General features: G+C 71.0%; 31 protein-coding genes and 1 pseudogene. 17 read left to right on the top strand and 15 right to left on the bottom strand.

Features of this window, described 5'->3' with window-relative positions; genetic code table 11:
• Positions 1 to 293: 293 nt before the first annotated feature.
• From ACWCPW_RS47240 to ACWCPW_RS47220, 5 genes are all read left to right on the top strand, one after another.
• On the top strand, positions 294 to 2,609 hold the full coding sequence (locus ACWCPW_RS47240) for a hypothetical protein (RefSeq protein ID WP_449767823.1): 2,316 nt from the start codon (positions 294 to 296) through the stop codon (positions 2,607 to 2,609).
• 361 nt (positions 2,610 to 2,970) lie between these two features.
• A complete protein-coding gene (locus ACWCPW_RS47235; RefSeq protein ID WP_449767822.1) occupies positions 2,971 to 3,585 on the top strand; it encodes a hypothetical protein in 615 nt (204 codons plus the stop codon).
• A gap of 205 nt (positions 3,586 to 3,790) precedes the next feature.
• The gene (locus tag ACWCPW_RS47230; protein WP_449767821.1) at positions 3,791 to 3,973 is read left to right on the top strand and encodes an FxLD family lanthipeptide; all 183 of its coding nucleotides are present in this window, start codon (positions 3,791 to 3,793) and stop codon (positions 3,971 to 3,973) included.
• A 137-nt stretch (positions 3,974 to 4,110) separates the two neighbouring features.
• A complete protein-coding gene (locus ACWCPW_RS47225; RefSeq protein ID WP_449767820.1) occupies positions 4,111 to 7,011 on the top strand; it encodes a lantibiotic dehydratase in 2,901 nt (966 codons plus the stop codon).
• Complete coding sequence (locus ACWCPW_RS47220; RefSeq protein WP_449767819.1) at positions 7,008 to 8,252, top strand: lanthionine synthetase C family protein; 1,245 nt, start codon at positions 7,008 to 7,010, stop codon at positions 8,250 to 8,252. The genes ACWCPW_RS47225 and ACWCPW_RS47220 overlap by 4 nt, the downstream gene beginning before the upstream one ends.
• Positions 8,253 to 8,404: 152 nt before the next feature.
• On the opposite strand, the gene ACWCPW_RS47215 is transcribed toward ACWCPW_RS47220, so the two are convergent.
• The 3 genes from ACWCPW_RS47215 to ACWCPW_RS47205 all read right to left on the bottom strand — a co-directional run bounded on the left by ACWCPW_RS47215 (position 8,405) and on the right by ACWCPW_RS47205 (position 10,700).
• On the bottom strand, positions 8,405 to 8,965 hold the full coding sequence (locus tag ACWCPW_RS47215) for a dihydrofolate reductase family protein (protein ID WP_449767818.1): 561 nt from the start codon (positions 8,963 to 8,965) through the stop codon (positions 8,405 to 8,407).
• A gap of 373 nt (positions 8,966 to 9,338) precedes the next feature.
• The gene (locus ACWCPW_RS47210; RefSeq protein WP_449767817.1) at positions 9,339 to 9,896 is read right to left on the bottom strand and encodes a hypothetical protein; all 558 of its coding nucleotides are present in this window, start codon (positions 9,894 to 9,896) and stop codon (positions 9,339 to 9,341) included.
• Positions 9,897 to 10,331: 435 nt separating this feature from the next.
• A complete protein-coding gene (locus ACWCPW_RS47205; RefSeq protein WP_449767816.1) occupies positions 10,332 to 10,700 on the bottom strand; it encodes a VOC family protein in 369 nt (122 codons plus the stop codon).
• A 63-nt stretch (positions 10,701 to 10,763) separates the two neighbouring features.
• On the opposite strand from ACWCPW_RS47205, the gene ACWCPW_RS47200 reads away from it, so the two are divergent.
• Positions 10,764 to 11,222 carry a MarR family winged helix-turn-helix transcriptional regulator gene (locus ACWCPW_RS47200; protein WP_449767815.1) on the top strand — a complete coding sequence of 153 codons (459 nt, stop codon included), beginning with the start codon at positions 10,764 to 10,766 and terminating at the stop codon, positions 11,220 to 11,222.
• A gap of 129 nt (positions 11,223 to 11,351) precedes the next feature.
• Here ACWCPW_RS47200 and ACWCPW_RS47195 read toward each other — a convergent pair whose 3' ends face one another.
• On the bottom strand, positions 11,352 to 12,674 hold the full coding sequence (locus ACWCPW_RS47195; RefSeq protein WP_449767814.1) for an amidohydrolase: 1,323 nt from the start codon (positions 12,672 to 12,674) through the stop codon (positions 11,352 to 11,354).
• Positions 12,675 to 12,860: 186 nt separating this feature from the next.
• Positions 12,861 to 13,244, bottom strand: a complete 384-nt coding sequence (locus ACWCPW_RS47190) for a hypothetical protein (RefSeq protein ID WP_449767813.1) — start codon at positions 13,242 to 13,244, stop codon at positions 12,861 to 12,863.
• A 178-nt stretch (positions 13,245 to 13,422) separates the two neighbouring features.
• Between ACWCPW_RS47190 and ACWCPW_RS47185 the strand changes: the two genes are divergently transcribed.
• The 3 genes from ACWCPW_RS47185 (at position 13,423) to ACWCPW_RS47175 (ending at position 16,717) form a co-directional block, all read left to right on the top strand.
• Positions 13,423 to 13,830, top strand: coding sequence for a MarR family transcriptional regulator (locus tag ACWCPW_RS47185; RefSeq protein ID WP_449767826.1), 408 nt, complete (start codon positions 13,423 to 13,425; stop codon positions 13,828 to 13,830).
• 473 nt (positions 13,831 to 14,303) lie between these two features.
• A complete protein-coding gene (locus ACWCPW_RS47180; protein WP_449767812.1) occupies positions 14,304 to 14,657 on the top strand; it encodes an MHYT domain-containing protein in 354 nt (117 codons plus the stop codon).
• A complete protein-coding gene (locus ACWCPW_RS47175; protein ID WP_449767811.1) occupies positions 14,630 to 16,717 on the top strand; it encodes an enoyl-CoA hydratase-related protein in 2,088 nt (695 codons plus the stop codon). The genes ACWCPW_RS47180 and ACWCPW_RS47175 overlap by 28 nt, the downstream gene beginning before the upstream one ends.
• A gap of 219 nt (positions 16,718 to 16,936) precedes the next feature.
• Here ACWCPW_RS47175 and ACWCPW_RS47170 read toward each other — a convergent pair whose 3' ends face one another.
• Together ACWCPW_RS47170 and ACWCPW_RS47165 are read right to left on the bottom strand one after the other, a co-directional pair.
• The gene (locus tag ACWCPW_RS47170) at positions 16,937 to 17,275 is read right to left on the bottom strand and encodes a hypothetical protein (protein WP_449767810.1); all 339 of its coding nucleotides are present in this window, start codon (positions 17,273 to 17,275) and stop codon (positions 16,937 to 16,939) included.
• A 773-nt stretch (positions 17,276 to 18,048) separates the two neighbouring features.
• A pseudogene (locus tag ACWCPW_RS47165) lies at positions 18,049 to 19,569 on the bottom strand (M4 family metallopeptidase); the annotation flags it as partial.
• Positions 19,570 to 20,991: 1,422 nt separating this feature from the next.
• Between ACWCPW_RS47165 and ACWCPW_RS47160 the strand changes: the two are divergent.
• Together ACWCPW_RS47160 and secD are read left to right on the top strand one after the other, a co-directional pair.
• A complete protein-coding gene (locus ACWCPW_RS47160; RefSeq protein ID WP_449767809.1) occupies positions 20,992 to 21,594 on the top strand; it encodes a polysaccharide deacetylase family protein in 603 nt (200 codons plus the stop codon).
• Positions 21,595 to 22,554: 960 nt separating this feature from the next.
• Positions 22,555 to 24,837 (top strand): protein translocase subunit SecD, encoded by a 2,283-nt coding sequence (gene secD, locus ACWCPW_RS47155; protein WP_449767825.1) that lies wholly within the window; start codon positions 22,555 to 22,557, stop codon positions 24,835 to 24,837.
• A 96-nt stretch (positions 24,838 to 24,933) separates the two neighbouring features.
• Here secD and ACWCPW_RS47150 read toward each other — a convergent pair whose 3' ends face one another.
• Complete coding sequence (locus tag ACWCPW_RS47150; RefSeq protein ID WP_449767808.1) at positions 24,934 to 25,998, bottom strand: ScbA/BarX family gamma-butyrolactone biosynthesis protein; 1,065 nt, start codon at positions 25,996 to 25,998, stop codon at positions 24,934 to 24,936.
• 51 nt (positions 25,999 to 26,049) lie between these two features.
• On the opposite strand from ACWCPW_RS47150, the gene ACWCPW_RS47145 reads away from it, so the two are divergent.
• Positions 26,050 to 26,721 carry a ScbR family autoregulator-binding transcription factor gene (locus ACWCPW_RS47145; RefSeq protein ID WP_449767807.1) on the top strand — a complete coding sequence of 224 codons (672 nt, stop codon included), beginning with the start codon at positions 26,050 to 26,052 and terminating at the stop codon, positions 26,719 to 26,721.
• Between the two features lie 257 nt (positions 26,722 to 26,978).
• Complete coding sequence (locus tag ACWCPW_RS47140) at positions 26,979 to 27,725, top strand: HAD family hydrolase (RefSeq protein WP_449767806.1); 747 nt, start codon at positions 26,979 to 26,981, stop codon at positions 27,723 to 27,725.
• A gap of 187 nt (positions 27,726 to 27,912) precedes the next feature.
• Here ACWCPW_RS47140 and ACWCPW_RS47135 read toward each other — a convergent pair whose 3' ends face one another.
• Together ACWCPW_RS47135 and ACWCPW_RS47130 are read right to left on the bottom strand one after the other, a co-directional pair.
• Positions 27,913 to 29,064 (bottom strand): acetate/propionate family kinase, encoded by a 1,152-nt coding sequence (locus ACWCPW_RS47135; RefSeq protein ID WP_449767805.1) that lies wholly within the window; start codon positions 29,062 to 29,064, stop codon positions 27,913 to 27,915.
• A gap of 175 nt (positions 29,065 to 29,239) precedes the next feature.
• Entirely contained in the window at positions 29,240 to 30,265 is a 1,026-nt protein-coding gene (locus tag ACWCPW_RS47130) for a zinc-dependent alcohol dehydrogenase family protein (RefSeq protein WP_449767804.1), read from the bottom strand.
• Positions 30,266 to 30,559: 294 nt separating this feature from the next.
• On the opposite strand from ACWCPW_RS47130, the gene ACWCPW_RS47125 reads away from it, so the two are divergent.
• Together ACWCPW_RS47125 and ACWCPW_RS47120 are read left to right on the top strand one after the other, a co-directional pair.
• Positions 30,560 to 31,567 carry an Acg family FMN-binding oxidoreductase gene (locus ACWCPW_RS47125; RefSeq protein WP_449767803.1) on the top strand — a complete coding sequence of 336 codons (1,008 nt, stop codon included), beginning with the start codon at positions 30,560 to 30,562 and terminating at the stop codon, positions 31,565 to 31,567.
• 122 nt (positions 31,568 to 31,689) lie between these two features.
• Positions 31,690 to 34,053, top strand: a complete 2,364-nt coding sequence (locus ACWCPW_RS47120) for a phosphoketolase family protein (protein ID WP_449767802.1) — start codon at positions 31,690 to 31,692, stop codon at positions 34,051 to 34,053.
• Positions 34,054 to 34,140: 87 nt separating this feature from the next.
• On the opposite strand, the gene ACWCPW_RS47115 is transcribed toward ACWCPW_RS47120, so the two are convergent.
• Positions 34,141 to 34,833 carry a DUF5994 family protein gene (locus tag ACWCPW_RS47115; RefSeq protein WP_449767824.1) on the bottom strand — a complete coding sequence of 231 codons (693 nt, stop codon included), beginning with the start codon at positions 34,831 to 34,833 and terminating at the stop codon, positions 34,141 to 34,143.
• A gap of 437 nt (positions 34,834 to 35,270) precedes the next feature.
• Positions 35,271 to 36,155: a universal stress protein gene (locus ACWCPW_RS47110; protein WP_449767801.1), complete on the bottom strand. Its 885-nt coding sequence runs from the start codon at positions 36,153 to 36,155 to the stop codon at positions 35,271 to 35,273.
• 206 nt (positions 36,156 to 36,361) lie between these two features.
• Here ACWCPW_RS47110 and ACWCPW_RS47105 point away from each other — a divergent pair, with 206 nt between their 5' ends.
• On the top strand, positions 36,362 to 36,937 hold the full coding sequence (locus ACWCPW_RS47105) for a CBS domain-containing protein (RefSeq protein WP_449767800.1): 576 nt from the start codon (positions 36,362 to 36,364) through the stop codon (positions 36,935 to 36,937).
• Between the two features lie 332 nt (positions 36,938 to 37,269).
• Here the strand turns inward: ACWCPW_RS47105 and ACWCPW_RS47100 are convergent, their stop codons facing one another.
• On the bottom strand, positions 37,270 to 37,932 hold the full coding sequence (locus ACWCPW_RS47100; RefSeq protein ID WP_449767799.1) for a response regulator: 663 nt from the start codon (positions 37,930 to 37,932) through the stop codon (positions 37,270 to 37,272).
• A 63-nt stretch (positions 37,933 to 37,995) separates the two neighbouring features.
• Positions 37,996 to 38,169, bottom strand: a complete 174-nt coding sequence (locus ACWCPW_RS47095) for a hypothetical protein (RefSeq protein WP_449767798.1) — start codon at positions 38,167 to 38,169, stop codon at positions 37,996 to 37,998.
• 87 nt (positions 38,170 to 38,256) lie between these two features.
• Between ACWCPW_RS47095 and ACWCPW_RS47090 the strand changes: the two genes are divergently transcribed.
• The gene (locus ACWCPW_RS47090; RefSeq protein WP_449767797.1) at positions 38,257 to 39,960 is read left to right on the top strand and encodes a GAF domain-containing protein; all 1,704 of its coding nucleotides are present in this window, start codon (positions 38,257 to 38,259) and stop codon (positions 39,958 to 39,960) included.
• Positions 39,961 to 40,119: 159 nt separating this feature from the next.
• Here ACWCPW_RS47090 and ACWCPW_RS47085 read toward each other — a convergent pair whose 3' ends face one another.
• Positions 40,120 to 41,073 (bottom strand): phospholipase, encoded by a 954-nt coding sequence (locus tag ACWCPW_RS47085; protein WP_449767796.1) that lies wholly within the window; start codon positions 41,071 to 41,073, stop codon positions 40,120 to 40,122.
• Positions 41,074 to 41,247 lie beyond the last annotated feature (174 nt).

Genomic DNA, 41,247 nt, shown 5'->3' with positions numbered 1-41,247 from the left:
GCCGACGCCCACCGGGCCACCGCCGCAGGCGGCCTCCGCGGCCGCTACATCATCCGCCCCTGACCAGCACGCCACCCACCACGCCACACACCACGATCACCGGCACTCGCCCGCCGGAACTCGGGGGCCGCACACGGGAGACGGGCCGACCGCAGCCACCGGAAGCCTCTCGGGGAGGAGAGGCCTTCGGTGGCTGCGGACACCACCCGCCGGCGCCCCGCGGTCCGCCATCGTGCCGGTGTCGAGGACTGATGCGCGGGAGCCCGTCGGCAGGCGCTGTCATAGTCGACGGCATGATCTCTCCGAAGCAGCCCGTGCGGCCCACGTTGAGTCAAACCCTCGCCGCGTCACTGGAGACGGCCCCGACAGGCGGCCTGGTGGACGTGAAATCGGCCCTCCGCGGGCTGGAGGACGCCGGCCGCGGCGCGGCACCCATGCCGGAACTGGCCGAGCCACTGGCCGAGATCGACGTGGTGACGCCGCTGACCCGGACACTCCGTGCCGGCATCCTCGACGAACTGGGCTGGGAAGCCTTGGACGAGGCCGCCGCAGAGCTCGACGGCGAGAGCTGGTGCCGGGCGAGCTGGCCGATCCTGACCGTCCACAACCGCACGAAGGCGATCGCGGTGGGACCCGGTGGGCGCATGGCGGAGCACCGGCTGCGAGTACCACACGGAGCCGGCCGGTTCTCCTACAATCCCGCGGTCTACTTCTCGGACGGAGAATTTCTGGTCTGCCACTACATCAACGGCCAACAGACGCACTACTGGTCGAACACGCCGGATGAGACGTTCACCGTACGGCCCGGGATCTGGAAGTCGTACTACTACGGCGGAAGGGCGACCCACGGCTACACGTTCCTGGCACCGAACGGGCGGCGGTTCATGGGGCACGCGGTCCTCAAACCCCGCGAGCGGCGACTCGGCCCCCACGCTCACATGTTCCACGACGGACAGGACTTCTGGTGGCACACCGCGGATGGGCCAAATGCGGAGCTGCGTCGCATTGATCCGAGCACCGGCAAGCTCGACGCCGCCGATCCTCCGGACTTCCTCGACCCGTCCCTGCTGCGCGAGGGCGAACGCTGGGACTTCGCGTCCTCGTATCTGGCGCCACTGCCGCATGGGGTCGACGGCTCTCCATTGGGCAGCGACGGCACGCAGGTGGGGCTGCGGGTCACCGAGGACAGGACCACCGGACGCGTGCGCTATGAGCGCATCGACGGCGTCCGGGGCGAGTTCGACGGGAGCGGAGCCACCGCCATATGGGGGCTGCTCGACATACCTGGCGCCGACCGCCCGCTGGTGCTCAGCGGGGGCGACCGCCTCTACGACCCGGTCCGCGCCCGCGACGCCGACACCGGTGCGCTCTACTGGGCGGCGGAACGCATGAACACCGGGTGGACGACCCACGAGCCGTCCTTGGTGGCCGCCGGGACGCGGCTCATGCCCCCGTCCGCCTTCTGGCACTTCCTCACGCCGCGCGACCCGGCCGGTTCGGCCGCGCTGCGGCAGACCTCCGAGGACACCGTGCGGCGGCTGCTGAAAGCCGCGGCCGGCTCGGAGCAGCGGCTGCGCGAGGCCATCGGGTCGCTGCTGCCCGAGATCGGCCATCCACTGCTGGTGCGTGGCGTCGCCGGCGTCGTCCGCGAGGCCGTGGAGACGCTGCGTTCCCGTGACGCCCTCGTAGTCCGCCTCACCAGGCCCGCGATACCGCGCCTCGAGGTGCCGCCCAAGGACTTGGACCAAGCGTTGGACGGGCTGCTCTGGACGGCGTCGGGGGCCTCCGGCGTGATCGTGCAGATCGAGCTCGCCTCGGCGTTCCTCGCCGGCACCATCGACAGCGAGACCGCCATGGAGCACTGGCTGGACAATTCCACCGGATGCGACTGGACGGAGCTGCCCGGCCGGGTCGGTGGCCTCGCGATCCGTGCGGTGAGCGCCGTCACCGGCGCTGCGGATCGCGACGCGCTGGTGGACCTGCTGCGCTTCTGGGCCCGCTCACCGCTGGTCCAACCGGGTCTGGAACGTGGGCTGTTGGACGCCCGGGAGCGGGTCGCGCTGCGTGGCCCGGACGGTGCGCTGATGCCGCTGGACATCGCCATGCGCTATCACGACTGGGGCCGGGCGCACTCCGGCGCCGCCGACGAGATCGCGGCATATCTGCAACACGTGACCAGGCCGCGCCCTGCCGGTTTCATCGACAGCCGCCCGGTGCCCGACGGGTGGGCCACGCGCGAGCGGTTGTACCGGTTGCTGGGCGAGCTGAAGCGGCGCGGCCCGGTCCCCTTCGATCCCGACGCGGCCGACCGGCTCGCCGACGCGACCGGCCTCGACCGCGCCGGAGCGGCCCTGCTGATGGCCGGCCTGCCCCACATCGAGAGCGGCAGCCACAACTTCCTGCCGCCGGAGGTGCGCAAGACCCTCCGGCTCAAGGCGGCCGAGGCAAGAGCCGGTCGCGACCGGTTGTCGCGGGAGCTTCCGTACGCCGCCCGCCTGCCCTTCTACGACGCGGCCATGCCGGACGACCCGGCCGAGCTCTGGGACCAGGCAGCGATGGCGGGGCGCCTGGCGCAGGCATGGGAGGCGGCGGTCGTGAGGAACTCCTAGCACTTGGGCGGAACTTCGACGATCTGCCCGCTCAGAGACCGCGTCGTGTCGAGTATGCGGCGTCGGGTCTTCGGCGGAAGGGTCGGCGGGATTCACGGTCGATCGGGGCCGTGTGCGGGCCGAGCAGACGAGCGCCGAACGCTGTCGCCGTGTGTCCGCCAGGCACTACGATCCGCACTCGTGGTGGTCTTCCGATCGGTCGCCCACCTCATCGATCGGCGTTTCGGGGGAAGTTGTGCCGCTGTCACCTTCGGGGAACCGTCGCGCCCGCACGGCCGCCGCGGCCGCCGTACTCTTATGCGGCGTGAACGCCTGCACGTCAGATGGCGACACGCTCCCGCGAACCCAGGCTCCGCCCGGCGTGCCCGCGCCCCCGTTCGCCCGGGCGGTGGGGCCTCTGACCCAGGAACAGGCACGGCACAGCGTCCTCGCCCTCGAGGACCTCGGCCCGGGCTGGAGCGCCGGCGCTCTGAAGGACTCCGTCCCCGATCCCGGCGAGGAGGACTTCCCGACACCCACCGGCGACAGCACGTGCGACAGGGCCCTGGAGCACGCACCGCGCGGCGAGTCCCACATCACGGTCGGCGCCGAGCGCGAGTTCGAGCAGGACCGGACCGCGCTCAAACTCGTCGTGTCCACGCACGTCCACGCCGGGAACGGCGCGGTGGTCCAACTCGGTCGAACCCGCGTGCTGGTGGAGAGTTGCGCGGACATCGACTTCCCGGTGCGAGCCGGAGTCACCACTCGGTACCGCGCCATCGCCGCCCCGGACGTCGCGGACGAGGCCCTGGGCATGCGCATGGTAATGAACGGAGCCGCCTCGGGCTCCGACACCATCGAGGGCGAGACCATGACCATCCGCCTGGGCCCCAACACCGTCACCATCCTCGTCGTGGGTACCGGCCTCGACCCCACCGTCCTGGACAGGCTCACCCGCCGAGCCGCCGAACGCCTCCAAGCCGCCGCCCACGCATGACACCCCCGCCGTCCGCGCGGGCGCCCACCGAAGCCGGATGCCCCGCCCGCGCGCCTGGATCCACGACGGGCGAGGAGCCGATATGGCGTACCGCCGGTGGTGCGGTGAGCGACGGCATCGCCACGGCGGCCTGACACAAGACTCCCGGATCCCGCCTCGGGACCCGGGCCGTGCACCATCGACCACCTGCCCCAAGGAGGCACGCATGACCGTTCGCACGAAGCGCCCGGTTACGCCCGCGCAGCCGGCCGACGAGCAACACGACCTCACCGACTTCGACCTGGACATCACCATCGTCCGGGCCGGCCCCGCCGCAGACCGGTTCATCGCCATGTCGGAGCCCATGTGCAACCCGGGCCCCGACGTGGCGGACCGGCTCGTCCGCTGACGAACGACGGCTGCGGCTCCACGTGCGCGACGGCGTGCGTGCGCTGCCCGTAGGCGGTTCGACCGCGTTCATCGCGCGGTGCCCGGCCGCGCCCGACCCATGGGCGCGGCCGGGCACCGCGGCCACAGGAGGGCCCTATGTATCGCCACGTTGATGCGGCACTGGTCCGGGCGGCTGCCTGGCACCCCGACTGCCGAACGCTCTGGCCGGATCTCGTCGGGCCGTGCGCGAATGCGACGTCGTGGCGGGCGTGGCTGCAACAGATCTGGCACATCGAGGATTTCGCGGTGGCCGTCGCGGCGGCCAGTCCGGCCCTGTCGAGCCGGGTGGAGCAGATGTGCGCCTGCCGATCGCTACCGACCCCTGCCGTACGGCGCACGGTGCTCGCCGTTCTGCGCTATCTGCTGCGCGCCCGTACGCGCGCCACCCCGTTCGGCCTGTTCGCCGGGGTCGCAGCCGCGCGCGTCGGCACCACCGCGGCGCTGCGCGTGGGCACCGGACACTACGCCGTCGCCAGAGCCGACGTGGCGGACAGCACGGCCCTCATCGACCGCTTCGAGCAGCACCCGGCGCTGCGACCCCACCTGATGCTGCTCGCTTCCGCCCTCGCTGTCGAACGCGACGAGCATGTGGTGATCGAGCACCGCCCTGGTGGAACCGCCGACGGGGGACCGCAGCACGTGCGCGTTCGCGTGACCGCGCCGATCCGCGAAGCTCTGGACAGCGCGCGGACCCCGATCCTGTGGAGCGACCTCGCCGCGAAACTCCGCGCGGGTTTCCCGAGCGCGCCGGCCGGCGCGATCGACAACCTCGTCTCGGGCTTGGTCGAGCAACGGTTCCTCCTCACCAGTCTTCGCCCGGCGATGACCGTCACCGACCCCCTCGCCGGTCTCCTCGGCCACGTAGAGCGCCTCGCTCCCGCCGAGGCCGCCGAGATACGTGAGATCCCCAGGCCCGTGCTCGACCTGCGCGTGGACTGGGACCTGACCATACCCAGGGCGGTGGCCCAGGAGGCGGCAGCGGCAGCGAGGGCCCTCACCCGCCTCGCCCCCAGAGCGGCGCCGACCGGCTGGGTCGAGTGGCACGGCCGCTTCGTGGAACGGTACGGGCCGCGGGCGATCGTCCCCGTCCTGGACGCCATCGATGCGCTCGGATATCCTCCCGGCTTCCTCGGGGCCATCCCCGCGTCGGCGCCCTCCCCGCTGCCCGAGCGCGACGGCCGCCTCGTCAAACTCGCCCACACGGCGGGGATGCGGCGCCGTCTCGAAGTCGAACTCGATGATGCCGCGCTGGAGGAACTGGCCACCACGGACCCCGACCACCCCGTACAGCCGAGCACCGAGCTCACCGTCCGCATCGACGCCGCGAGCGTTGCCGCCGTCCGACAGGGCGAGTTCACCCTGCATGTCGTCGGGGCGGCGCGCTCGGCCGGAGTCACGGCCGGCCGCTTCCTGGCGATGCTGGACGACGCGGACCGCCGTCGCATGACCGAGGTGTACGCCGGGCTGCCCGGAGTGCACCACGGCGCGCTCGTCGTGCAGATCAGCTCCGCCCCGCTGTCCCTACGCGCCGAGAACATCGCCCGCTCCCCCCAGGTGACCGAACTGGTCGTCTCGCTCGGCGACTACCAGAGCCCGGGCAGCGGCCTCGTTCCCGTGACGGACCTGGCGGTCACCGCCGACGCCGAACGGCTGCACCTGGTCTCGCTCTCCCGCCGCCGCCCGGTGCACACCCTGCTGCTCAACGCCGTGGAGATGGGCCACCACTCCCATCCGCTGGCCCGGTTCCTGGCCGAGGCACCCGTCGCGTCGGCCGTCCCCTGTACCGGGTTCACCTGGGGGACCGCCGCCTCCAACCTGCCGTTCCTGCCCGCACTGCGCTACGGACGCACGATCCTGTCCCCGGCCCGCTGGCTCCTCACCTGCGGCGACCTCCCCGACACGTCGACGCCGTGGCCGCGGTGGGACGCTGCCCTGGCCCGATGGCGCCGTGACGTGCACCTGCCCGAGCGGGTGTACATGAGCGAAGCCGATCAGCGCGTGGCCCTGGACCTGACGCAGTCTTCGCACCGGGCCCTTCTGCGCACGCACCTGGACCGCGACGGCGAGGTGGTGCTGAACCCCGCGCCCGGGCCCCGGGAGCTGGGATGGACCGGCGGCCGAGCACACGAAGTCGTCATCCCTCTGGTCGCGGACCAGGACGTTGCCCCGGTCCCGGCTCGCCACGTCGTCGCCCGGGAACATGGCCACCTGCCCGGCTGCGACAACCGCATCGACCTCCGGTTGCACGGGCACCGCGACCGGCAGAACCCGGTCCTGACGCGGTACCTGCCGGCCCTGCTGGACGAACTGGGTTTCCCTCGGTGGTGGTTCGTCCGCCACCGAGACCCTGACGACCACCTTCGCGTTCGCCTGACGTGTGCGCCCGGAGCCGTCGGCGGCGCCTTCGAGCGCATCGGCGAGTGGACCCGACGTCTGCGGCGACAGGGCCTGATCACCCACGCCGGCGTGGACACCTACCACCCGGAGATCGCACGGTTCGGCGGGCCCACCGCGATCGACGCGGCCGAGCGGTACTTCGCGGCCGACTCCGCCGCCGCCATGGCCCAACTCGCCGCCCACACCGCTACGGGCACGATGGACGCGGGCGCGGTGACCGCCGCGAGCATGGTCGACATCGCCACCGGTCTGCTCGGTGGCAGCGCCGCGGCGATGCACTGGCTCATCGAACACACGCGCACCGGCCCGGCCGCTCCGCCCCGCGCCGTCTACCGGCAGGCCGTGGACCTGGTGAACACCTGCCCCACGGCCCTGGGCGAGCGGGTCACCACGGCCTGGTGCGCGCGGCGTGGGGCGCTGATCGCCTATCGTCGCGTGCTCACGAGCGCGGACACGCACCCCCAGAATCTGCTGCCGGACCTCTTGCACCTGCACCAGGTCCGGACGCGCGGGCCGGACCCGGCCGAGGAGCGCACGCACCTGCACCTGGCCAGGGCCGCCGCCCTGAGCTGGACGGCACGAGCAAGGAGGGCACCGTGACCACGACGGACACCGCCTCCACCGCGCTGTCGGCCGCCGACCGTCTGGCCCAGGCACTGGCCGACCCGGGCGCCGCGTGGCCCAGGGGGCGGCCCGACGGCCTCCGGGCCTGGCCGCAGTCGCTCGGCGGCGGCGCCTCGGGCATCGCTCTGCTGCACATCGAGCGCGCCCGGACCGACCGCGGCGACTGGGACACCGCGCACACCTGGCTGGTCGCCGCCCTGCGCGGCGACATCAGCGCGGCGGCCAACGCGAGCCTGTACTTCGGCGCGCCCGCGCTCGCGTTCGTCACGTACGGCGCGGCCGCCGCGTCGAACCGGTACCTCCGCGTCCTGGATCGCTTGGATGCGGCGACGATCGACGTCACCCGAAATCGCCTGGCCGCGGCCCACCAGCGCATCGACCGCGCCGAGCGGCCCCTCACGGAAGAGTTCGACCTGATCCGGGGCCTGTCCGGGCTGGGCGCCTACCACCTGACCCGGCATCCCCAGCACGAGATCACTCGGGACGTACTGGCCTACCTGGTGCGCCTGACCGAGCCCATGCCCGTCCCGGGAGCACTGCCGCCCTGGTGGGCAGCCGTCGCGCCCACCGGCGCGCCCCACATCGATGTTCCCGGCGGTCACGGGGACTTCGGGATCGCCCACGGCATCGGCTCCGTGCTGTCCGTGCTGTCCAGGGCCTTGCTCCATGGCCCGACCGTGTCCGGCATGGCCGACGCGGTCGAGCGGATCTGCTCCTGGACCGACCACTGGCGTCGAGGCGACGAGGCCGGTCCCTGGTGGCCGGGCCGGATCACGGTGGAGCAGACGACCGACAACCATATCCACACCGGCCTTCGCCCCCGGCCGTCCTGGTGTTATGGCGTCGGCGGCGCCGCTCGCGCCCAGCAACTGGCCGGGCTCGCTCTCGGCGACCCGGCACGCGTACGGGACGCCGAGAACGCGATCCTCGCCGCGCTGCGCGACCCACCGCAACTGGCCGAACTCCCCGAGATCGGGCTGTGCCACGGGATGGCCGGACTGCTGCACGCCGCCTGGCGGGTGGCCGTCGAGACGGACAACGCCGAGATCACCGCGGAATTGCCGCGCCTGGCCGACCGTCTGATCACCGCCCTCGACCGAAGCGACCACGATCCCGAACTCCTCGACGGAGCCGCCGGGGCGGCCCTCGCCCTACACACCCTGGGCACAGGCAGCGCGCCCGCACCGCACTGGGACACCTTCCTCGCCCTGGCGTGACCCCTGGCGGCCCACCTCGAGAATCGGTAGGACGATCGCAGCGCGCACGTTGTGCGGCTGTTCGTGGACGAGCAGCCCTGTCCGCGCATCCCGCCTGTGAACCACCCGGCCGCATCCGGACCCGAACGGTCCGGTCGGGGCCGGGGCGGTTCCTACGCCGGTGCGACCGGGTGGTAGCGCACGTCGATCTCGGCAAAAGGTTGTGAGCCGTGGGCATGTCGCAGCCGGATCGGCCGGCCGCCGGGGTTGTCGAGGAATCGGATGCCGTCACCAAGCAGGACGGGCGCGATGTGCAGGTCGATTTCGTCGATCAGGCCGCGTTCGAGCAGTTGGCGGCCGATCGTCGGGGAGAGGACTTCGAGGTTCTTGCCGGCCGCGGCCTCCAGGCCGATGCGTACCGCCTCGGCCACGTCGCAGTTCAGGAACGTGACACCGTCGGCGGGCGTGGCGTCCTCGGGATGGTGGGTGAGGACGAAGATCGGGCCGTTCCAGTCCTCGCTGTAGGGTCGGGCGCTCGGGTCGCGGTCCCAGCCGTTCCGCCCGCCCAGGACCGCGCCGGTGGTCTCGATGTACTCCTCTTCCACGCCGTCGCGGCCGGTGACCCCGGTCAGCCAGTCCATGGTGTGGTTCGGGCCCGCCACGAACCCGTCCAACGACATGCTGAAGTGCAAGATCACCTTGCCGGTGGCCTGTTGCGGTTCGATGTCGAACATCCGGAACTCCTTCGCTCGTCGTGCCGGCGGAAAGCCCGCGCCACACGGATGGACCGGACCCACGCCCCGAACTCATCGCCGTATCCCGAACCATTTCGATTCCGCCGCACCCATACCGCGGGCAGATCGGAACCACCCTCGGCCACAAGTGGCATCGGCCCGGAGAAGGCCACGTCATCCGCCCACGTTCCTTTCCGGTATTCGCGGCCCTCCGGTCAATCGGTCAATCGGTCAATCGGTCGACAACAAACGTCCGCACGCGCGTCCACTCGCCACCATCATCGCCCTGTGCCCGGCAATCGCCGTCGGGGTCGTCCCGGCGCACGCGACCACCGTCCCGGCACACCCGGCCGCCGACGACGCGCGCTCGTCGTCAGCCTCGCACGGCAGGTCGGCAGCGGCGCACGTAGTAGCCGCGAATCTGCACGAACATCAGCGGACCCCACAGCACGAACAGTCCGCTGACCACCGTCGCGAGCCCCTCCCACCACCCGTTGGTGAAGCCGACGTTCGACACGCCCGCGATACCGAACGTCGTGACCACCCAGTCGACCAGCAGCGCGGTGAACACGAGCGCGCCGAGCGAGGCGGGCACGATCACCACAAACGGTGGGATGCGTTTGCCGCGCAGCGCCGGAACCCAGTCGGGCACCTTTTCGCCCCATCCGCGCACCAGACCGAAGTACAGCAGCGCGACCCCCTCCGTGAGCACGCTGAGACCGAAGACGTAGGGGACGCTGAGCCAAAGCGACCAGGCCGAGCCGGGTTCGTCCATCCCCATCCGGTAGTCGAAGGCGATCGGCAGTCGCCACAGGCACACGGGCAGCGCCAACAGCGGGAGCAAGTGCGCGAGGTTCTCCGCCCAGCGCGGCACGGGTAGCGCGGTGCCGGTGGAAGTCGCCTGGGGGCCAAGGTCGTTCATCGTGGTCATGTGGCCCAGACTCGTGGATCCGGGCGGGTCCGGTCGTCAGTCCACAGACGGTCACGGCTACGCCGACAAGCCGACTCGTGATCAGCCCGAAGGAGCAGTCGGTGACGCGCCGCTCACGGCTGCGCCCGTCGACTCGGGACACGCGGTCCGGAGCATCTCGGTCCGCGCACGGTCCCGCCCGCCCCGCACGCGCTCATCCGTACGGATGACGACCGATCGCCGGCCGCCCCGCGCGCGCGGCCCGAGCACTGCCCATAGCCCTGTCGCCGTCGAGTCGGAGCCCGGATCCGCCGCCCACGTCCGGTTTCCGGCCGCTGATGAAGCCCGTCCGTTCGCAGGCCGGGAAGCAGGACAAGTGAATGTCGCCCGGATTCTCGCGCCTCGGGCGCAACCGCGGTCTTCGGGACCGGTGATCGTCCGGTGGCGCGGGGCGTATCAGGCGCGGTCGTGGAGAGTGACGTGGTAGCCGTCGGGGTCGGCGAAGGTGAATGTCCGGCCGAAGGGGCCGTCGATCGGTGCGGAGACGATGGTGTGGCCGTCGGCGACGAGAGCATCGTGGACGGCCTGGACGTCGGTGGCGTGGAGCCAGATCGCGGCACCGATGCCGGGCTGGGCAACGGATGCGAGATCGGTGCCGGGAACGACGTCGCGGAGTGCGAACGCGATCGGCTTCGTCTCGAAGACGACGGCGTGCGCAGGTCCGGCCGGCGAGCGGACGAGGCCGAGGTACTGCTCGTAGAACGCCTGCGAAGCGTCGAGGTCGCACGTCTGGAGCGAGATGAAGTCGGGGCCGGTGGCGGGCATGGCGGTGCTCCTTCTCTTCGTGTCAGGTTCCTGACACAGATCAACGTATGTCAGAATCCTGACATGAGTCAAAACGGTGCCGGCGTCGACCTGGACAAATCACTGGGCTACCTGCTGAAAGAGGCTTCGAGCGCCCTGCGCGCAGCCATGGAGGAGGTGCTGCGGCCACTCGGGATGAGCGTGACGCACTACTCCTGCCTCGAACTCCTGGCTCAACGGCCGGGCTTGTCGAACTCCGAGCTCGCGCGGGGCGCGTTCGTGACACGGCAGACGATGAACGTGCTGCTCCAGGCCCTGGAACGAGACGGCTACGTGACCAGGCCCGCGGAGGCGCCCGTCGGGAAGGTTCTCCCCGCGCGGCTCACGCCTCGCGGCCGACGCAGCCTGGAGAAGGCGACCGTGGCGGTCCGGTCCGTCGAGGTCGGAATGCTGGCCGGCCTGACCGAGACCGAGCAGTCGGGCGCGTTCCGGATCCTGCGGAGCATGATCCATTCCCTGCGCGCCGGCAACGACGGCGCGTAGCTCGTTCCTCGGCGCACCTCTCGCCGCACCCGGACCGGAGTGCGGCCGAGCGCGGAAACGCGTGCGGACGACCTCGATCCGGTGCGGGTGGTCCTGAGTTGGGCGTGCGGGCCGTGGCGTGGGTCGAGGCTAGTCGAGGTCGGTGTCGAATGCGTTCACTACCGTCGCTACCATCAGCTTGATTCCCGCGCTGATGCATTTTTCATCCACATCCGAAAATCCCCGACGCGGGTACCGATGTTCCGAAGCGCCCGGCCTGCGGACTCCCAATCGTGCCAGTGCTCCCGGAATCGACTCCAAGTACCATCCGAATCCGTCGCTGACCAGTCTTTGCGGTGCCGCGACCACCGAATCCCGGCCGAGAACCGCGGTTGCCGCGGCCGTGAGCATCTTCATACTGGTGGAATCGTTGACGACGACTCGATCACCGCGGCTGTACTCGATTTCCCACCTGGCGCGATACATCTCCGCCGAAATATCCAAGAGCCTGTGTACCTCGTCAGGCGCCTCCTGCCATGCCTCCGCGTCCAGGCACCACAGTCTTCCTTCGGCCTGGATGAGGTTTCCGGTATCGATGTCGCCGCTGACGCGCTCCCAGGCCAAACCGAGTCTCGGCGGGTTGGGAAAGCCCCAGGTCGACAGAGCTGCCGGTATCTCGGTCATCATCTTTGCCGTGGCGGTCATGGCCTCCGGGCCGGGTCGCGCGATATGGATAACGACCTTGTCGCAGGCCGCAGTCATGGCACCGGTGGACAGGGCCACCTTGCCGGCGTCCGTCCACGGGTCGCACCGGAGAGCGAAGATCCGCCGCACGTCGCTGATTCCACCGGCCGCGATCATGTCCAATGCCCCACCCGGGATTTGCTCCGCCGCGGGCTGGAAGAGCAGCCGGATCCGGCCGGGCAGCATACCTGGGTAGACATGCTGGGCCAGGAACATGCCAACGCCCAGGACAATCGTGGTTTGAACGTCGTTCCCGACGTCGTGACAGACTCCGGGATTGGTGGACCGGTAGGAGACATCCTTTTCGTCGGCTACGGGGAGCGCGTCGATACCGGCGCGAAGTGCGATGATCGGGCCGTCCTCCGAACCTATGTCGCAGATCAGTCCGGTACCTTCGGGTAGAACCGTCGGACTGAGTCCCACCGATCCGAGCCAGTCCCTGATTGCGCTGGTGGTCCGGGTCTCCTTGTGGCCGAGTTCGGCGTGAGCGTGGAGGTCCCGCCGAAAGTCGGTCAGATACCCGTCGGCGAAGGCGAGGTAGTCCGTCAACGCCGGTAGCAGATCCGACGCGGCCGACCGGGGACCGACGTGGATCGAAGTGCTGAAGGACGGCGGTGGATTGGGTGTCGTCCGCGATGGCAGCGGCTTCGTGGTGCGGCCGCCGCCGCGGAGGCCGTCCGCAGCCTCGTCCGCGACGATCCCCTGCTCGCGTCGCTCACGTTCGAGCATTACCCGAAGGATCCGCGCGTCGACCTCGCTCTGATCGCGATCGGCTCCGAAACCGTTCGGAACGGTGCGTGGGTTTCGTCCCCGCAGGTTGGGGGTGGAAGGCACTGGGGATCGGCGTACCGGACAAGGCCCAACCCCGGCGCGGGCGCAAGCCGGAAGTGGGTCGCCCCGGTCTGCGCCCGCGCGTCAGGCCACCGTGCCGGCGACCCCGGTGCGGCCGTCGGGGACGCCGACGATGGTCACGATGACTTGCTTGCGGACGGCCTCGCCGAGCACGCCGACCAGTGCGTCGGTGGTGGTGGCGACCAAGCGGGCGGGAGCGTCCGGGACCTGGGGTAGGTGGTACGCGGCCTCGCGCATGCTGAGAGTGACAAGGGGCGCATCATTGTCGGTCGGTTCGCCGCCGATGCCCCGGCGGCGCTGTGGGATGCCGATCAGGTCCACCCCGACGAGGCGGCTGAACTCCTCGCCGTAGACGGCACCGACCGCGTCGGTCAGGGCGCTGATCAGCTTCGGTTCTACCGTCCCGTCGAGGGTTTCTTCGCGGATGTGCACGCTGAAGTGCGGCATGGGTGGCAACTCCGTTCACGCCGGTACGTACGATGGAGCTCGCTTTGCAAGCAAAACATCTTTGACAGCAAAGATAAACGTGAGGGGGTGTGCGGTGTCAAGGCCCAAGACGCGCGACGTCGCAGAGGGTGGCGGCGACAACGGAGTCGATGACGCCGTAAGGGCCCTGCTACTGCTCATGCCCCGGATGGTGGGCCGGGCCAAGAAGATCCCCGTGCCCGAAGTGCTGCAGTCCTTGGCGCTGGCGCCGCGCCACCTCTCGCTGCTCGCCTACCTGCTCTTCGACGGGCCGATGACCGTGAACGAGCTCGCGGCCCGACTGCGGGTCGCGCCGACGACGGTGAGCCTGCTGGTAGGCGACCTGAGCCGGAAGGGCATCCTGGAACGCCGCGAGGACGAGGCGGACCGGCGTCGTCGGATCATCGGCATCGCGGACGACCAACAACCCGCGATCACCGCCTGGCTCGCCCCGGGCGCGGCTGCGTGGCGCAAGGCACTGGCGCCTCTGACGCCGGATCAGCAGCAACTGTTCGTCGACACCTTGCTCGCGTACGAAGCCGCGGTCGGCGCCGAGGAACAAGGCTGAGCCGAGCCCGGAACTCGACGCCCTCACCGGCCGCGTCCGATCCTTCGCGCGAACGCTCACCGAGGAACGAGGCGAACAACTCCCGGACCGGCTTGGGCTTGCTCCGCATTGGCGGACACCCTCGTTGGCGATGCCGCGGTGACCGACCCGGGGTGCCGCCGCGGACCAGGACCGCATGGATGCCGTTGTCGATGCGGTGCGTGGCGGCTCCTGGGGACGACGCGGCGGCGCTCGTGGTCGCGCACGCCTTTCAACTCGCCACCGGCTTCCATACGCTGCGCCCCTATCCCGGTGACGCACCACATGCGAATCCCGGTGACGCACGGCACCCGTCTCCCGGCGGTGCACCGCACCCGGATCCCGGTGACTCCGGAATCGACAGGCGGGCGAATCCGACCGCAGCCGGCACCGAATCCGGGTAACGGCAGCCGCGTCGCCCGCCGACACCCTGCCGGTACGGCGTTCGCGAGCGCGTGATCGAGACGCTCACGCGGTGGGAATCCGAGCCGCTGTCGGTCACCGCCACGACCACGCGGGCCTCGAAACCGTCCCTCGGGCTCGGCGCCGAACGCGACGTCGTGGACCGGGCCCGGTTCGACCGCATGGGCGGCATGGCCGGCATGGCCGGCATGGCCGCGATAAGCATGGCCGGCGATGTGGGGTACAACCCGTGGCTCGTCGTCCTTTTGATCGTGATCGCCGTGGTGCCCGCGACCACGGCCCTGTGGTTCGCGTTGACCGTGAAGGGACCCGTGGCAATCGCGGGTGTCTCCCTACTCACGGAGGTCGCCTCAGCGGGATGCACTACACCGACATGTTCGCGATGAGCGTTCACACGAAAACCGACAGCCCCATGATCCACGGGTCGTCGTCGGCCGCCACGTTCCTTGCGCCTCTGGTGAGAGGTGTCAGCTTCCGCGCACCGATCACGGCGTACATCGTCCGGTGGTCGCCGTCGGCCGACGAAATCCGGGACGAGAACGTACCGGAGGCTCGGGCCCCTCGCCTGGCGCCGCACCACGCCACGGGCGCGATCCCGGTCCGCACCGACACACAGGTGACGCCCCACCTCGAAACCCGCCACACCCGCCACACCCGCCACACCCGCCGCACCCGCCCCCCGATGTCTCCCCACGCGCTCGGCGGCGGATCACAAGCGCGCCATGAGCGTTCACAGGCGCATGGCCTTGGCGAATGTTCGGATCCGACGATCAAAGAATGGAACGGAAACGCCGTGCGACACATCCTTCTCATCGCCAGTGGCAACAACGGCCTGACCCAACGTGCCGAACTGGCTCTTCGGGCGGCCGGCCACAAGGTTCGACTCGCCGTGGTCGCCGATGAGTCGGGCATTCTGCGGGCAGTCGCCCCGGCGGATTTCGAAGTCATCATCTGCCCGTTCCTGAAGACACGCATCCCCTCGTCGGTCTGGAAAGCCTGGCCCACGGTCGTCATTCATCCGGGTGCGGTCGGCGATCGCGGACCTTCCTCGTTGGACTGGGCCATTGCCGACGGTGAGCCGCTCTGGGGCGTGACGGCCCTGTCCGCCGTGGAGGAGATGGACGCGGGTCCCATCTGGGCGACGCGCACGTTCCCGATGAGTGAACCTCCGGCACGCAAGTCGGCCGTCTACAACGGCCCCGTGGCCGACGCGGCCGTCGAATGCGTTCTGGAGGTCGCCGAGAAGGCCGGGGATCCCGCGTACCTCCCCGTGCCGGCATCGCAATACCCGAAGGCGGTGCCCTCGACTCGGTTGCGCCCGGCGATGTCACAAGCGGACCGTGCGTTCCGGTGGGACTCACCGGGGTCGGACATCGTCCGATCGATCGCGGCGGCGGACGGATTCCCGGGGGTGCTCGCGAACATCGGTTCCGGGGCCGCCTACCTCTACGACGCGCGCTTGGACGGCCCGGTGGCCGGAGTGCTCCCGGGCACGATCGTGGCACGGCATCACGAAGCCGTGCGCGTGGCGGCCCGGGACTCCAGCGTATGGATCGGACACATGCGCGCCAAGACCGACCAGGCTGCCCGTGCCTGCAAGCTTCCCGCACTGCAAACGCTGGCACGCGGCGACCACGGGGTGGACGTCGCGGCCCTGCCCGAAGCAACGTGCTCGCCGTACACGGATATCCGATACCGCCGTGAGGGCGACGTCGGATACCTCACGTTCGACTTCTACAACGGCGCCATGAGCACACGCCAGTGTGGACGACTCCTGTCGGCGCTGCGCGAAGCAACGGCCCGGGACACCAAGGTCCTGGTCCTGCGGGGCGGCCCCGAGTTCTTCTCCAACGGCATCCACCTCAACGTCATCGAGGCCGCCGATCAGCCGGCGTCGGAGGCATGGCAGAACATCACGGCCATCAACGCCGTCTGCCGCACCATCCTCACCGCCACCGGACAGGTCCTCGTCGCGGCGTTCGAAGCGAACGCCGGCGCGGGTGGCGTGATGCTTCCCCTCGGGGCCGACGTGGTCGTCGCTCGGCCCGGCGTCGTGTTGAACCCGCACTACGCGACCATGGGACTGAGCGGCTCGGAACTGCACACCTACACCCTGCCGCGCCGCGTCGGCGAGACGACGGCCCGACGGCTCACCACCGATTGCAGGCCGATCGATGCCGAGACCGCGCTCGCCATCGGCCTCCTCGACCACATCGGCCCCGCGGGGAAAGCCGATTTCGACCGGTGGCTGGCCGACCTGGCCCGGGCGGAAGTCGAAAACTACGAACAGACCATCGACACCAAACGCAAGACTCTGGCCGTCGACGGTGCCTTCAAGCCGGTCGCCGCGTACGAGGCCGAGGAACTCGAGGCGATGGCCCTCGACATGTTCGCCGACCGCAATGGCTTCGCGCACAAACGCCACCGATTCGTCTTCAAGCTCTGAGACCCCCCACCCACGCGGACGCGGTGGGGTCTCAGACCCCCACCACGCGGATGCGGTGATCGCGAGACCGGCGACCCGCGACCCGCACCTCGATCGCGATCGCGATCGCGAGGTTCAACGCCGTCGGGGGCGCCCGTGCCACACGCGCGAATCAACGAAGTCCCCCACGTCGTCAATCCGGTTGCACCGGCTTCACCCGGCCGGGCGTGCGGGTCGTCGTCAACGCCCCGGGGCGACCGGGACGCGATCGTTGTCACCGAACAGGTAGGTGGACACCTGGGCTATGTAGAGGGCGAGTTGATCGGCGGTGTCGAAGGGGATGTACGTCAGGTCGTACCACTGCCGGACCGAGAGCGGACGTTCACGGAAGACGTGTCGGAGGCCGGTGTCGATGACGTTTCGGTAGTCGGGCCACGCCGTGGAAAACGTCTGCCGCAGCATGGCGATGTCATCCGCGGCTTCGACACCGAGAGGACCGGCGCAGAAGTGGACGAAGCGCCGGTCGATACCCGTGATGTCGAGCCCCAACTCGGACAGCGGGACCGTGGTCGGATCCACCCTGACGAACGGGTACGGGTACACGGTCGTGTTGGCGAGTTCCCGCCCGTTTCCGGGCCCGGTGCCCTCGGCCGCGAGCCCTGCACGGGTCGGTAGATGCCGTAGACCAAACCGCCGTCGGTGAAGTCCGCCTCGATGTAGTTGGCCGAACCGTCGGCGGCGTAGGGGTTTTCGGGGTCGATTCCGAACCCTCTGGCGTGCGAGGCCGCGTCCGGGCCCGAGCCGTAGACGGACGCGAAACGCACAATCGGAGCGAGATCGTGCCGTTCGACGGCCTCCCGGCGCAGGGCTTCCTCCGCCTCGACCAGTGCCGTCGACGAGCCGAACGCCGTGGCCCATGGCCCGCATCGACGTTGGGCAGCGGGTGCGAGGTGGTCGTTCAAGAGACTTCCCTGATCTGTGGCAACGCGCCGCCGTCCGACGGGCGCGTGGGTGGCGAAGGGTCAACCGTCCGGGACGGCCGTCGGCAAACGGCAAACGACAAAAGACAAACGGCGATCGACCGAAACGTGCAGCCCTGTTACGGAGGCCGCCCGGCATACTTCCTTGTCCGGTGGCTCTTTCCCGGATGGGCCCGACCGCCGAGCGCGGCGCTCACCACGTCATCGTTCGATCGGAGCCGCACTTTACTGATATTGCCCCAAGGCTGCACGCTGAAGGCCACTTTGCGCGGAAGGCCGCGAACCGACGCGGCGACGAGGCCGCGGCGCGTGGCCGCGGCCTCGTCGAAGGACGAGCGCCGGATGCCTATCGGGGTGCGTTCGGCGTCACGGGCAGGTCGGGTCACCGGGCTGGGCCGGGACGCTGACCGCGTTCCAGGCGGCCTTGGTCTTGTTGAACAGGCCGCAGGTGGAGTCGAGCGCCTTGGCGGACTTCAGGGTCGCGGTGCGGTACTTCTTGTAGGTCATGCCGCTCGTCTTGAGCAGCATGCCGCCGTAGAAGATCTTGCCCGCGGTCTGGATTCCCACGCCCGTGAGTTGCGTGTTGTTGCAGGTCGGGCTGGAGGGCTTGCCGCCACCGGGGTTCGTGCCCTCGGCGAGCAGGTAGAACCAGTGGTTCAAAGGCCCGGCCGCCGCGTGGGTCTCGGTGCCCGGGATCGAAGAGCTGTAGCAGTTCGGGTTGTTGCCGACCAGCGAGGGGTTGTACATGTTGCGTATCGGGCCGCTGCCGACCAGGTTGACCGTCTCGCCGACCAGGTAGTCCGGGCGGTCGTAGGGCGAGGGCTCGTTGGTGTACGCCTCGGTGAGCGCGCCGAAGATGTCGCCGGTGCCTTCACCCAGGCCGGCCTCGGCGCCGGCGCCGCCGGGAGTGAACTGGTCTATGCCGTGCCCGAATTCGTGGCCCACGACGTCCATGGACGCGATCCACTGGTTGCTCTGGTTGCGGCCGATCTGGACCTGCGAACCGGTCCAGTAGGCGTTGATCGCGGGGAGCCCGACCCGTACCGGCCAGCTTCCGCCGGTGCCGTTGTGACCGTTGCGACCGAGCCAGTCGCGGAGCATGTTCCATTCCTTCTGCGCGGCCCACAGGGCGTCGACGCAGCCGGTCTCCTTGCTGGTGGCGTTGCCGTTGCCCCAGGTGTCGGTGGCCTTGGTGAAGACGCCGCCGCTGTAGTCGGCGCAGGACAGGCCGGGCCGGGTGGTGTCGATCATCTTGTAGCTGCCGGCGCTGCCGCTGGTGTTGATCGTCAGCGGGTTGGGGCCGTTCCACTGGCTGGTGCCGGTGCCGCCCTTGACGTCGTCGTAGGAGTCGAGCACCTGCCCCGAGCGGGCGTCGACGAAGACGTGCAACCGGCTGGGCGCGCTCTCGGTGCTGCCGATCAGCACCGTCTCCCAGGCCAGGTTCGCGGAACCCTCCCGGACTCGTACGACCAGGCGTCGCGACTCGACCTCGTCGACGACCTTGAGTCGCGAACGCGAGACGTTCTCGGCCGCGCCTTTGCCGACGGTCGGCTTGACGGGGACGTCGATCCGCAGATCGGTGGCCGACTCGGCGGCCCGGACGGTGCCGTTGCCGTCGGCCAGCACCGCGGCGCTCGCGCCGACCACGGGCAGCCCGCGGTAGGTGCGCTCGTAGGCCACGGAGTACAGGTTGTCGACCCACGGGGTCACCTGCTGCCGCACGTAGCTCTCGTTGGGGCCCTTGGCCAGGACGTCCTGGCCGCTCGCGGCGGCCTTGTCGGCAGCGGCCACCGCCGCCGCCAAGCCGGGCGCGGGCGGAGGGGTCGCCGCGTTCGACTGGGACGTACCGACCACGAGGCCGGCGAGTAAGGCCAGGACCGACCCGACCGTCACCGTGCTGCGTTTCATCGAGGCTCCTTGGATAGAGGACAGACCTCGACCACGAGTCCGACTCTCGTCGGCTCCGCGGGGTGAGCGGGACCGACCGTCGAGTGCGTCGGATTCGTGCCCGAACGAACGAAACGCTCACACGGGCGCAAGTCGACCGTCAACGAATGTGATCGACGCGGCACATTCTGTCAACAACGCCACGCACGTCCCCGTCGAACGCGCGGGCCGCCTGCTCCCCGTCTCCGACAACCGGGCGCCCAAGAATGCGAGTTGACGCGAGTGGCGAAACGGGATGGGCGTGTTCGACCGGGCGCTGCCGTCCTGGGCCGGGAGGAGAAGGAGATCTTCGGGCGGGGCGGGAGTGACGCAGGGGATGTGGCGGGTCGGCGGTGTCGCGCTGGGGCCGGTGGCGTTCGAGTGTCGGTGACGTTCGGTTCTCGGTGGGTTTCGGGTGTCGGTGCCGCGCGGCACGGCGTACGGCGTGCGCGCCGGTGCGGGTGGTTCGGGCGTCGGTGCCGTGCGGCGCGGCGAACGGGCGTACGGGCGTGCGCGCCGGTGCGGGTGCTTCGGCATGTCCGGCGATGGGAGCGGGTGCGTGGGCGACACGGTGCGCGGGAAGCGGACGCCGCCCGCGCGCTGGAACACCTCGGGCCGCGCAAGGTCCGACGGCGTGCGGTGCGCGGTGGGCGGTGGGCGGTGGGCGCCGGACGGTGGCGTCGGTCACTCGGCGGGGTGTGACGCTTGGTGCCGGCGGTACTGGTGGTGCCGGTGGGGTTGGCGGTTCGGGGACGACGCAGATGAGGGCCCTGGTAGCGGGTTGTCGCGGGAGCGTTTACACACGGTTGCCCGTTGCGCGAAATCGAGGAATCTGCGCAAAGTCGACATTCTGCCCAGATCATGTCGCGCTGACACGCGTGACCCGTTGCCGATTCTTCCGGAGTTCGTGTGCCGAAGACCGTCCTGACGCTTCAGCCGTCCCTCGTCCGTCGTGTGCGGATCCCCGCGCTCCCCGGCGGGAAAGCCGCCCGCCGACTCCCGGCCCTGGCGGTGGTCGGTGCGCTCGCGCTGACCGTCGCCGCGTGTGGCTCCGGTGACGGCGCGGGACCTGCCAGGAGCGACAAGGCGGCGGTGGTACCCGTGGATCCGCCCACGACGACCGCCCCAAACCCGGCACCGGACGGCGCCGGGGCGCGCGGCGCGTCCCCCACCGGCCCGGCCGAAACGGCCGTCCCCGGCCCGTCGGGCCCACAGCCGTCGGCACCGACACCCTCGAACCCGCAGCCCTCCGCGCCGCCGACGGGCCCCGCGTCGAAGCCCCCCGGTGCTCCCTCGTCGGCCGCGACGCCCCATGGCTCCGACCGCGCCGCACCGGCCGGCCCGCCCGCGCCGGCGGCGAACAGGGCCGCGGACATACCCCCGCCACTCGTGTCCACGGGCATCGTACGGAGCACCACGGACCCCGGTCACCGCACGGTCGCGCTCACCTTCGACGACGGTCCCGACCCGCGGTGGACTCCGCGGGTGCTCGCGCTGCTCGACGAGTACGACGTCAAGGCCACCTTCTGCATGGTCGGCCCCAACGCCTCGCGCCACCCCGACCTGGTGCGCCGTGTGGTCGCCGCCGGCCATCGACTGTGCGACCACTCGGTCACGCACGACGAGCAGATCGACAAGCGGTCGACCCCGCGAGTCGAGCACGAGATCGTCTCCGCGCGCGACGAGATCACCCGGGCCGCCCCCGGCCACGACGTCGACTGGTTCCGCGCGCCCGGCGGCGCGTGGTCGCCGACCGTGCGCCAAATGTCGGCCGCGTACGGCATGAAGCCGCTCGGCTGGTCGGTCGACACCCGCGACTGGGAGAAGCCCGGCGTCGACAAGATCCTCGACAACGTGCGCCGTGAGCTGCGCCCCGGCGGTGTGGTCCTCATGCACGACGCGGGCGGCGACCGCACCCAGAGCGTCGAAGCGCTCGCGCGGCTTTTGCCGTGGCTGAAGGCCGAGGGCTACCGATTCGCGTTCCCGGGCTGACACGACCGCGCCCCGGCCCGACCCCGCGCGGCGGAGCTGTGCGGGAACGGGGGGCCGGTGCTCGGGCGGGCATTGCTGTCCTGGGCCGGGGAGAGGACGAGGTGGCCGGGTGAGGTCGGATCTCGGCGCGCGACCACACGTCCTGGGAGAGCGGGCCCGTACGGCAGCCCGACCATCGAGGGAACGCCGAATCTTCCGAGCGTCCCGCGGGGGCGGCGTCGCTGCCTGACCGACGAGGCGCTGCGCTCTCGCCGGCCGATGGATGGCGGGAACCCCGGACGGCCGGCCGGGCGTTGGGGGTGTGGACCGGATCGCCCACGTCGGCGTGGGAACGGCGCAGACCGAGGAGGGCGCGATGCCCCGGCGACACGTCGCCGTTCGTCGTCGCCTCGTCGGCTCTCCCGTCACGGGCCGCAGCCACGCGAATCCCTGCGCTCGACGGGGTTTTCGGCGCGGCGGATGGCTTGCGGCGTTGGTCGCCCTCGCCCTCGCGTTGCTCGGCGCGGTGGCTTCCCCCGCGTCCGCGCGCGCGGTCGCGGTACCCGATCTCGACCACGTCTCGGTCTCCGCGCCCACCACCGCCGATCCGGGGCACGTGCGCGACGTCGCGGACGAGGCGACCCGCGACGTGCGACGCGGCCCCCCGGCGCCGTTCGCCGCCCGCGAGTTGCCCCATGAGCGGCACCAACTCCACCACTCCCACGACGCGGCGCTCGTGGGACACACGTTCGCGCTCCTGCCACCCGCAGGGCGTCGAACCGGCGCGGTCGCTGCGCATGCCGATCCGTCGCTGCGCCGTTTCGCGCTTCCGCCGGGTCGCGCTCCACCGTCTCCCCGGGCTTCAGAGCGTCCCTGAGTCCGATCGCCGCGCGCCGACCACCGGCCGCGGTGTTTCCGTGGAGACCATCCTTGCCGCGTGCCACCAAGGTGCGGGCGTTTTTCGCCCTCGCCATCCTCGTCATGTCCACCTACATCGCCGCGACCATGCCCCCTCGCCTCGGCCTCGACCTGCGCGGCGGCACCCAGATCGTCTTGGAGACCCGAGACTCGCCCACCGCGAAAGCCGACCGCGACGCCACCGATCGAGCCCTGGAGGTACTGCGTCGTCGCGTCGACGCGCTCGGCGTCTCCGAACCCAACCTGGTCCGCTCGGGCGAGCGCCGGATCATCGTCGAACTACCCGGTGTGCAGGAGCCGCGCCGGGCCGCCGAGGTGCTCGGCCGAACCGCACAACTCACCATTCATCCCGTTCTCGAGGTCGCCGACGCGACGGAGGCCACGGCCTCACCCGACGCCGGGGGACGACAGGTACTGCCGGACGAGTCCGGCCGGATGCTGAGGCTGGACGCTCCCCGGATGACCGGAGCCGACGTCGACAGGGCCGAGGCCCTCCTGGAGCCGGCCGGTGGCGGCTGGCACGTTGCGCTCGACCTGCGCGGTCGGGGCGAACGAGCCTGGGCCGAGCTGACCGGGGACGCCGCGTGCGCGCCCTCGGGCACGCCCGCGCGGCGCGTGGCGATCGTCTTGGACGGCAAGGTCGTCTCGTCGCCGCAGGTCGACCCGTCGGTCGGCTGCGATACCGGAATCCTCGGCGGATCCACCCGCATCACCGGCGACTTCGACAAACGCGAGGCCCGCGAGTTGGCGCTGCTGCTCAACGGCGGCGCGCTGCCGGTGCCGGTCGAGACGGTCGAACACCGCACCGTGGGACCCACGCTGGGCGAGCAGGCCATCGAGGCCGGCACCTGGGCCGCGATCATCGGCGCCGCGCTGACCGCCTTGTTCATCGCGTGCGTGTACCGCCTGCTCGGCGTACTCGCCGCAGTGGCCCTGGCCTGCTACGGGCTGATCGCGTACGCCGCCCTGGTCGGCCTGGGCGCCACCCTCACCCTGCCCGGACTCGCCGGATTCGTACTGGCCGTCGGCATGGCGGTCGACGCCAACGTGCTGGTGTTCGAACGGGCCCGCGAGGAGTACCTCGCACGGACCGCACCGGCCCTGCGTCCGTCGCTGACCCGGGGCTTTCGCAACGCGTTCACCGCCGTCGCCGACTCGAACGTGACCACCCTGATCGCGGCCGGCCTGCTGTTCTTCCTGGCCACCGGTCCGGTGCGCGGGTTCGGGGTGACGCTGGGCATCGGCGTGCTCGCGTCGATGGTCAGCGCACTGGTGGTCACCCGGGTCCTGGCCGAGTTCGCCGTGAGCCGGGCGGCGGTACGACGCCGGCCTCGGATCAGCGGCATCGCACACGCGGGCCCGGTGCGCGAGTGGCTGGCCCGACGCGATCCGCACCTGATGCGGCACCGCCGGCGCATGCTCGCCGTCTCCGGCGTGCTCGCGCTGGGGCTTGCGGTGTCGGGCGTGGCGGTACGCGGCGTCGACTTCGGTGTGGAGTTCACCGGCGGCCGGCTCGTGGAGTACTCGACCACGCGGTCGGTCGATCCGGACCGGGCCCGGTCGGCACTCGCCGACGCCGGATTCCCCAAGGCCGTCGTGCAGGCGTCGGGCGATCGCGAGCTCACCGTACGCACGGGAAAACCGACCGACGCCCAGGAGGCGCGGATCACCGCGACGGTCGGCGAACTCGGCCACGGAGCGCGGAAGGTGCGCGACGAGTTCATCGGTCCGAGCCTGGGCAAGGAGTTGCGGCTCAACGCCGTGATCGCCCTGGCAGTCGCGCTCGCCGCCCAACTGGCCTACCTCGCGGTGCGGTTCCGCTGGACCTTCGGGGTGGCCGCGGTCGTCTCCATGGCGCACGACGTGCTGATCCTGGTGGGCGCCTTCGCGTGGCTGGGGCGCACCGTCGACGCGGTGTTCCTGGCCGCGCTGCTCACCGTGATCGGCTACTCGGTCAACGACTCCGTCGTCGTCTTCGACCGGATCCGCGAACTACGCCGCACACCCGCGCACGGCAAGCGCTCGCTCGCCCGGATCACCGACACGGCGGTGGTCCAAACCCTGCCGCGCACCGTCAATACCGGTTCCGGCGCGTTGTTCGTCCTGGTCGCGCTGGCGGTGTTGGGCGGCGACTCACTGGCCGACTTCGCGTTGGCGTTGCTGATCGGCGTGGTGGCCGGCACCGGCTCCACGGTGAGCGTCGCCGCCCCTCTGGCCGTCGTGTTGGAGTCACGCGCGACGCCTTCGCCGCCACGCGCGGCCCGATCCCGAACCTCGCCCGACCATCACGGCCACGGCGTCCGCCGCCCCGGCCGCGCGCCGCGCGACAACGGCGCACGCGTCTGATCCACCGTGTGCGCCAAGTCGGCGCGACTCGGTGGCGTTCGCCGTCGAAATCGGGACAGGCCACAACCGCCGCGCGCCTCGACCGTCGTCCCGATCTCAGCGGTACCGCAACGCCCCCGTCGCCGTGTGGCCCGCTCCCTGCCGGAATCGAAACGAGGCCTGCCGTCCGTTGTGCAGGGAGCATTCGACGCGCGCCGGCGGATCGAACTCGGTGAAACACGGTGTCCGCAGCCGAAACGTCGTCGGCCGCAACAGTTCGCCGTCGCTCGCCAGCGCGATCGCCTGCCGGGCGGCTTCGACGAGCACCATCCCGGGGATGTGGTCGCCGGCGTGGTCGAAGAAGAACGGATGCAGGTGGTCGGCGGGGTCCAGTTCCAGGGCGCCGTCCCCGCTGTGCGCGAGCAGGACGTCGCGGGCCAGGATCGCGTCCACCGCCTCCGGCCTCGGCCTGCGGGGACTCGGCCGGGGTGCCCGCGCCCCGGCCGAGTCCCCGCGCAAAGCCGCATACGTGCCCGCGTCCAGGAATCGCGCGTTGCCGCCCGCGCGCGCGAAGGTCGTCCCGCCGGCCGAGAGGTGGACGCGCATCCGCATTCCCCGAAGTCCGCGCCCGTCGCGCGTGGGCCGCAAGTCGTCGACTTCGGCCAAACAGGTGATTTCGGTGGCGCCGCTGCGCAAACGCGGCTCCGTGGCGACATCTACGCCGTAATAAAGGTCCTTGATCAGAAAGTGCGATTCGAGGGGCACGGAGAAGAACTGCGACGGGATGAAGATCCCCAGTTGACGTAGCGTTTCCACGACCATCAGCCGGCTGTGTCCGCCGTCGCCGGCCGGAGGGAATGTGGGATGCGAGCGAGGCCACTGGGCCGCGGCCAGAAAGGTCGTCTCCCCGAGACGGACCACATCGGTCAGCAACACCTCGGCCACCGAAGCCCGGTGTACCGACTCCCGTGCCACGGTGCGCGACCAACTCAGCTGTCTCGCCGACAGGCCCGAAGACGCTGCGCGGCCACCGAACGTCGTCATGGATACAAGCAGAACCCAGCGACCCGGAAGGTGCATGTCGTCTTCTCGCCAGGGCTCTCGCGGCGTGTAACGCGCCCTGGGAAGTGCGGCGATTCCGCTTCCGAGCGATGTCGTGTCGCGTCCGTTGTGCGGCACCATGAGCCGAAACGGCACTAGTTTCTACGCAGGCATCCGAGCTGGAGGTGGCACGTGCAGGCACGGGCAGGAGCGACTCGCCGATCCCTTCTGGAGACGGCGGCCCGCCTGTTCCACGAGCGAGGGTTCGCCGGGACGAGCATCAGCGATATCGGCAACGCCTCGGGACTCACCAGCGGTGCCATCTATTTCCATTTCACCAACAAGGACGCCCTGGCCCGGGCGATCGTCGAAGCCCACTTCGCCACCTGGCCGGAGCTCATCGAAGGGCAAGTCCCGGCGGGCGCCCCCGCGTTGGAAGGCCTGGTGCGGCTCAGTTTCGCGGTGGCCCGCGCCTATCGCGACGATCCCGTGGTCCGTGGCGGCGCACGGTTGTGGGCAGAGCGCTACGCCATCGACGCGAGCCTGCCGCCCCCCTTCGTGGACTGGATCGCCGCCGTCCGCGCCCTGCTGGACCGCGCGCGAGAGGAGCGCGATCTCGCGGACCGCGTCGATCCGGAGACGGCGGCCCGCTCGATCATCCACGCCTTCTTCGGCATGCACACCGTCTCCGACGCGCTCTCCGGCCGCGCCGACATCGAGGACGACCTGACCGATCTCTGGCGCCTGCTCCTGCCGGCCCTGCTCGCCGATCCCCGGCGTGACGAGGACATCCTGACCCGAGCCCTGGCGGGTACGACGGGCGGCCCCGGATTCGCCCCGAGGGTTGGCGCGGACGCCGAATAGCCACGGGTTCGAGGCGTCGGGCGCCCGGAGCCGGCGGGTCGTCCGCGCTCGCCCACACCTGTGTCGACATCGAACGCAACACGCTGCAAAGCGTCATTGATTGATTACATATAGTATTCAATCTAACGTAATGATCGTTATGTTTCGGGTCGGCGCCGCTCACGGACGCCCCTGCGGGGGCGGGCCCACAACGCCGTCTCGGGACCTCGCGCGGGCATCTCGGGGGCCCGCTCCCTCTCGATCGGACGGCCCCATCGATGACAGGCAATACCCTCCTCACCTGGACCCCGGCAGCCATCGTCTTCGACTGCGACGGAACCCTGCTGGACAGCGAATGCCACTGGGAAGAAGCGCGGGATCTCGTGCTTCGCGGCTACGGGGTCACGACCCCGGCCGACTTCGGTGAACGCACCAAGGGTCTGCACTTCACCGAATGCGGGCGGGTCATGGCCGAAGTGGTGGGCCTGCCCACCGCCCATGCGGACCAGGTGACGGGACAACTCCTCGAACATTTCCGCAAGTTGGTCGCGGCGCATCCCGTGACGATTCCCGGCGCGGCCGAGTTCGTACGCCTGGCCTCGCATTTCGCACCCCTGGCGGTAGCCAGCAACTGCCCCCGTGACGTGGTGGAATCGGGCCTGACACACGCCGGACTGCTCCCCCGCTTCGTCGACGTCGTGGTCCCGGACGCGAGCCTGCGCCCCAAGCCCGATCCGGACGTCTACCTCGCGGCCACCCGAGCCTGTGGCGCCACTCCGGCCGTCACCCTGGCGGTGGAGGACTCGTACTGCGGCATCCTCTCCGCGACGCGGGCGGGGTTGCGCGTCCTGGGCGTGGGTGCCGATCCTCGCGACGAGGAATTGGCCCTCGCCGACATGTGGGTGACCACACTGGCCGACGCCGACCTCCTGCATTGGGCGAAAACGCGCGAGAGCCTGTCGGAGTCGTGTGTGCCCGCCGCGGGCCGGGGAGTCCGGGCGACGGAAGCGGTCGTGGTCTCGTGACGGCGCGGCGGGGCCACCGACACGACCCGTGACCCCGCCGCGACGGCGCGGAAACCGCCGGCGCCGCCACCGACGACCGTGGCGGCGCCGACCTCCCGCCCCACACGAGGCGTGCGGGGGCCGCCCCGGGAGGATCCGGCTGCGCGGGGAGGATCCGGCTGCGCGCGCCCCGCCCGCGTACGATCCGTCACCCTCCTCCGGGTCCGACGCTCCCCGTCCCTCCGACACGCCCCGTCCCGGAATGGGTCAGTGAACGCGTCTCGCGGGCGATCTCGATGTCCTCGCGGGCGGTGACCACGAGCGTTCGAACCGCGTTCGCGTCGGCACTCACGTCGGCGTCGCCGTGGGCTTCGCTGTTGACACGCGGGTCCAGGCGCACGCCCAGGAAGGCGAGTTCGCCGACGGCGTCGGCCCGGATCGCGTCGTCGTGTTCACCGACTCCACCGGTGAAGGCGAGGACGTCCAGGCCGCCCATCGCGGCGGCCATCGCGGCGATCTTGGTGCGGAGCCGGTAGCCGTAGACGCGGCGGGCGAACCGGGCGGGCAGATCGCCCGCCTCCGCCGCGGCGCGAATGGCCCGCATGTCGCCTCCGTGGCCGGCGAGCGCGGCAAGACCGGCGCCGTGCTCGAGCACCTCTTCGAGTTCGTCGACGGTGATGCCCTGTCGTCGCTGGAGCCACACGATCAGACCGGGATCCACATCACCGGCCCTGGTCGCCATCACGAGTCCTTCGGCGGGGGTGAAGCCCATGGTGGTGTCGACCGACTCGCCCGCGCGCACGGCGGCCACCGACGCGCCCGCGCCCAGATGACAACTCACCACGCGGGCCGAGGCCGAGTCGATTCCCGCCAGCTCGCACGCACGGCGGGCGGCGTACGCGTGGGACAGGCCATGGAAGCCGTAGCGGCGCACGCCCCATTGCGTACGCCACGCGTCGGGCAGGGCGTAGGTACTCGCCTCCGACGGCATGGTGCGGTGGAAGGCCGTGTCGAAGCAGGCCACGGCGGGCGTGCCCGGCAGTGCCCGGCGGACGGCGTCGATGCCCGCGAGGGCCCGGCTCTGGTGCAACGGGGCAAGCGGGGCCAGCCCCGCGATCCGCGCGAACACGTCCGGATCCAGCAGGGTCGGACCGGTGAAGTCCGCTCCGCCGTGGACGACGCGGTGTCCGACGGCGTCGACGGGCCCGGCGCCGCGCAGGAACGCGGAGACGGCGCCGTCCGGGATGGCGTCCGCACACTCGATGGTCGACGCGCACACGAGCGTGTCGTGCGGGTCGAGCACGGACAGTTTCACCGTCGACGATCCCGCGTTGACGACGAGGACTCGCTCTTCACTCATGCCTGTCCATTCCCCTGTGATCGTCTCGGTGCACCGACGGCGGGCGCGGTCGTCCCCGCCGGTGACGCGCGTTTCGACAGGGCCGTTCGGCCCTGTCCGGTCGACCGCAAGGGTCGGTATCCGGTCCCGGACGGCGCCGGGAACGGCGGGTACCCGTCGTTCTTCCCATACCCGCTCAATCGGCGATCAGGACCGCGGCGCCGCGGACGCGATCGGCCGCGAGATCCGCGAGCGCCTGGTCGGCCCGGCTCATCGGGTAGCGCGTGGTCGTCACCTGGAGGTCGATCTCCGTCGCCGGCCGGAGGAACTCGACGCCGTCGCGCCGGGTGTTGGCGGTGACGCTGCGCAGGTTGCGTTCGTGGAACAGGTGCCGTTGGTAGTTCAGCGGCGGAATGTCGGACAGGTGGATGCCGGCGACGGTGCCGGACCGGTCGAGCGCGGCCAGGGCGGCCGGTACGACCTCGCCGACCGGTGCGAACACGACGGCGGAGTCGAGTGGTTCGGGTGGCGGGTCGTAGGTGTCTGCCGCGGACGCGGCGCCGAGTTCCAGGGCCGGGCGGGCCTGTTCGGACCGGGTCATGACGTGGACGGAGGCACCGCGCGCGAGCGCCACCTGAGCGGTGAGGTGGGCTAACGCGCCGAAGCCGTAGATGCCCAGCCTGCCACCGGGCGGCAGATCGGCGCGCGGCAGGGCGCGGTAGCCGATGATGCCCGCGCACAACAGCGGCGCCACGTGCTCGGCGTCGCGGTCGACGGGCAGGGCGTAGGCGTAGTCCTCGGGTGCCAGGGCCCGGTCGGCGAACCCGCCGTCCGCGTCCCAACCGGTATATGTGGAGTCGGGACACAGGTTCTCCGCGCCGGCCCGGCAGTATCGACAGCGGCCACAGGTGTGGCGCAGCCACGCGATGCCCACCCGATCGCCGGGTGCGAAGCGCCCGGAGCCCGCGCCGACGATCTCGACTTCGCCGACCACTTCGTGTCCGGGAACCGTGTTCGCTCCGTGTGGCGCCAGGTCGCCCTCCGCGAGGTGCAGGTCGGTCCGGCAGACACCGCAGGCTTCCATCCGTACCAGGATTTCGCCCGGGTCCGGTTGCGCCGGTTCGCGGTCGACAAGTGCGAGGGGATGGGTGTCGATCGGCCCGGGGCGGGTCACTGCCCACGCGCGTCCCGCGCGCCCGCTCGGCGAGGTGTCGACGCTCATGTCATCGTCCCAAACGGTGAGGCGAGTGGGGCTCGGCCGTCCCGCCGAGCGCCTTCGGCATTCACCATCGCGCGCGCGAACAACGGACCACAGGGCCGAGTGGCGTCCCCCATAGGGCCGAACGGCCCTGCCCGCCGCCGGGCGGCGAGAGCAGAGTCGGGCGAGAGAGCCGGCGCATCGAGTCGGCTCGCCCGGAAGGGCGTGCACCATGATCGGCCCGGCCGCGCCACCCCATCGCCCGGGGAAGCGGCCGGGCTGCCGTCCACCACGCCGATGGGTCGTTGGGAGATCGACATGACCAAGGCATTCCTGAGCCCCGCCGACCTGCGGTATCTGGCCGCCGCGGCCGGTGCCGCACCCTCGCTTCACAACAGCCAACCGTGGTTCTTCCGGCCCACGATCGACGGCTGCGGCATCGAGGTCCACCCGGACCGCACACGCGCGGTTCCGCTCACCGACCCCGATGCCAGGGCCATGTACATCTCCCTCGGGGCGGCCGTGTTCAACCTGCGCGTCGCCGCCGCACACCTGGGCCGGGACCCGCTGGTGACGCTCATGCCCCGGGACGCCGATCCGCCGCCGGCGGCCGTGCTCGACGTGAGCCGCCCCGCGCCCGCTCCTCTTCCCTACGGCCCGGACCTGTACCCGGCGATCGCCCGACGGCACTCCAGTCGTCTACCGTTCGCCAACCGAGACGTTCCGGAGCGCATCGTCGGCGAACTCATCGCGGCCGCCGACGCGGAGGACGTGGTCCTGGCCGTGCTGGAGGAGGCCGACGCGCGCCGCGTCCTGAACCTGACGGCCGAGGCCGAACGCCGAACCGCCGCGGACCTCGCGCGACAGGCGGAGACACGGGCGTGGCTGCGCCTGGAGGAACCCGCGGCCGACGGCATCCCACAGGAGGCCCTCGGCCCCCAGGATCACGACGCCCGGGTTCCGGTCCGCGCCTTCACCGGCCACCCGCCTGTTCCTCCCACCTCGACGCGGCGTTTCGAGGCACTACCCCAAGTGGCAACCCTCACCACCCACTTCGATCGCCCGCAGGACTGGCTGCGCACAGGCCAGGCGCTGCAGCGGGCATGGCTGGTGGCGACCATCCACGACCTGCGCGTGTCGGTCCTTCACCAGGCCGTGGAATGGGCCGACACCCGCGCGAACCTTCGCGATCCGCAGACCGGTCCCGGCTACGTCCAGATGGTGTTGCGGATGGGGTACGGGCCGCCCGGAGCTCCCACCCCTCGGCGCCCCGTGGCGGAGACACTCGTCGATCCGGCCGACGCCGGTGCCGACGCGTCGGCGTGACCGGAACCGGTGAGGGGACGCGACCTCCCGTCGCCTCGAACGGGCACCCCGCGCGTGCTCGGCGCGAGCGCGGGAACGAGCGGAGTTCGGGCGGCAATACGTGACAACACGAGAGGAAGATCATGACGATGGCAATTCCCGAGGATCCGGACCTGACGACGGTCGACGCGTGGTGGCGCGCGGCGAACTACCTCGCGGTGGGCCAGATCTACCTGAGCGGCAATCCGCTCCTGACCGAACCGCTGCGCCCCGACCAGATCAAGCCGCGCCTGCTCGGGCACTGGGGCACCTCCCCCGGCCTGAACCTGATCTACGCCCACCTGAACCGGGTGATCCGCGAACGCGGCACGCACGCCCTGCACGTCACCGGTCCCGGCCACGGCGGCCCGTCCGCACTCGCCGCGTCGTGGCTGGACGGCACCTACAGCGAGCGCTACCCGAACGTGCCCCGCGACGCGGCCGGTATGGTCACGCTGTTCCGCCAGTTCTCCTACCCGGGCGGCGTGCCGAGCCACATCGCCCCCGGCGTGCCGGGCTCCATCCACGAGGGCGGAGAACTCGGCTACAGCCTTTCGCACGCGTTCGGCGCCGCCTTCGACAACCCCGATCTGGTCGTCGCGTGTGTGATCGGCGACGGCGAGGCCGAGACCGGACCGCTCGCCGCCGCCTGGCACGGCACCAAGTTCCTCAGCCCGCGCACCGACGGCGCGGTGTTGCCGATCCTGCACCTGAACGGCTGGAAGATCGCCAACCCGACCCTGTTCGCCCGGATGCCGCGTGCGGAGCTGGACGCGCTGCTCACCGGCTACGGGTGGCGCCCCATCCACGTCGAAGGCGACGAACCCGCCCGCGTACACGCGGCGTTCGCCGCCGCACTGGACGAGGCGCTCGACGACATCACCCGGCTCGAGGCGACCGCGCAGGGGCGCCCGAGGTGGCCGATGCTCATCCTGCGCACCCCCAAGGGCTGGACCGGACCGGCCACCGTGGACGACCTGCCCGTCGAGGGCACCTGGCGCTCGCACCAGGTCCCGCTGACCGGTGTCCGCGAGAACCCGGAGCACCTGGCCCTGCTCGAGGCGTGGATGCGCTCCTATCGCCCGGACGAACTCTTCGACCGGGACGGCCGGCCCACCCCGATCGTGCTCGCCAACGTGCCCGCCGGCGACACCCGCCTGGGCGCGGTGCCCGAGGCCAACGGGGGCACCCTGCTGCGGGATCTGCCGCTGCCCGACGCGAACGCCTTCGCCGTCAAGGTGGTCGAACCCGGCGCGTCCTGTTCGGAGCCCACCCGGGTGCTGGGCGACTACCTGCGCGAGGTCTTCGCCCGCACGGCGACCCGTCGCGACTTCCGCCTGTTCGGACCGGACGAGACCGAGTCCAATCGGCTCGGCGCCGTCTACGGCGCGACCGCCAAGGCCTGGCAGGAACCCGTCACCGACCTCGACACCCACCTGGCGCCGGACGGCCGAGTCGTGGAGATCCTCTCCGAGCACACCTGCCAGGGCATGCTCGAGGGCTATCTCCTGACCGGGCGGCACGGCGTCTTCTCCTGCTACGAGGCGTTCACCCACATCGTGTCCTCGATGTTCAACCAGCACGCCAAATGGCTGCACGCCTGTCGCGAGATCGGCTGGCGCCCGCCGATCGCCTCGCTCAACTACCTGCTCACCTCTCACGTGTGGCGCCAGGACCAGAACGGCTTCTCGCACCAGGACCCCGGCTTCGTCGACAACGTGATCAACAAACGGCCCGAGGTCGTCCGCGTGTACCTTCCGCCGGACAGCAACACCCTGCTGTCGGTGGGCGATCACGTACTGCGCAGTCGCGGCCTGGTCAATGTGATCGTCGCCGGCAAGACGCCCAACCCCGACTGGCTCACCATGGACGAGGCGGTCCTGCACTGCGCCCGCGGGGCCGGGGTCTGGGAATGGGCCTCCAACGACGACGGCGACCCGCAGGTGGTCCTGGCCTGCGCGGGCGACGTGCCCACCCTGGAGACCCTCGCCGCCGTCGACCTGCTCCGCCGACACCTGCCGGAGCTGCGGGTGCGCGTGGTCAACGTGGTCGACCTGATGCGGCTGACCCCTGAGAGCGAACACCCGCACGGCATGCCCGACACGGAGTACGACGCCCTGTTCGGCACCGATGTGCCGGTCGTCTTCGCCTACCACGGCTACCCCTGGCTGATCCACCGCCTCGCCTACCGCCGCCACAACCACGACAACCTGCACGTGCGCGGATACAAGGAGTACGGCACCACGACGACCCCGTTCGACATGGTCGTGCTCAACGACATGGACCGCTACCAGCGGGTGATCGACGTGATCGACCGTGTCCCGGGCCTGGGTTCGCGCGCCGCGACGGTACGCCAGGCGATGCTCGACGCCCGCACCCGCCACCGCGCCTGGATCCTCGAACACGGCGAGGACATGCCCGAGGTACGCGACTGGGTCTGGCCGACCGACACCACCGGTCGGCCTTGATCCGTCGGCGGCGGAGGTAACCGCCCACCGCCCCGCCCCACACGAGACAGTGAACACCTTGCCGTGAACAGTCGGGCCGGGACCCCCTCATCCGTCCCCGTCACCGACCGGGGTCCATCCGAGATCGAGGCCGCGGTGGGCGTCCTCGTCGTCGATGCCGCCAAGGCACCGGCCGCCTGCGACGCGTTCACCCGGGAGCAGGTCGACCACATCGTCCTGCCGGAGACCCACCTCTTCGGCGGGCCCGCGGGGACGGGTCGCGGATCGTGGCGGAGCCGGCGACCGGGGACGCGGTCGCCGTCCGGCTTCACCCGATCCGAGGGCCGCCGGGGTCCGCACGATCGCGGTCTCGCCCGCCCCCTCCAGAGCCTCGCTCAGGAGTTCGGTGGGCGAACGGGATCTGTCGGGCCACTCGCTCGGGTCCATCAGTCGGGCCGCGACCCGGGGTGACACCTGCGGCGGCACCACGAGAAGTTCCCTGAAGGGGGCGATCAGCGAGAAGAGTTCGATCCGGTGAGGGTCCTGTCCGGCCACGAATCCGCCCCAGCGCACCACGCGGCCGAGCCGGGCGATCCGGAACGGTCGAGGTGTACCGGGCCACAGGCTCCGATCGAGCGTCGCGCGCGAATACGAACCCACACGTTCCATCCCCGTGAACAACGCGGCGAGTTCCTCGACCGTCGCCCTCGAGCGAGGCCACCACGCGCCGTCCAACTCGTGACTGTTGCCGCCCGGATGGGGAAAGAGTGACAAACGCGCTGCGGGAGCCGTATCGCTCACTGCCACGGTCAACACGGAAGACCTGCCTACCCGACCGGCACGGCCACCCTCCGGGGCGACACGAGTGTCGGCACCCTCTCGATATCGCTCGTCACCTCAACGGTAGCCGTGTGTGTGACGGGACGAAACTCCGTGGGTGGCGGGACGACGGGAGCGAGTCCGAGAGGCAGCCGCCTCCCCGGACGTCGCGCTCGCGTCGCCGGCCATCACGATCGCCGGTACCGCCGGCCGTCACGATCGCCGGCGGCACCGCGAACAGCGTCGGGACCGTCGACAAGAGCATCGAACGGACGCGCACGACATCACGGCGCCGGCACATCGGCCCGCGCTCCATGAGGGCTCGGACCCATCGCCCCAGCACTTCGCGCCTGCACCGCACTCACGGCGTCACGGCGTCGCGCCGTTGCGGCGTCACGGCGTCGCCGCATTCACGCCGTTCACGGCCTTGTGCGGGGAATCGGCACGACCGCCACCGGACAGGACGCGTGGTGGAGCACCGCGTGCGTGGTGGGGCCCAGGCGCATCGGGAAGGGTCCATGCGCCCGGTGGGCGGCGACCACCAACAGATCCGCGTGTGCGGAGACGCCGATCAGGGCGTAGGCGGGGGCGCCGGTCGTGACGATCGCCTCGATCGCGACATCCGGTGCCCGTGCCCGGATCGGGTCCAGGATTTCGGCCAGGAGGTGGTCGTGGGTTGCCGCCGCGTCCAGCGGGTCCCCGAGCAGCGGCGCGACCACACCGGGGCAGTAGCCGGCCATCGCGAGTGTCCACACGTGTACGGGGACCACCCTGCCGCCGATGCGGCGGGCCCGCTCGACCGCGAACTCGACCGCGGGCGCGTCGCTGTGATCGGCGATGCCCACCACGACGCTCGGGGTGTCCACGTCGTCGGCCGCCTCGGGTACGACCACCACGGGGCAGCTCGTGTGGGCGCACACGCGCAGGGACACCGATCCGAGCAGCAGCCCGGCGAAGCCGCCGAGGCCTCGGCTGCCGACCACGATCAGCTCGGCCCCTCGACCCGCTTCCAGGATCGCGTTCGCCGCCGGACCCTCGACCAGCGATGTCTCGACCGCCAGGTGCGGGTGGGCGGCGCGGCTGCGGTCCGCTGCCTGCTTCAACAGGGCGTGGGCACCTTCACGGACCTCCGCCGAGCGGCCGTGTCGGCCGAGAGCAGTCGCGGGAATGGCCATCGCCAGGCGCAGCGGCGTCTTCGCCTCGGCGGCGGCGCGGGCGCCCCAGGCGAGCGCGCGTTCTCCGCCGGGCGAGCCGTCGTAGCCGATCAGGACGCCGAGGCCGGGAAGGTGGGTTCCGGTGCTCATGAGCTTGTCCATTCGTCGTGTTCCGACGACTCGGGCGGCGGCGGGGCCGGTACCGCGAGATCCGATCGACCCCGCACTCTCAGCGTGCTCGCACGCCGTCGGCGGGCACAGGGCCGCCCGGACCCGGGGCCCGGGACCTTCGGCCCGGTCCACCACCCCCACCGGCCCTGTGTCCGGGGCCGCGGAGGTTCGATCGTGGAGACACGGTGAACCGCGCGATCGCGGACCCGGACACACAGGAGGCGAGCGCGATGAGGCCGAGCAGCGAAACCGCCCCGGGAAACGGTTCCACCACGCACGCGAACGCGTCCGTGGGTGAGCGCGGCGTGGCCGACGTGATGAGTACGGCCTTGCTCACCGTCGCGGGCGACGAATCCCTGTTGATGGCCTGGGAGCTGATCCAGCGCACCGGCTTCCACCACCTTCCCGTCGTGAACGAGGACGGGCGCTGCGTGGGGCTGCTGGAGCGGGGCGACCTGGCGGTGGCATGCGCTCTCCCGGCGATCTCGCTGTCCGAGCGTTATGTGGGCGACCTCCTGCCCGGCGGTTCCCAGCCGCACGTGCCGGTCACCGCTCGACTCGCCGAGGTGGCCGACGTGATGACCGAGCACGCGGTCGACGCACTCGCGGTCACGGACGACGACGACACGATGGTCGGCCTGGTGACGGCCCGCGATCTGGTCTCGGCACTCGCCGGACGCAAGCCCGCACACGGCCCCAGGGACCACGGACCGGTGCTCTTCCGATTGGAACCGGTACTTCCCCCGACCCGCCACGCCTGATCGGCCCGCCGACCCGCCACGCCTGATCGGCCCGCCCGAACGTCGCCGTTCGGCACCCGATGTCCCGGCCCGGAGGCCTGACGGGTGTGGTCGGCGGTTCGGCGCGGGCGCGCTTTTCCACATCGGCCGTCCGTCGCCGCCGATGCGCAGCTCGTTCGGTGGCTTCGGCGTGCGGGACGTGAGCGCCGTCCTCGCCGATCGCGCCCAGCGCCGACTCGCACCGACATGGTGGCCCGAGCTTGCGGACGGCCATGACATCCAGCCCCCGGGTCGGTGGTGGTCGGCCCGGGGACATCGGTGGGCGTGGGGGTCGCCTCGGGCCGGTCACGGCCTCAGGTCCGGTGCCGATCGGTGCCCTGGTGCAGTTCGGTCGCGTAGACGGCGGCCTGGACTCGGCGCTCCAGGCCGAGTTTGTTCAGCACCGCCGATACGTAGTTCTTGATGGTCTTTTCCGCCAGGCCGAGGCTTTCGGCGATCTCGCGGTTCGTCTGGCCCTGCGCGATGTGCTCCAGCACCTGCTGCTCGCGCTCGCTGAGTCCGGGCGGACCCGGCTCGGCCGCGGGCCCCTTGCGTACGCGTTCCAGGACGCGGGTGGTCACCGCGGGGTCCAGCAGGGATTGGCCGGCCGCCACCGCGCGCACGGCCGCGATCAGGTCCTGCCCGCGGACCTGCTTGAGCACGTATCCCGCCGCCCCGGCCATGATCGCCGCGAACAGCGCGTCCTCGTCGTCGTAGGAGGTCAGGATCAGCGCGTTGATCTCCGGGAAGCGGGACCGCACCTCGCGGCACACGTCGATGCCGCTCCCGTCGGGCAGTCGCCCGTCCAGGATCGCGACGTCCGGGCGCAACGCGGGGATGCGCCGTGTGGCCTCGGCGGCGGAACCCGACTCGCCCACGATCTCGATGTCGGGTTCGCCGCCGAGCAGGTCGGCGAGGCCCCTGCGGACCACCTCGTGGTCGTCGAGCAGGAACACGCGGATGGGCGCTGTCGACACGGCCCTCCTCCGGAGGTAGTCGTACCTTCATTCATTCTCGAACGTCGAAGACGCCCGCGCCTGTCACCGTATCGGGCGGTGCGGCCCGACGAGGACGGTCGACCGAGCGCGGCCGGTCGGGACGCCGAGCGCGCTGCCGACGTCGACGACCGGCGGCGCGTCGCGGCGGTGCTCGGGCAACCAGGGCCGCCGGGCCCGCGAGGGCCCGTCGGCGATCGGCATCACGATGGTGTTCATCCGGCGAAGAGGAGACGCGCGGGGCGTGCTTTGACACGATGGCCGGAGAAGGGTTTCGACAAGTTGTGACCGACCGTGGGAGGGGTTGTGGCGTCGGACGAGCGACCGGCACTGCCGCGTTTGCGCTTGGACGAGCTGCTGGACGAGCTCCAGGCCCATGTGGAAGTGGTCCGTGCGACCCGGGATCGGGTGAACGGGCTGCTGGAGGCCGTCCTGTCGGTGGGCAGCGACCTGGACCTGGAGACCGTGCTGCGGCGGATCGTGGAGTCGGCGGTGACCCTGGTGGACGCCGAGTACGGCGCCCTGGGAGTCATCGGCGACGAGGAGCGGCTCGCGCGGTTCCTGCCGGTGGGCATGGATCCGGCGACCATCCTGAAGATCGGTCCCTTCCCCACCGGGCGCGGCATCCTGGGGCTGATCATCCGCGACCCGCATCCGCTGCGCCTGCACGACCTGTCCGAGCACCCGGACTCGTTCGGGTTCCCTCCGGGGCATCCGCCGATGAACACCTTCGTGGGGGTGCCGATCCGCATCCGCGACACCGTGTTCGGCAACCTGTACCTGACCGAGAAAAGCGGCGGTGCGGACTTCGACGAGGACGACGAGGCGGTCCTGCGCACCCTCGCGGCGGCCGCGGGTGTGGCCATCGACAACGCCCGCCTGTACGACGACGTCCGCCGCCGCGAACGTTGGCTCGCGGCGAGTTCGGATCTGACCCGCAGCCTGCTTTCCGGCGACGCCCCCGCCGACGTGCTGCGCTCGTTCACCGCGACCATCCGGGACATGGCCGACGCGGATCTGGTCACCCTGGCCGTGCCGGTGCCCGGAACCGACGACCTGGCCGTGGAGGCCGCTTCGGGGCCCTTGGCGGACCGCGTCCGCGGACTGGTCCTGTCCGGCGAGAGCACCCTGATGGGCAAGGTGTTCAGCTCCGGCGAGACGATCGTCAGCCCCGACATCGGCCACGATCCGGGCGCGGTGGTGGCCACCGCCGCGGGAACCGACCTCGGTTCGGCGTTCCTGCTGCCGTTGGGCACCCACGAGCGCATCCGCGGCGTACTCCAGGTCGCCAACCGAGTGGAGCGGCCACAGTTGTCGGACGCGGTGGTGCGCATGGTCGCGGGGTTCGCCGACCACGCGGCCCTGGCCCTGGAGATCGCGGAACAGCGCCGCGACGCCGAACTGTTGACCGTACTGCAGGACCGCGACCGCATCGCCCGGGACCTGCACGACCTGGCCATCCAACGCCTGTTCGCCACCGGCATGACCCTCCAGAGCGCGACCCGCTTCATCGACCACCCCGAAGCACTGGAACGGGTCGAATCGGCGGTGGACGCGCTGGACGACACGATCAAGGTGATCAGGTCGACGATCTTCTCCCTCAAGGCCCGCGGTCGTGACGCGGGCACGGGGCTGCGTTCGCGCTGCCTGCGCGAGGTGGACGCGGTCGCCGAAATGCTGGGTTGCGCTCCCACGCTGCGCGTCGACGGCCTGCTGGACACCCTGGTGGCCGAGCCGATCGCCGCCCAGGTGATCGCGGTGCTGCGCGAAGCGCTGGCGAACGCGGCCCGTCACGCCCACGCGAGCCGCGTGGAGGTGCACGTCGAGGCGGACGACAAGCACGTGCGGGTACGGGTGCGCGACGACGGCGTGGGCCCGCCGGCGTCCCCGACCCGCGACAGCGGGTTGGGGAACATGCGCGAGCGGGCCGAATCCCTCGGTGGCACCTGCTCGTTCGGGCCCGCCCCGCAGGGCGGCGCCCTGCTCGACTGGCGGGTCCCGCTGGGTTGACGTCGGGAGAGGCCGCCGCCGATGGCGAACAGGCGTGGTTCCAGGTCACCTCCGAATTCGTCACCGGCCGTCTGATGCCACGTGCGGCGGCCGTCCCCTCCCCGGGCCGTCGGCCGGGGCGCGGAACGCTGTTCATCCGGCCCCGGGCGCCGCGTGGTGCTACCTGAACAGGCGGTCGCCGCTGTTGGCCATGCGGTGGGTGCCGCCGTGTGCGTTCACCCAGTCACGGACCATCTTGACGGCGTTGCCGCATTGCCAGTTGTTGTCGTAGTCGCGCACCCCCGTGTAGGCCCCGTAGCCCGCGATGATGCCGTCCACGCGTGCGTCGCCCAGGAGTTTGTCGACGTACCACGGATCGTTGTAGGTGGTCGTCCAGGACAGTGTGGCCGCCAACCGCCCGGCGGCGCGGTCCGCGGCGCCCTTCTTCAATTCGGCGCACGTGTTCCAGGTGGCCTCGGTGCAGTTGCCGAACCCCTTGGTGATGTCGCTGTCGCCGTAGTCCATCGCCCGCCGGCCGGCCGGGAATCCGGAACCGGATCGGTCGAAGACGCTTCGGACCTGATCGCGGGTCCCGGTCGTGGTGATGCCCTCCAGCGGGCCCAGCCTGCCCTCCAGGCTCTTCCAGCCGCGGCCGCCGACGTCCGGGGTGCTGCCGCCGTGGTACTCGTAGAAACCGTAGAGCACCTGGATCCCGGCAGCGGTCAGCCGCTGCGCCTTGTCGCGCAGGCCGGCGACGCTGCACGTGCGGTTCGGCGCCTCCCCGCAGTAGTTCGGGTCCTTGATGTCCAGCCAGACCAGCGACAGCCGGCGTCCCGCGTTGGCGTGGGAGAGGATGCGGTCGATCATGCTGTCGAAGCTGGGACCCAGCCGGTTCTCGCCGGCGGAGGAACAGTCGTGCCAGGCACGCCACTCGTTCGGATTCCACCAGGCACAGACGTCGACCTCGATGGCGTTGGCACCGTGGTTGATCGCGGCGTCCACGCCGTCCAGGGTGTCGACCCGATGCGCGATGGCATAGATCGCCTGACGCTGATCGGCCGCCGCCGCCGGAGTCGTACCGAGCAAGGTGGTGGCAACGAGCCCGCACAGGGCCACCATCAGCGCCGATAACATCCGTGGGCGGGTTACACGCCGTAGGTGAGTGGTCAAGAGGCTACTCCTTCATATCGGTGTCCCGAGGCGCACGACCATGCGATCGTCGACGCCCGCGCCGGGCGTGGGGGGGGGGTGGGGGGGACGAAGACAGGCGTCGGCGCCCGCGGGGCGGGGAGATAGGAAGAGAGAGGG

It is taken from the genome of Embleya sp. NPDC001921 (assembly GCF_053594475.1).
Note: the sequence above shows the minus strand (reverse complement) of the source record. Positions and strands in the feature narration are given on the sequence as shown.

Coding starts and splice junctions, on each gene's coding strand:
- ACWCPW_RS47110 (WP_449767801.1), bottom strand. CDS start 36,155: ATGAGCACCGGAACCCACCTTCCCGGCCTCGGCGTCCTGATCGGCTAC.
- ACWCPW_RS47210 (WP_449767817.1), bottom strand. CDS start 9,896: ATGACCACGATGAACGACCTTGGCCCCCAGGCGACTTCCACCGGCACC.
- secD (WP_449767825.1), top strand. CDS start 22,555: ATGTCCACCTACATCGCCGCGACCATGCCCCCTCGCCTCGGCCTCGAC.
- ACWCPW_RS47240 (WP_449767823.1), top strand. CDS start 294: ATGATCTCTCCGAAGCAGCCCGTGCGGCCCACGTTGAGTCAAACCCTC.
- ACWCPW_RS47085 (WP_449767796.1), bottom strand. CDS start 41,073: ATGTTATCGGCGCTGATGGTGGCCCTGTGCGGGCTCGTTGCCACCACC.
- ACWCPW_RS47125 (WP_449767803.1), top strand. CDS start 30,560: ATGACCAAGGCATTCCTGAGCCCCGCCGACCTGCGGTATCTGGCCGCC.
- ACWCPW_RS47215 (WP_449767818.1), bottom strand. CDS start 8,965: ATGTTCGACATCGAACCGCAACAGGCCACCGGCAAGGTGATCTTGCAC.
- ACWCPW_RS47120 (WP_449767802.1), top strand. CDS start 31,690: ATGACGATGGCAATTCCCGAGGATCCGGACCTGACGACGGTCGACGCG.
- ACWCPW_RS47135 (WP_449767805.1), bottom strand. CDS start 29,064: ATGAGTGAAGAGCGAGTCCTCGTCGTCAACGCGGGATCGTCGACGGTG.
- ACWCPW_RS47150 (WP_449767808.1), bottom strand. CDS start 25,998: ATGGTGCCGCACAACGGACGCGACACGACATCGCTCGGAAGCGGAATC.
- ACWCPW_RS47130 (WP_449767804.1), bottom strand. CDS start 30,265: ATGAGCGTCGACACCTCGCCGAGCGGGCGCGCGGGACGCGCGTGGGCA.
- ACWCPW_RS47185 (WP_449767826.1), top strand. CDS start 13,423: ATGCCCCGGATGGTGGGCCGGGCCAAGAAGATCCCCGTGCCCGAAGTG.
- ACWCPW_RS47200 (WP_449767815.1), top strand. CDS start 10,764: ATGAGTCAAAACGGTGCCGGCGTCGACCTGGACAAATCACTGGGCTAC.
- ACWCPW_RS47225 (WP_449767820.1), top strand. CDS start 4,111: ATGTATCGCCACGTTGATGCGGCACTGGTCCGGGCGGCTGCCTGGCAC.
- ACWCPW_RS47175 (WP_449767811.1), top strand. CDS start 14,630: ATGCACTACACCGACATGTTCGCGATGAGCGTTCACACGAAAACCGAC.
- ACWCPW_RS47140 (WP_449767806.1), top strand. CDS start 26,979: ATGACAGGCAATACCCTCCTCACCTGGACCCCGGCAGCCATCGTCTTC.
- ACWCPW_RS47095 (WP_449767798.1), bottom strand. CDS start 38,169: ATGAACACCATCGTGATGCCGATCGCCGACGGGCCCTCGCGGGCCCGG.
- ACWCPW_RS47230 (WP_449767821.1), top strand. CDS start 3,791: ATGACCGTTCGCACGAAGCGCCCGGTTACGCCCGCGCAGCCGGCCGAC.
- ACWCPW_RS47205 (WP_449767816.1), bottom strand. CDS start 10,700: ATGCCCGCCACCGGCCCCGACTTCATCTCGCTCCAGACGTGCGACCTC.
- ACWCPW_RS47190 (WP_449767813.1), bottom strand. CDS start 13,244: ATGCCGCACTTCAGCGTGCACATCCGCGAAGAAACCCTCGACGGGACG.
- ACWCPW_RS47195 (WP_449767814.1), bottom strand. CDS start 12,674: ATGCTCGAACGTGAGCGACGCGAGCAGGGGATCGTCGCGGACGAGGCT.